This window comes from Mesorhizobium sp. CNPSo 4688, from assembly GCF_057784295.1.
Genome location: NZ_JBWLUY010000003.1, coordinates 169,081 through 224,190, shown reverse-complemented (window position 1 = coordinate 224,190; position 55,110 = coordinate 169,081). Strand labels below are relative to the sequence as shown.

Sequence of the window (55,110 nt, the reverse complement as noted above, 5' to 3'; positions counted from 1 at the left end):
CTCGGCGTCGATCGAGCGCGAACTCACCGCCGAGGCCTTTCCGGTCCGCAACGGCGTCTTTGTCGCCGTCGTCGGCCCGAGCGGCGCCGGCAAGGATACGGTGATCGGCTATGCCAAGTCGTTGTTTGCCGATGAGACAAGGCTGGAGTTCGTCCGTCGGGTCATCACCAGGCCGAGCGATGCGGCAAGCGAGGATCACGACACGCTGGCCGACGCCGCCTTTGTCGAGGCCGAGGCCGACGGCGCTTTCGCCATTTCCTGGGAGGCGCACGGCCTGCGCTACGGCATCCCGGCCGATGTCGACTGGTCGATAGCCAATGGCCATGTCGCGGTCGCCAACGTGTCGCGCGCGGTCATTCCGGTGCTGCGTGAGCGCTACGCCAATCTGGCCGTGGTCGAGATCACCGCTGCGCCGGAAATCCTCGCCGAACGGCTCGCTCAGCGCGGCCGTGAGTCGCGCGGCGAAGTGCTGGCACGCCTCGCCCGCAGTGCCAATGTCGCTTTGTCCGGACCCGGCGTCACCTCGATCGACAATGGCGGTCCACGCGAAGCCGCCGGCGAGCGTTTCGCCGAAGTGCTGCGCAAGGCGATGGCGTTCTCCGACATGTCGGGGGTAATTTAACGCTACTCCGCCGCCACGGCGCCCTTGCGGCTGGCGTCGAGCATCAGCCGTCTTGCCCGGAACACGCCCCATTGCTGGTCGACCAGCACGCCGATGAGGATCACGCCGCCCATCACCGCGAAGTTGAGCGAAGACGGGATGCCGAGCAGGTTGACCAGGTTCTGCAACTCCTGCAGCAGCACGGTGCCGAGGATGACGCCGACCAGCGAGCCTTCGCCGCCGCGCAGCGAGAAGCCGCCGAGCACTGCCGCGGCGATGGCGTAGAGTTCATAGAACTGGCCATGGCTGGCCGGCGAGATAGAGCGCGTGTACATGGCGAAATAGATCGCCGACAGCGCCGTCAACACGCCGCAGATGACATAGGCGGCCATGACGACACGGCCGGTGCGGATGCCCGAATATTTGGCCGCTTCCTCGTTCTTGCCGATGGCATAGAGATAGCGGCCGAACACCGAGCGGTGCAGCACCACCCACATCACGATGGCAATGACGATGAGCGCAATGAAGCTGTTCGGTACGCCCCAGGATCGGCCCGCCGTCAGGAATTCGAGCTCCGGAAAATTCTGCCCGAAGCCGAAGCCCGCGGTGCCATCGGCGGTGTAGAAGCGCGCCACGCCGCGATAGATCAGCAGGCCGCAGAGCGTCACCACGAAGGGCTGCAGTTTGAGCCGGGTGATCAGCCAGCCATGCACCAGCCCGATGATGGCGCCGAGCACCAGGATCAACGGCAGCGCTATCGGCCATCCCAGACCACGTACGGCGATGAAGTCGATGAACAGCGTACCGAGCAGCGCAACCACCGAGCCGACCGACAATTCGATGCCGCCGGTGATGATGACGAAGGCCTGGCCGATCGACAGGATGCCGAACAGGCCGATCAGGTTCGAGGTATTGGCAAGGTTGATCGGCAGCAGGAAGCGAGGGTTGATGATCGCCACCACCGCTCCGACCACCAGGATCAGGATCAGCAGGCCGAGATCTTTCTTGCTCATCGTTTTTCTCCCCCAAAACAGGTTCCGCAAAAGTGTTCCGCGGTTTTGCGACCAGAACCTGCGACAAAGCAAAATGCTATTTTGGCTTCTTGCCGACAGCCAGCAGAAGCACGTTCTCCTGGCTGAAGTGTTCCTTGTCGAGAATGCCCGAGATCTGGCCCTCATGCATGACGGCGATGCGGTCAGACACGCCGATCACCTCTTCCATGTCGCTGGAAATCATCAGCACGGCGACGCCGGCATCGGCCAGCGCCCGCATCAGCCCGTAAATCTCGGCCTTGGCGCCAATGTCGATGCCGCGCGTCGGCTCGTCGAGGATCATCACCTTCGGGTTCATCGCCAGCCATTTGCCCAGCACCACCTTCTGCTGGTTGCCGCCCGACAGCGTGCCGGTGCGCGTCTGCACCGAGGGCGCCTTGATGTCGAGATCCTTCTTCTGCTTCTCGGCGGTGACGGTCTCCGCACTTGCCGACACCAGCTGGCGCTTCGCATGGGCCGGCAGATTGGGCAGCGAAATGTTTTGCGCGATCGACAAATCGAGCAGTATCCCGGTCAGCTTGCGGTCTTCCGGGACGAGAAAAATGCCGTGCGCGACGGCATCGGCCGCCGAGCCCAGCACAAGCGGCTTGCCGTCGAGTTCGAGCGCGCCGCCAAGCGTGCTGTCGATGCCGAAGAACACCCGCGCCAGTTCGGTCCGGCCGGAGCCGACAAGGCCGGCAAGGCCGAGGATTTCGCCACGCCTGACATCGAGATCGACCGACCGGGCAGGGTAGGCGGGGGTGCGTACAGCTTTGGCCGACAGCGCCGTTGCGCCCGGTGCCCGCGCCGCTTCGGAGGCTTTCTCGCGCTCCTTCAGCATGCGGCCGATCATCAGCTTGACCATCTGGTCGTGGTTGATGGCGCTCTTCGGCAAGGTGCCGGCCAGCATGCCGTCGCGCAACACCACGACGCGGTCGGCGACACGCTCGATCTCATGCAGGCGGTGCGAAATGAAGATGACGCTGATACCATCGGCCTTCAGTGCCTTGATGACGTCCAGCAGCTTGTCGGTTTCGGCGATCGGCAGGCTCGATGTCGGCTCGTCGAGGATGACCAGCCGCGCCTTGATCGAAAGCGCCTTGGCTATCTCGACCATCTGCTGCTGCGCCAGCGACAGGTCGGCAACCGGCGTATCGGCGGAGAAATTGGCGCCGACGCGCTTCAACAGCGGCGCCACCATTTCGCGCAACTTCGCCCGGTCGACCAGTCTCAGCGGCCCGCCGCGTAGCGGCTCGCGGCCAAAGAAGATGTTGGCGGCGACGTCGAGGTTTTCGAACAGGTTGAGTTCCTGGTGGACGAAGGCGATGCCCGACCCCAGGCTGGCTTCGACGCTAAGCCCGTCATGCGCGACGCCGTCGACGGTGATGGTGCCGCTGTCCGGCCTGGTGACGCCGCCGAGGATCTTCATCAAGGTCGATTTGCCGGCGCCGTTTTCGCCGACAAGGCCGATCACCTCGCCCGGCCGGACCTCCATGGAAAAGCCATCCAGCGCGACAACGCCTGGATAGGTCTTGCGCACGTTCTCGAGGCCGAGGAACGGAGTAGTCGCTGCAATGGATGTGTCGGAATAGTTCATCAAGCCTGACAGCAGCCGCTGGGCCAAAATAGCCCCTTCAGCAGACTGACGGGCCTTCGCCCGCCCGTCAACACGATCGCCGGCCCAAGGCAAGCCTTGAGCCGGCGTAACTGCTCGTGGCCTCAGTTTCCGGACATCGCCTTCAGATTGGCCGCATAGGCGTCGACATCGTCTTTGCCGATGATCTTGGTCGGGATGATGATCAGGCCGCCCTCCGGAATGCCGGATTTGTCGCCCTTGAGATAGGCGGCCATCAGCTTCATGCCCTGATAGGCCCATTCGAAGGGCTGCTGCACGACGGTCGCCGCCACCGTGCCTTCCTTGACGCCGCCCAGCGTGATCGGATCGTCATCGAAACCGACGACGGTGATCGAGCCGAGCTTGCCGGCATCGCGCAGCGCTTCATAGATGCGCGGCGTGTTGTAGGAGTAGAAGCCGACCATGCAGGTGATGTCGGGGCTGGCGACCAGCGCGTCCTCGACATTCTTCTTGGCGCGCGCCTGGTCGATATCGTCGCCGCGCACGTCGACGAGTTCGATCTTAGTGCCGGCCAAGCCGTCCTTCATGCCCTGGATGCGTTCCTTGGCATTGTCGGCGCCGAGCAGGCCGACGAAGCCTAGGCACTTGCCGCCGTCCGGCATCGCCTTCTTGGCGATCTCGGCGGCCTGCTTGCCGGCATCGACATTGGACGAGCCGATATAGGCGACGCGCTTGGTCTGCGGGGCGTCAGAGTCTGTGGTGAAAAGCGCCGTTTGAGAGGCGATCTTGTTCAGCCCGTCGGTCGAGGTCTTGGGGTCGACGGCCGAGACCATGATGGCCTTGACGCCGGCGGTCACCAGATCGTCCATCAGCCGTTGCTGGATGGCGACCGACGACTGCTCGGGATATTTGAGTTCGAGATTGTAGTCGGGCAGCTCGCCCTGCGCCTTCTTGACGCCGGCTTCTGCCGCCTTCCAGAAGTCGGACGCGCCGTTGACGACGAAGGCCAGCGTCGGCTTGTCGTCGGCGCGCGCAATGGCTGTCGCCGTCAGGCCAAGCAGCAGGGCCGCCGTGGCTACGGATGCATGTCGTATCAAGGATTTCATGTTCAACCTCCCGTTTTGGCTCAGTCGTCGGACTGAACCGATCTTGCATTCACTGAATTGCCGCTTGCGATTTGGACGCCCTCCTCCTCAGGGTTCCCGGCACTGAAAGAATGGCGTCGTTCCAGTCGCGATCACGGACTTTAGAGACTCATCCCATGCTCGTAAATAGTCTGATTTGTCGGACATATCACATGTCCGAGACAGAGCTTGCCGAGGCAATCTCCGCTCACCATCAGGTTGTTCACTGCACTTTCTGCCACGCTAGCCATAAACGAGCTGGGCGCGACCGATTGACGTTACAGCGCATTTTTGTATTAGTAAACAGTATTAGTTGAGGGTCTCGTGCCAAGGCTTGGCGGTGGCCCTGGGGCTAGTTTGCCGAGCGCGTGTCGCATCAGCTGCACCCAAGTGGATGCCTTGCAACCCATGAGTTTCACGAGTACGGAGCGGCATGGCGGAGGAACTTCAAAGCTGCTAATAATCATAAACGCCTTCGACCATTTCCATTAGTTGACGGCGCCGCACCATCTTGTCGGCCCGACAGGCCGCCGCTAGACAGGCTGGGGATTGGGGACACGAATGCCATGAGCGAGACGAGGGATCCGGCCAGCGACACGGCGAAGCGGCGCAAGGCGCCGGCGAGAGCCACCAAAGGCGGTCGTGTCACCATGACGGATATTGCAAGGGCTGCCGGCTGCTCGCAGGCGACCGTCTCCTTCGTGCTCAACAATTCGCCCGGCATCAGGCTGTCGCAGCAGACGCGCGAGCGGGTAATCGATGCCGCGCGCGCGCTCGGCTACACCGCACCCGCCTTCTCGGCGCTGCGCAAACCGGTTCCCGCTTTCGAGGGGCTTGATGGCGTCATCGGTTTCGCCGTCGACCAGCTGGCGACCAGTCCGGAAGCCGTCGTCGCCATCGAGGGCGCGCGCCAGGCGTCGTGGAATGCCGGCAATGTCTTGCTTGTGGCGCAGACCATGGGCGACGCTGTCATGGAGCCGCGCGCCATTGCGGCCCTCACCAAGCGCGGCATCTCGGCGCTGATCTACATGACCATCTTCACCCGCGAGATCACGGCGCCCGACTTCCTTTACGGCCTCGATATCCCGGTCATCCTGCTCAACTGCTACACGTCCGACTATGCCTTCCCGGCCGTGGTGCCTTCCGAGATCGCCGGCGGCCAGAGCTCGACCCGGCATCTGATCGGCCACGGCCACCGCCGCATCGCCACCATCACCGGCGAGCCGTGGATGCAGGCTGCGCAGGACCGGCTGAAGGGCTATAGAAGGGCGCTCGCCACCGCCGATATCCCGTTCGATCCGGAGCTGGTGGTCGAAGGCGACTGGTCGGCAAGTGCGGGCTATGCCGCGACCGTCAAGCTCTTGGCGCTCAAAGACCGCCCGACCGCCATCTTCTGCCAGAACGACCGCACGGCCATCGGCTGTTACGAAGCGCTGAAGGAGGCGGGCCTGCACATTCCGCAGGACATTTCGGTGGTCGGCTATGACGACGAGGAAATCGCCCGCCATCTGTTCCCGCCGCTGACGACGTCGATCCTGCCGCACATGGCGATGGGCCAGTGGGCGATCGAGCAACTCGAAGTGCCGCCGCCTCCCGGCCGCGGCCGCTATCCCATCACCAAGCTCGAATGCCCGCTGGTCGAGCGAGACTCCGTGGCGGCGGTGGCTGGTCAAGCCTGACGTGCTCATCCCGATGCAAATCGGGATGGGCACGTGCCGTATCTGTGCCCCAGAGAAGGATTATCCAAACCCCGGGATCAAACTGCGGCTAGAACCGCAAGATGACATAGGAGCGCCTGCGATAGCAGCGCCTGTGCCACCGGCCATAGCGCCAGAACCTGCGGCAATGCCGTCTCCAGACGCGCCGCCTGTGGTGGCGACGGTGCCATCGCCGATGGTAGATCTGCTCGACATCGCCCGGGCCGTCGTCGTCATCGAAAGCACTGGCATCCTGCTTGTCGAGCTCATCGAGAATGCCGTTACCGACATTGGGAACCCCGGCCATAGCCTCGAGCGGCCGAACCGTAGTAGCAAGCGCCGCGGCCCCCGCAACGCCGAACAATGCTGTCAAGAATGATCGCCGATCCATCAAAACCTCCATCAGAGGATAAGGCTAACATCAGCCAGATAGAGCGGCTGATACAAAAGGCCATAGGGGCAATTTGGCCGACACAAAGGGTGGTTAACGCCTCGCCCCGTGGCCTGCTGGCTGTCTTAGTCTGTTCATCCGGCTGACCTAGAAATGGAAGGCCTGAACAGGGAGTGTGCCATGCCAGCCGAAGATCTCGATCAGCTCCAGAACGCCTACAAGGCCGCGGTGGAAGAATGGATAGAAGCGATCAGGCAGGAAGCGGAGCTGGCCTCCGTCAACCATTCGGTCGCCGAGGTCGACACATGGGAAGCAGCGCATTTCAAGGAAGACGAGGTGCGCGACAAGGTCCTCGACCTGAAGGCGAAATACGAAGACGCCCTGCGCAAGGAGCTGTTCGGGTTTTAATTCCGGGTGACTGCGCAACCGTCAGCGCACGGCCGCAACCGGGCGCCGCGCTTCCTTCGGCCGGACGATAGAGCCGTGCAGAATGCAACCGATGTTTGCCACCAGAAACTCGGCCAGCTCGCGTGCCGGCGCCTCCAGGCGATGTGATAGCGCGATCAGCGCAAGCTCGGATGGCGGCTGTTCCGCAAAACCGTCGTCGGCGCTCAGCAGGCGGTGCTCGGGAAGCACCGCATCCACCGGCAGCAGGCTGATGCCCAGCCCTGATGCCACCGCCGCCTGCACGCCGATCAGCCCCTGGCTTGTATAGGCGATGCGCCACATCCGCCCCGTCGCCTCGATCGCGCGCGTCGCCCTTTGCCGGTAGATGCAGCCTTGCGGAAACATGGCGAGCGGCACGGGGTCGGCGTCGAGCGCACCGGACGGGCCGGCTACCCAGGCGAGCTTCTCCTCCCAGCGCCCCAGGCAAGGCGCGTCGCCAGGTTCGCGCTTGATCAGCGCCAGATCGATCTCGCCATTGTCGAGCAGGCGCCGCAGCTCGAAACTCCAGCCGCTGACGGTGTCGAGCCGCAGGTGCGGCGACGCCCTGGAAAATCCCGACAGCAGGTCGATCAGCCGCCGGCCGGCAAAATCTTCCGGCACGCCGAGCCGCACCGTCTTCGGCGCCGCGGGCTGCCGCAAGGCCGCTTCCGCCTCGGCCGAGATCGACAGCAGCCGGCGCGCGTAGCCGAGCAGCACTTCGCCCTCTTCGGTAACCTGCACGCCGCCCGGCGCGCGCTCGCGCACCAGCAGGCTGTGGCCGACGCTGTCCTCCAGTCGCTTGATCTGCTGGCTGATGGTCGATTGCGTCAGGTGAACGCGCTCCGCCGCACGCGTAAAACCGCCGGTTTCGACCACGGCGACGAAGCTGCGCAACAGATCGAGATCCAGCTCCATTCGAATTCCCACTTGATCCTATCGCAACATTTAATTTTCAAATGACTGAAATCGCTGCCAGTGTCCAGCCAACTTTCCCCGAGGTTTCTCCAAATGGCATTGACCGGGCCGCGCCCGACCTGGCTGACATTCGATTGCTACGGAACGCTGATCCAGTGGGACGAAGGCCTGATGGCGGCGATGGAAACGATCCTCGCACGCAAGGGCCGCAAGATCGAAGCGGAAAGCTTCATCCCCGTCTATGACCGGCACGAGCACGAGCTCGAGCAAGCCAGACCGCATCTCTCCTTCGCCGACGTCACCGCAAAGGCCTTGCGGCTGGCGCTGCACGATTTCTCGCTGGAAGCCGCGGCCGATGACGCGGAACTGCTGACCTCCTCGATCGGCAAGATGCCGCCTTTTCTTGAAGTGGTCGCAACGCTGCGCCGGCTAAAGGATGCCGGCTTCAGGTTGGCGATCATTTCCAACACCGATGACGCCATCATCGCCGGCAACGTCGCGCAGCTCGGCGGCTCGATCGACCGGGTCATCACCGCCGAGCAGGCGCAGGCCTACAAGCCGTCGCGGCAGATTTTCGAACATGCCTGGCGAACCCTTGGCGTGACCAGGGACGAGCTGGTGCACATCTGCGCCAGCCCGCATCTCGACCTGGCCGCCGCGCGCGATCTCAAATTCCGCGCCGTATGGGTCGACCGCGGCACCGGCCGCCGCCCGCCGCCCGACTACCAGCCGGACGCGATCGCCCACGGGCTGGATGAGGTATCAGGCTTTTTCGAAGCGGCAGGCTGGCTTTAGTCCCGGTAGGCTCGCGCACGAGGCGCGTCACCTGCGAGGTGGAGGGTTGGCGCACCCGACAGGATTCGAACCTGTGACCTCTGCCTTCGGAGGGCAGCGCTCTATCCAGCTGAGCTACGGGTGCCTTCAGGGAACCTGAAAACGAACCAGCCGATAGGCCGGCCAGCCACGGCTTCTTAGCGGAAGCCGCGCCGGGCTTCAACGGGCAATTGGACTGCCTCTTCAGCCAAAGGTCACAGGTTCCAGTCCTCTCAGGATCCAACCGATGGTTTCGAGAGGCCGGAAGGTCCGCAAGCCGGAAAACGAAAAACCCGCCTCGGCGGCGGGTCCTGGGCGCAAATCAGCACTATCTCCGAAACAATAGCACAATTGCCCTCACCGGGCAATCGACCGCGAGCGCCCATCGCAAGTTCCCAGCCCTTCCGGCGCCCTTCAAAAGGTCCGCGAGACCTCCGCCCGAAGGCGGCGCTTTCACCGCTCGTCATTCGAAAACCCAGGCAATTGGCTTTTCGTTCGCTGCGCGGACCTCACCCCGCCGCCTCCACCTTCGCCACCCGCCTGCGCACCCTGCCTGGCGTCCGCTTCGCCTTCTTCGCCCCCGTCAGCTCGTGCATGGCATCCAGCTGCATCTGCTGCATTTCGGCCAGCCGCGTCCATTGGCGCGAGATCAGGTAGTCGAGCTTTTCGTGCAGGTGGCGCACTTCCAGCTCGGCTTTCAGGTTCACCCGGTAGTCGTTGAAGGAGCGCAGGCGGTCCTTGGCCTCCGTCCGTCTCTGGCTCATCATGATGATCGGCGCCTGGATGGCGGCGATGCAGGAGAGCAGCAGGTTGAGCAGGATGAACGGGTAGGGGTCGAAGGCGCTCTGCAAGCCCTCGAGCAGGTTGATGCCGATCCAGACCAGCAGCACGCTGGCGAACGAGATCAGGAACCACCAGCTGCCGCCGAAGGCCGCCATATTGTCGGAGACGCGGTCGGCGAACGACCTGTGCTCCTCGAACTCCTCTTCCGAGTTTTCCGAAATCGTGTCCTGCCTGGCGATCGATTCGACCACCTGGCGGTCGAGCTCAGAGAATTCGCCATGCTCCTGCTGCAGCAACTCCTCCATGTAGCGCATGCGGTAGCGGCCGAGCTCCTCGCGGCTGATGCGGGCGCCGCGCGGCAGGTCGGGATGGTCGGAGCGGATGCGGTCGGCAAGGCTCGGCCTGAGATCGTCGATGCGCACCAGGTCGCGCTTGCGGAACTTTTTACCTGATATCGCCGACGGTTTTCGCTTCGGCTTCAGGCGGCCATGACCGGTGGGTTCGGAGTCCGGCACCTCGGGCGCTTCGAGCGCCTCGTCGGCAACCAGCTCGGCTTCGTGGGCGGGCGGCGCCTCGAAATACTCGCCGCCGCTGTCGTTTTCGCTGTCGGCCTGCTCGGATGGTTTTGGGACGGTGCTCATGATGCCGGCTCCTGCTGTCGCGCTGTCGGTCACGTTACGTCAAGCCGGCGCGGCATAGCCACTGTTGCGGTGAAGATTGGCGGTCTGTGCAAGCGCTTGTGATGACTGGGTCGCCAGCGCGCGCGCCGGCTGGCGCCATGGTCATCGCCGGCTGGCCTCATCATGGCCCTGTGGTGCGCCGGGCCGGGCGCTTATATCCAGATCAGTCCTGACGATGTCGCATGGAGCGCCGGGGTCGGGCTGCTGCCATCAGGGGCATTGGATCGCCCCGCAACAGGGGTTGTCGTCATGTACAAACATGTCCTGATCGCCACCGACGGTTCGGAACTCGCTGCCAAGGGCGTCGCCCACGGCCTCGAACTGGCCAAGGGCCTCGGCGCCGCTGTCACCTTCGTCAACGTCTCCGAGCCGTTCCCGGCGCTGGCATGGGGCGGCGCCATGGCTGGCTATGTCGCCGGCGAAGAGCTGGTCAATTACGAGGAAAACGCCCGCAAATTCGGCCGTGAGGTGCTGGACAAGTGCAAGGCCCGGGCCGACGCGCTCGGCGTGCCTGCAAAGACCCTGCACATCGAGAACAGGACGCCGGCAGAGGCCATCCTCGACGTCTCCCGCTCCGAGGCCTGCGACCTCATCGTCATGGCCTCGCATGGCCGCCGCGGACTGGGCAGGCTGGTGCTGGGCAGCCAGACCGCGGAAGTCGTGTCGCTGACGGAGATCCCGGTTCTGGTGGTGCGGTAGGGGCGAGCAGAGACAGGCAGCGATCCTTCACGACCCCCCTCTGTCCTGCCGGACATCTCCCCCTCAAGGGGGGAGATCAGATGTCACAATGGCTTTCGCCAACCACGAAAAGAAGGCGAGACGCCGAAGCTGCTAATCTCCCCACTTGAGGGGGAGATGGCCGGCAGGCCAGAGGGGGGTGCTGTCCCGCCGGCGTCTCAGGGTTTCTCCACCGCGACGACACGCTACTGCGGCTGCAAACCAGGCAGACCAGGAAGCGACGAGCCAGGTGGCGGCAGGCCGGGAAGCGGCGACGCGGCCGGCTGGCCTCCTGCAAACATCAGCCGCGTCTTGGTATCGGCCATCGCTGGCGACAGGCTGCGCTGGATCAGCGCTTCGACATGGTCGTTGCGCTGCCTGGCGCTGTCGGCGCCCATCACCACCACGACCAGCTTGCGGCCGTCGGCATTGTAAGAGGTAACGATATTGTAGCCGGAGGCCCTGATATAGCCGGTCTTGATGCCGTCGACGCCGCGCACCCGTCCCAGCATGTCGTTATGGCCGCGCACAAGCCGCCCACGGAACATGAAATCGCTTTCGGAGAAATAGTGGAACTGTTGCGGGAAGCGGGCGCGCAGCGCCATGCCGAGCGTCGCCATGTCGCGCGCCGTCGTGTGCTGGCCGGCGTCGGGCAGGCCGGATGCGTTGCGGAAGACGGTGCTGCTCATGCCGATCTGGCGCGCCTTCGATGTCATCATGGCGGCGAACTGGTCTTCCGAGCCGCCAAGATATTCGCCCACCGCCACCGCCACGTCATTGGCCGATTTGACCACGATCGCCCGGATCGCCGAATCGACATCGATGCTCTCGCCGCGCCTGAAGCGCAGCTTGGTCGGCGGCTGCCGGGCCGCATTGTCGGAAACCGGGATCTGCGTTTCCTTGCTGATGCGGCCGGACTCCAACGCCTCGAACAGCAGATAGAGCGTCATCATCTTGGTCAGCGATGCTGGATAGCGCTGCGCCGTCGAACTGACCTCGAACAGGGTCTTGCCTGTGCCGGCATCGACGACGATGGCCGCATATTTCTCCTGCGGCGCTGGTACCGCCAGCACGCTGTCGGGCGGTGCTGTGGTGCTGCAGCCGGCAACGAAGACGAGCAGCAGGATGGCTGCGACAAATCTTTGGGCGAGGGAGGGGAAGTGGAAATCGGGCAAGGCAAGTCCGGCGTTGCTGAGAGGGCCGGAACCTAGCCTAACCCGAATGCCGCGTCCATTTGGTTAACGGCGAAGCCTGGTTTTCCTCGCGTTCATCCCGCCCCGAAATCGCCTGTTTCCTGTCCTGTTTTGCCGGCGGGGTTGCGCTGCTACACTGCGCGCGGCAATTGCTTTGGGGGTTTGACATGACGACCGGTGACATCGGCGCGGCTGCGCCATCTCTTATCAGGGCTTCGCTCAGCCGCACCGGCAAATGGGCCGGCAGCGTCGCCTTCATCGGCGGAGCGGCCTCCGACATTCTCAATCCGCTGGCGCCGTTCGCTGCCTATATCGCGCTGGTCGCCTCGGTCGCCGCCGCCATCATCGCCATCGCCATCGTGCTCAGGCTGGTGCTGGCCGCCAAGGCGCTGCCGGCGCTGATCTTCGCCACCAGCGCTGCCGCCGTCGCCGGCGGCGTCTATGGCCTGCAGCAGCAGACCAATTCGCAGAACGGGATCATCGCCGGCCTGGTGCCGGCCATAGCCCAGCTGCAGCAGCAGATGGGCATCGTCTCGGCCCGGGTGGCCAGGATCGAGCAGACGGTCACGCAGACGAAGCAGACGGTCGACCAGGTCAAGCAGTCGACCGACGCGGTGGCGAAAAAGACCGAAGAGATCGCCTCCAATCAGCAGCAGCAGACCGAGCAGGGCGCGCAGACGCAAAAGACCGTCGATCAGGTCAAGCAGACCACCGAAACGCTCGCCGCCGGCCAGCAGAAGCAGGCCGAGCAGGCCGACAAGCTGCAGGCGACCACCGAACAGATCGCTGCCTCCATCGACACCATCGCCAAGGGCTTTGCCGCACTCGCGGCGCAAGGCGGAGCGATTGCCGAACCGAAGCGGCCGGACGAATTCTACCACAATGCCCGCGTCTACGAGCTGTCCGGCGATATGCTCAATGCGCGCCGCTCCTATCTCGCCTTCGCCGGCTTCGACGTCGACGCCGTCGATCCCTACACCCGCTTTGCCACGCTGCTGCGCGTGCAGGACGGCAAGGCGGGCGCCCGCGAAGTGTTCGGCCAGCTAGCCGACAAGGCCAAGGCGCTGTCGATAAAGCTGGTCCACATCTTGCAGTTCGACGATGCCCAGCGTCTCGACAAGCTCAACGCCTTCATCGCGGCCAATCCGGATTTCGCACCGGCCTACTACCTCTTGGCGCAGGAGTTTTCCGAGGATCGTCTCGGCGTCCAGTCACTGTCCGACAAGCGCAGCGAGGCCGAGGCGCTGACCAAGTTCGTCTCCTACGAAAAGGATGGCGGGTTGCTCAAATATTTCGTCGACCAGAGGGAGCTCGCCGATTGGCTCGACCACAGCCGCAGCCGGCTGACGGCCCTTGGCGACGTGCTCGACCCCGCCCGTTTTGCCCCGTCGCTGACGCCGATGCGCTCCAATGCCGGCTGGACAATTTCCATCTCGCTGCCCGAGGCGGCGACCGGCATTTCCTGGCGCCTGGGTGAAACAGGTCCGTTCACCGACACCGGGCTGATGGCGATGAACGACCAGCGCACCGGCAAGCCGATGCCCAATCCGAGCTTCGAATTGCCCGACAGCACCGCGGCCACCATCATCGGGGTAAAATATCTCGATCTCAGGGGCCGCGAGACCGGGCCGTTCAACATAAGTTTCGATCCGGAAGCCGCACTCCAGCAGGGCAACAAGCAGATCCTCGACCAGTTCTGGACCTCGTGGATCGCCTTCGACGCCAGCGGCAATCACGGCCTGGTCTATTTCTCGCAGATGCTGTCATACCGTTGCGGCATCAAGGAGGTGCGCTACAGCCTGAACGGCACCGCGCTCGACAAGGAGATCAAGCTGCCGCCTTGCGACAAGAAGGACCCCTACGCCATCCCTTATGACTATCAGCCCTACTTCAAGGTCGCCGACAGCGTGACGTCGATGGCGGTGCAGGTCACCTACACCGACGGCACCAAGTCGCCGGTCAGGGAATACAAGCGGCAATAGGGGCAGGGCAGGTCTTGGTCCAGTATGTCTTGCCGTTCCGACCGTTTGCGCCGCCCCTCATTGCCCTGCCGGGCATTTCTCCCCGTATAGTGACGGGGAGAAAGGGGCTGGCCGCAACGCCGGCGCCCTTCTTGCAGCGCTGGTGATTGGCGAAAGTCGCGACGAAAGCGCCCCTCTCCCCGTCACTATACGGGGAGAGGATGCCGGTAGGCAGGTGAGGGGCGGCGCTGACCTTCGATAAGTTGGCCACCTTCGATGATGGCAGCGAACTGGTCTGATGCAAAATGCCGGAAGCTGCGCTTGCGCAAGCCGCGCGGAGCGGGTTTGTTCGCTGCCATCAGAATCAGCGGGTGCATGGATGGATACGGTCACGATCAAGGCAAAAGGCATCTCGGTCACGCTCGACCTCAGCGTCGGCCATATCGCCGACATGACGGTCGACGGCGATGGCCGCCAGCTGAAACCGCTGCACCGCGCGCCCTGGGTCGATGCCGGCGAGGCGCTGCCGCCGGACCTGCCCGAGGGCACCGTGCGGCTGTCGGGCGATTTCCTCTGCGCGCCTTTTTCGGTCAGCGACATCGAGGCCGCACCCTTGCATGGCTGGCCGGCCAACAGCGGCTGGGATGTCGTCTCCAGTCAGGCGACATCCGATGGCTGGCGCGCCGCCTTCCGGCTGCGCCGCACGGTCATGGGCGCCACGATCGACAAGATCTTCACGCTCCGCGACGGCCATCCCTTCCTCTACCAGGAACATATCTTTTCCGGCGGCTCGGGTGCGGTTTCCGCCGCCCATCATCCGATGACGGCGATGCGCGACGGCGGCCGGCTGGCCTTTTCGCCGAAACGCTTCGCCGCAACGCTGGACTCACCGCTGGAACCCGATCCGGCCCGCGGCCGCTTCAAGCTTGCCTATCCCGCGCGCTCGACCGATCTGACGCACTTTCCGGCCACCGGCGGCGGCACGCTCGATCTCACCGACTACCGCATGGCAGATCAGCGCGAGGATTTCATCACCATGCTCGAGGCCGACCACGGCGGTCCGGGCTGGACGGCGCTGGCGCGCCGGGCCGAACAGGATCTGGTGCTGGTGCTGAAGAACCCGGCCGAATTGCCGGTCACCATGCTGTGGTTCAGCAATGGCGGCCGCGACTACGCGCCGTGGAGCGGCCGCCATCGCGGCGTGCTCGGCATCGAGGACGGTCGTGCCGCCGTCGGCCATGCCGCCTCGATCGGCGACAACTGGCTGAAGCGCGAAGGCGTGGTGACCGCCTTTGCGCTCGGCGGCGAAGTCTCCTTTCGCCATGTCATCGGCGCGCTGCCGCAGGCTAGCGGCGAGCCGCCGCGCGATATCGCGACAACATCAGGTCACATGCGTCTCACCGGAGCCGATGGTTCGCCCCGCGACGTCGCCTTCGACAGCGATTTCCTGCGCATCGGCAAGCACGGCTGATTTTCGAACGCTAGCGCTGCCCCTCACCCGCCTGCCGGCATCCTCTCCCCGTATAGTGACGGGGAGAGGGGTGATGTCGCCGACGGTTTCGCTAATCTTCGACATTGCAAGAAATGCGCGAGGTCGCGGCCAGCCCCTTCTCCCCGTCACTATACGGGGAGTCGAGGAGTGGTCCGCGAAGCGGACGAAAAGCCAATTACTTGGCTTTTCGAATGACGAACTCCCGGCAGGGGGATGAGGGGCGGCGCTGACCTGGACCGTTGGCTGTTGGCCAGACGACCCAAATCCCGGTTTGAAATTTCCACCAACAGCCGCCAAGATGCGGCTGAAACCATCTGGCTGCAAAAGAGGCTCTCATGTCCGAAATCGCCCACCTCGCCGCCACCATCTTCAAGCGTGCCGGCAAGGCGAAGCGCTTCATCGTCGCCATTGCCGGCCCGCCCGGCGCCGGCAAGTCGATGCTGTCGGCCGGCCTGCATGATTTGTTGCCGGAAGGCGCCTCGGAAGTCGTGCCGATGGACGGGTTTCACTATGACGACATCGTGCTCAACCAGCGCGGCCTGCGGCCAAGAAAAGGCGCTCCCGAAACCTTCGATTTCGCCGGTTTTGAGGCGCTGTTGAAGCGCATCCGTTCGGGCGAGCCCGACATCGCCATTCCGGTGTTCGACCGCAGCATGGAATTGTCGCGCGCCGCAGCCTCTATCGTCGCCGCCGAGGCCAAGTTCATCCTGGTCGAGGGCAATTACCTGCTGCTCGACGAGGAGCCGTGGTCGCGGCTGGCGCCTTTGTTCGACTTCACCATCTTTGTCGATGTGCCGCGCGCCGAACTCGAGCGTCGCCTGCTGGAGCGCTGGCACGAACATGGCCGTTCGGACGAAGACGCACGCGCCTGGATCGCCTCCAACGACATGCCCAACATCGACCGCGTGCTTGGCCGGCGAAGGTCCGCCGACCTTGTTGTGGGCGATCCCGTTTAATTCTCAGGATTTCCGAACGGGAACCTTAAGACTTTCAGGTCGTTATCGCTGACGAGGCAACTTAGCCACAGAGGGATTTCGTCCGATGGCAACCAAAGCTAGAAAACCCGCAGCCGCCAAATCCAGGGCAACGCCAGCCAAGGCCACCCAGGCAAAAGCAGGCGCCGGCCCGGCAATTGCCGAGCGCTCCAAGGATGCAAAGCCGGCTTTCGGCAAGGCTGCGCCGAAGAAGGTAGTGCCAGGCGTAGCGGCCAAGGTGGCGGCAAAGCCTGCCAAGGCCAAGAAGCCGGCAGCCAGCGGCAGCTCGGTGGGCACCATGCGCAATGTAGCCAACGTTGCCGCCGGCGCCGTTGTCGCCACGGCCAGAGGCGCTGCATCGCTCGCCTCGTCTGTCATGGGCAGAGGCGGCTCCAAGGCCAAAGCCAAGGCAAAGTAGCTCGGCTCGTCAGCCTTTAGCTGGAATGGTGAGGCCTCGTTGCACCGCAGGCCGCGCCAGGCCGCGCTCCAGCCATGCCGCAACGGTGGGGAAATCGTCGAAGCCGACGAGTTCCCGCGCCTCGTAGAAGCCGATCAGATTGCGTACCCAGCCCAGCATCGAAATGTCGGCGATGGTAAAATCGTCATCCATGATCCAGCTGCGGCCTTTCAGCCTTGTCTCTAGCACGCCGATCAGCCGCCGCGACTCGTTACGGTAGCGATCCAGCGGCCGCTTGTCGGCGATCTCGCGTCCGGCGAATTTGTTGAAAAAGCCGACCTGTCCGAAGATCGGCCCGATCGCCGCCATCTGGAAGAACACCCACTGGATGGTTTCGTAGCGCCGCACCGGATCGGCCGGGATCAGCTTGCCGGTCTTGTCGGTGAGGTAGAGTAGGATGGCGCCGGATTCGAACAGGCCAAACGGCTTGCCGCCCGGGCCATTGGGATCGATGATGGCCGGAATCTTGCCGTTCGGGTTCAGCGACAGGAATTCCGGCGTCCAGCTCTGGTCCTTGCCGATGTCCACCAGATGCGCCTCGTAGGGCAGGCCGAGTTCTTCCAGCGCAATGGATATTTTCACGCCGTTCGGCGTCGTCGCTGAATAGAGCTGCAAGCGGTCGGGGTGCTTGGCCGGCCAGCGATTGGTGATCGGAAAGGCGGACAGGTCGGTCATCGAAAGCTCCGGTCGGGAATTTGGCGCTGGCGTCGCGCCGTTTGGCGGGTTGCGAAGGATTATCCGCCACGTGTTTGCCGATCAACCGGCCGGCGGTGCACACACCGTGTTTACCAACGGTTCACGGCCAGCCGCCCGCCGTCAGACCGACTTGAACGCCACCACGGCATTGGTGCCGCCAAAGGCAAAACCATTGCTGATCGCCGCCCGCACCTTGCGCTCGCGCGCCACATTGGGCGTGACGTCGAGATCGCAATCGGGGTCGGCCTGCCGGAAATTGGCCGTCGGCGGCACGATGCCTTCGCGGATCGCCATCACGCAGGCGATCATCTCCAGGCCGCCCGAGGCGCCGAGGCAATGCGCATGCATCGACTTGGTCGACGACACCGAGAGCTTGTAGGCGTGGTCGCCAAACACGCGCTTGATCGCCGCCGTCTCGATCTGGTCGTTGGCCTTGGTGCCGGTGCCGTGGGCGTTGAGATAGTCGACGTCCTCGGGGTTGAGCCCGGCGTCGGCCAGGCAGGCACGCATCGCCGCCGTAGGTCCTTCGACAGTCGGCGCGACGATGTCGGATGCGTCGGCGGAAAGCCCGGCGCCGGCAATTTCGGCGAGAATGTCGGCACCGCGCGCCATGGCGTGTTCGTAGGTTTCTAGCACCGCCATGCCGGCGCCTTCGCCCAGCGACAGGCCCTGGCGGTCGGCCGAGAACGGCCGGCAGGTGTCGGGCGCCAGCACTCTAAGTGCCTCCCAGCCCTTCAGGATGCCCCAGACCAGCGGCGCATCGGTGCCGCCGGCGACCATGACGTCGGCGCGGCCAAGCCGGATCTGATCGACCGCCGAGGCGAAGGCGTGATTCGACGACGAACAGGCCGAGGTGACGCCGAACACCGGCCCGCGCAGGCCAAGCACCATGCTGACCTGGCCGGCCGCAGCGCTTGGCATCACTTTCGGTACGGTGAAGATGCCGGCACGGTTCTTGCCGTCGATCAGGATGGCGCGATAGTTCTCCTCGATCGCTTCCCATCCGCAAACGCCGACGCCGACGACGGTGCCCATGCGATACGTGGTGGCTTCATCCGACGTCAGTCCGGCCTGCTGCATGGCTTCGCGCGCGGCAATCGCCGCCAGCAGGCTGAAGCGGTCCATCGACACGGTCTGCTTGTGGCCGATGCCATGGTCCGGCATCGCCTTGATCTCGCAGCCGACCTTGACCTTCAAATCATGCAGCAGCGGGTTGTCGATCTGGCCGATCGCCGATCGTCCCGCGCGCATTTCGTTCCAGATCGCAGGCGCATTGGTGCCAAGCCCGCATATGCCGCCTATGCCGGTAATGACGACTCGCTTGTGCATTCAGGCTTTCTTCGCGATCAGCGCGCGAACAGCCTCGACCATGTCGCCGACATTCTTCAGATTGCTCCAGGCATCGACCGTGTTCATCTCGATCTCGATGCCGTACTGCTCCTCAAGATCGAAGATGATCTCGGTCAGTTCCAGGGAATGGATGCCAAGCGCGGTCAATTCCGTATTGGTGGTGATCTCTTCGCCGCCGGGCTCCGCATGTGCCCTGATCTTGGCGATGATTTCCGTTGCCAGCTCGTCAGCCATTCGATTCCTTCCCCAATTTTATCATTTCGGGTGCCGATTGGTTGGCGCCCGTGTTGCCTGGACTGAAAATCGCCGTCGCCTTCAAAACCCCGCCAGGCGCGGCATGACCGTTCCAAAGAGGCTCCCTCTATAGAAACGGAAACGCTGTCAAGCAACAAGCTATATCGACAAGCTACATATCGACAAAGCAGCCGGAGTGCTTAACGTTGGAGCGATGGATACGTTGCAACATGGCTTGACCGCGGTGCTGCCGGCCCAGCGCGTCGCTGGTGCGGCTCGGCTTGCATGCGGCGTCAGTGCCGGCCGCACCAGGCTTTCGCGCCTCTATCAGGACGGATCGGCCAAGATCCGCATGCCCGCCGTCGCTGCCGATCCGCTTGAAGCCGTGCTCATCAACACCGCGGGCGGGCTGACTGGCGGCGATCGGCTTGGCTGGGAGATCGATGTCGGGCCAGCTGCCTCCGCTTCGATCACCACCCAGGCCTGCGAAAAGATCTATCGCGCCGAAAGCGACCGTGCTGAAGTGCGGGTAAAACTTGAAGTCGGCGCGGGTGGCCGTATTGCCTGGCTGCCGCAGGAAACCATCGTCTTCGACCGCTCGGCCTTTGCCCGTACGCTCGACGTCGATCTTGCCGCAGGCGCCGAGGCATTGCTGCTCGAGGCCACTGTCTTTGGCCGCCTGGCCATGGGGGAACAGGCCGCGCACGGCCATTTCCACGACCGCTGGCGGGTCCGCCGGGACGGCGCGCTCGTTCATGCCGAGGATTTCCGCATCGGGCCGGCCATTGCCGCAGCGCTTGGTCGCCCGGCGGTTGCCGGCGGCGCCATTGCCGTGGCGACGCTGCTGATGGTTTCGCCGCAAGCCGAAGCCTTGCTCGAGCCGGCCCGCGACATCATCGGCGCCGAGGGCGACGCCAGCGCCTGGAGCGTGAAACAATCTGGCAAGCTTCTTGCGAGGCTGTTTGCCGAGGACGGTTACCAGCTGCGCAAGCGGCTGATTCCGCTTGTCGAACTGCTCAACGGGCGGGCCGGTCTGCCCAAATTATGGTCACTCTGAACCAAATCCAGGCCAAATCCAGGAAAGCGCATGAACCTTACGCCGCGTGAAAAAGACAAGCTGCTCATCGCCATGGCGGCGATCGTGGCGCGCAAGCGGCTGGAGCGCGGCGTCAAGCTCAATCACCCCGAAGCGATCGCGCTGATCACCGATTTCGTCGTCGAGGGCGCCCGCGACGGCCGCCCGGTCGCCGAACTGATGGAGGCCGGCGCCCATGTCGTCACTCGCGCGCAGGTGATGGAAGGCATCGCCGAGATGATCCACGACGTCCAGGTCGAAGCGACCTTTCCCGACGGCACCAAGCTGGTCACCGTGCACGAACCGATCAGGTGAGGAGGAAACGATGCTCGAACTCAGGCCCAACTGCGAATGCTGCGACAAGGACCTGCCACCGGAAGCGACGGATGCGCTAATCTGCACCTTCGAATGCACTTTTTGCGCCGACTGCGCTGAAAATGTGCTGGGCGGCGTCTGCCCGAACTGCGGCGGCAATTTTTCCGCGCGTCCTATCCGGCCTGCAGAGAAGCTGAAGAAATATCCGGCCTCGACCAAACGTGTGCTCAAGGCCGAGGGCTGCGGCCCGCGCAAGGCCGCGTGATTGTTACCGTGACTTGGAAGGTAGGAACGATGATCTCTGCTTCAACCAAACGCACCGCGCTCGCCGCGATCCTGCTGCTGGCGGCGGCCATGCCCGCCTATGCCCATGTCGGCATCGGCACCACGTCGTCCTTCACGGCCGGCTTCACGCATCCGCTGTCCGGCCTCGACCATATGACCGTCATGGTCGCCGTCGGCCTGTGGGCCGCGCTCAAGGGTGGCAAGGCGATCTGGACCTGGCCGCTGGTCTTTGTCGGCGTCATGCTGGCCGGCGGCGCGCTCGGCATGCTGCACATGCCGTTGCCTTTCGTCGAACCGGGCATTTTGGCCTCCGTCGTCGCGCTTGGCCTGTTGGTCGCGCTGGCAGTTGAATTGCCGGTCTCCACCGGCGTCGTCATCATCGGCCTGTTCGCGCTGTTCCACGGCCATGCCCATGGCACCGAAGTGCCGGAAAATGCCGGCGGGCTTGACTATATGGCAGGCTTTGCCGCTGCCACCGTGCTTCTCCATGCCATAGGCATCGCCGCCGGCCTCGGTCTCGGCATGCGCTTTCGCGGCCTTGCCCGTGCCGCCGGCGCGGCGTGTGCTGCGGTCGGCGTTGGCCTGGTCTTCGGCGTTCTGTGAGGCCTGAGATGATCCCCGGCGAAATCATCACCGCAAGCGGCGACGTCGAGCTCAACAAGGGCCTGCCGACGGTGACGCTCAAAGTCGCCAACAGCGGCGACCGGCCGATCCAGGTCGGCAGCCACTACCATTTCTTCGAAACCAATGAGGGGTTGAAATTCGACCGCGACAAAGCCCGCGGCATGCGTCTCGATATCGCCGCCGGCACGGCGATGCGCTTCGAGCCGGGCCAGCAGCGCGACGTCACGCTGGTGCCGCTCGGCGGAAAACGCGAGGTCTACGGTTTCCAGCAGAAAATCATGGGCAAGCTGTGAGATCGACAGGGTCGAACGCCCTGAGATCAGTTCGATGGCCTGGCCGCTGCATAGATGACGATTCCTGCGGGGCCGTCGAATTCGACGGCGAGGACGTCCTCGGCAAGCACGCGCCTGGAATCGATAGCATTGAACAGCAGCGCGTTGGCGTCGATCTCCTTGCGCAATTCCGCAATATCGTCCTGATGCTGCCTGACCTTGCTCTCGACGGCCGGCGGCGGACCCCCTTCGCTGCGCGCCGCGTCGGTGAGGAAGACGATATCCACCGTGTCGAGCTTGGATGTCTTGCGTACCGTGCCGATGTTTTCACGCGTCCGCTCGATCGCGGCGATGAGCTTTCCGGTCTCCGTCGTCGTCCGCGCCTCTTCCTGGCGGACATCGGAGCCGACGATCCGGTTGACGGTGTCCGCGCTTTCAACGGCCTGCGCGGCGGGCGGTCCGTAGGCCGCGAGGAACACGCAAGTGGCTATGGTCTGGAGCCATCTGGCGTCGGCAAAGGGAATGGTCGGCATAGATCGCTCCTGGCGAACTTTTCTGCGCAACGCCGTTCGGCGCCAAAGAAGCCAAACGACTCCCGTCCGGCGAAGGTTCCCTCCGCGATAGGGCCGGCGGGCCGGATATCGGCCCGCCGGGCGCTGTCGTCAGCTCGCCTTCTTGGTGACCAGGGTCAGCGCGCCATTGGTGGTCATGCTGGCGGCGACCACCTGTGCCGAGGTGAGCCCCTTGGCTTCGAGCGCCGACTTGAGCTGCGGTGTCGCATCGATCGAGCTGCGCAGTTTTTGCAGCCCGGCGTCGCCGCGCTTGGCGATCACCTGGTTGACCTGCGTCTGGGTGGCCTCAGGCAGCTCGGTGATATCGACGATGTTGACGCTCTGGATCGCCGGCGCCGCCGGCTGAGCGCTAGGTGCGGTTGGTTTCGGTTGCGGCGTCGGTTGCTGCTGGGCGCCGGCAATGGTCGCGGAGGCGAGCGTGGCGGCGGCTGCAAGAACGATGATTTTGCGCATGGATTTTCCTTCCATCGAATGGGCCAGGGATTTGGCAAACGGTTGGTTTGGGGTGGCACGCCCACCTCAACGGCCAAATGGGATCAGAAGGTGTCGCCGAGCGGGTCATTGCATGACCATTGGATGGCGACGATGTGGAATTCGGCTGAAGCCAGACCGTTTTGAGGAGCATTGACTGATGGCTAGAATCACCCGGGCCGCCTATGCGCAGATGTACGGTCCCACCGTCGGCGACAAGGTCAGGCTTGCCGACACCGAATTGTTCATCGAGGTCGAAAAGGACCTCACCATCCATGGCGAAGAGGTGAAATTCGGCGGCGGCAAGGTCATCCGCGACGGCATGGGCCAGAGCCAGGTGTCGCGCGCCGGCGGCGCGGTCGACACCGTCATCACCAACGCGCTGGTGATCGATGCCACAGCCGGCATCTTCAAGGCCGACATAGGCCTTCGCGACGGGCGCATCGCGGCCATCGGCAAGGCCGGCAATCCGGACACGCAGGACGGCGTCACCATCATCATCGGCCCCGGCACCGAGATCATCGCCGGCGAGGGCAAGATCCTCACCGCCGGCGGATTCGACGCGCATATCCACTTCATCTGCCCGCAGCAGATCGACGAGGCGCTGATGTCGGGCATCACCACCATGCTTGGCGGCGGCACCGGCCCGGCGCATGGTACGCTGGCCACGACCTGCACGCCCGGGCCGTGGCACATGGCGCGTATGATCCAGTCCTTCGATGCTTTTCCGATGAACATCGGCCTGTCGGGCAAGGGCAATGCCTCGTTGCCGGCGGCGCTTGAGGAAATGGTGCTGGGCGGCGCCTGTTCGCTGAAGCTGCATGAGGACTGGGGCACGACGCCGGCGGCCATCGATTGCTGCCTGTCGGTCGCCGACGACTACGACGTGCAGGTGATGATCCACACCGACACGCTGAACGAATCCGGCTTTGTCGAAAACACCGTCGCGGCGATCAAGGGTCGCACCATCCACGCCTTCCACACCGAAGGCGCCGGCGGCGGCCATGCGCCTGATATCATCAAGGTCTGCGGCCTGCCCAACGTCATCCCGTCCTCGACCAACCCGACCCGGCCCTACACCGTCAATACGCTGGCCGAGCATCTCGACATGCTGATGGTCTGCCACCATCTGTCGCCATCGATCCCCGAGGACATCGCCTTCGCCGAAAGCCGCATCCGCAAGGAAACCATCGCCGCCGAAGACATCCTGCACGACATCGGCGCTTTCTCGATCATCTCGTCCGACAGCCAGGCCATGGGCCGTGTCGGCGAAGTGGCGATCCGCACCTGGCAGACCGCCGACAAGATGAAGCGCCAGCGCGGTTCGCTGCCGCAGGAGACCGGCAACAACGACAATTTCCGCGTCCGCCGCTACATCGCCAAATACACCATCAACCCGGCCATCGCGCATGGCTTGTCCAAGGACATCGGCTCGATCGCGGTCGGTAAACGCGCCGATCTGGTGCTGTGGAACCCGGCCTTCTTCGGTGTGAAGCCTGACATGGTGTTGATCGGCGGCATGATCGCCGCAGCCCCGATGGGCGATCCCAACGCCTCGATCCCGACCCCGCAGCCCATGCACTATCGCCCGATGTTCGGCGCCTATGGCAAGGCCAGGACCAATTCGTCGGTGACTTTCGTCTCCAAGGCAGCACTGGAGTCGGGCCTGCATGGCCGCCTCGGCGTCGACAAGCAGTTCGTTGCGGTGGAAAACACCCGCGGCGGTATAGGCAAGCACTCGATGGTGCTCAACGACGCTACGCCGCATGTCGAGGTCGACCCCGAGACTTACGAAGTGCGCGCCGATGGCGAACTGTTGACCTGCGAGCCGGCAACCGTGCTGCCGATGGCGCAGCGGTATTTTCTGTTTTGATGCGAGGGGCGATTTGATCGACCCGGCAAAATCCGTTGCGACCCGGTCGGTGCCGCCGCAATATGCGGCTCAAAGAAACCACGTAACAGGTCATGGCCGCCGAAATCGTCTCTGCCCACGACATCTTCCCGCATATCCGCATCGTCATGGGCATGGTGATCGGGCTTGGAGTCACTCGCCTTTTGTCGGGGCTCGCGCGCATCGTCCAGCATCCCGGCCAATACAGGCTCTATCCCGTGCACCTCGCCTGGGTCGCCTCCATGCTGTTGCTGCTGGTGCATTTCTGGTGGTGGGAGTTCGGCCTTTACACCATAGAGGTCTGGACCTTCGGCAAGTACCTGTTCCTGATCTTCTACGCCATCACGCTGTTCCTGCTGTGCGCGCTGCTGTTTCCGGATTCGATGCTCGACTACACCAGCTACGAAGATTTCTTCTATTCACGCCGCGGCTGGTTTTTCGGCCTGCTGGCGACGACCTACCTGCTCGATGTCGTCGACACGCTGCTGAAAGGACCCGAGCATTTCGCCCGCTACGGCAATGAATATCTGTTCCGAACGCCGGTTTTCGTCCTGCTGTGCATTGCCGCCATCCTGGTGCGCGACCGCCGTTTCCACATCGCCTTCGTCGTTGGTACGCTGATCTACCAGGTCTCGTTCATCCTGCGGCTCTTCGACACCATCGTCTGAGCGAGCGCGATGGTCTACGGTCCAGGAGAAAGAGGGTTCAACCATGTACAAGGCCATCGGATCGCGTGGATCCCGGGTCAGCCGCGTTCTCTGGATGCTCGAGGAACTCGGTCAGCCCTATGAATTCGTCGAGGTCAAATTGCGCTCGCCGGAAGCCTATGCGCTCAATCCGTCGGGCAAGGTGCCGATCCTCATCGACGGCGAGTTGACGGTGACGGATTCGGCGGCGATCTGCGTCTATCTCGCCGACAAACATGCCGACAAGGGGTTGGGCGCCAATCCCGGCCTCGCCGGACGCGCCGAGATGGATTCCTGGATGCATTTTGCCCAGTCGGAGTTCGAGGCGCCGCTGTGGAACAAGGTGCGCCACCGCTTCCTGCTGCCGAAAGAGGTGCGGGTCGATGTCGGCCCTGCTGCCGTCTACGATTTCGCCTCCGAGACCAAGGCGTTGGATCGCCGGCTGGGCGACCGGCCGTTTGCGCTCGGCGACCGGTTCTCCGCCGTCGACGTGTTGTTGGGCGACATGGGCAACTGGGCCCGTGCAGGAAAATTCCCGATCGAGTCCGAGCGCGTCAACGCCTATTTCGACCGCCTGCTGTCGCGGCCGGCCCGGGCGCGGGCGCAGGCTAATGGTGGAGCTATACGATGAAACTCAACTTCAACGCCGACTTCACCAAATTCCCGCGTGCCGTATCGGTGCTGCCTGCCGGCAAAGCCGGTGCCGCGGCGCCATCCGGCCGCGCCGTTCTGCCCCATGACGAGCGCCATCTGCGCCGCCGCGCCATCGAGCTTGCCGACGGCAGCAAGGTGCTGGTCGACCTGCCCGAGCCTGTCACCCTGAACGATGGCGATCGGCTGGTGCTGGAGGACGGCCGCCATGTCGAAATCACAGCAGCACCCGAAGAGGTCTACGATATCCGCGCCCGCGATGGGCTGCACCTGACCGAGCTTGCCTGGCATATCGGCAACCGGCATCTGGCGGCGGCGATCGAGCCCGGCCGTATCCTGATCCTGCGCGACCATGTCATCAAGGCGATGCTGGAAGGGCTCGGCGCGACCGTGCGCGACGTCACCGAGCCGTTCAAGCCGGTGCGCGGCGCCTATTCCGGTGGCCATGATCACGGCCATGCGCATGCCGAAGCGCATGCACACGGCCACGCCGAGGCGCATTCTCACGCACACAGCGAGTCGCATTCCCATTCCCACAGCCATTCCCATGACGGGCATCATCACGACCATGACTGACCAGCCGTCCGGCATCGCTCTGCTACGACTCATGGCGTGGCTCTCGCCGGCCTTTCCCGTCGGCGGCTTCTCCTACAGCCATGGTCTCGAGCGCGCCGTGCATGACAGGCTGGTGGCCGACGGCGAAAGCCTCGCCGCCTGGCTCGAAACGCTGGTCGAGATGGGCTCGGGCTGGAACGACGCCGTGCTGTTCACAGAGGCCTGGCGGCGCGCCCGCGACGGTGGCGACCTCCATGAAATTGCCGATCTCGCCGAAGCGCTGGCCGGCTCGCAGGAGCGCCACACCGAAACCATGCTGCAAGGCGCCGCCTTCCTGAAAGCGACGTCGGCCTGGCCCAATCCCGTGCTGGGCCGCTTGCCGGCCGAATGCGCCTACTGTGTCGCCGTCGGCGCAATTGCCGGCGGCAACGGCATCGCGCTTCAGGACGCGATGTCCGCCTTCCTGCAGGCCTTCTTCTCGAACCTCGTCCAGGCAGCGATCCGGCTTGGCGTCGTTGGTCAGAGTGGAGCGACGGTGCTACTCGCCGGCTTCGAACTGCTGGCACTGGCGACCGCGGCGCGTGCCGCCGGCTCGACATTGGACGATCTCGGCGGCTGCGCCTTCGTCTCCGATGTCATGGCGATGAAGCACGAGACCCAATACTCCAGGCTGTTCCGCTCATGACCGTCCTCGCCTTCGCCCTCTCGGCCGTCCTGCTGCTGATCACGGCGCTGCATGCCTATTGGGGCCTTGGCGGCATCTGGCCGGGCAGGGACGGCGCCTCTTGCGCCCACGCCGTTGTCGGCTTTCGCGGCGTCGACGAGATGCCGACGCCGTTTGCCTGTTTTGCCGTTGCCGCGTGCCTGTGCCTGGCGACGCTGTGGCCACTGGCGCTCGCCGGTGTCTTTGCTTCGCCTTTTCCAAGGGAAGGCCTCGCCGCCACAGCGCTGCTCATCGGGCTGGTCTTCCTCGGTCGTGGCATCGCCGGCTTCACCCCTTGGTGGCGCCGGCTGGCGCCGGAGCAACCTTTTGCGCGGCTCGATACCAGTTTCTATTCGCCGCTGTGCCTTTTGATCGGGCTCAGCTTTGCAATTCTCGCCATAACGGAGTTTTCGGCATGACCCAGGCCAACGGTCCCCTTCGCATCGGCATCGGCGGCCCCGTCGGCTCCGGCAAGACGACGCTGACGGAAAAGCTCTGCAAGGCGCTGCGCGACGACTTTTCCATCGCCGTGGTAACCAACGACATCTACACCAAGGAAGACGCCATGATGCTGGCCCGCCTGCAGGCGCTGCCGGAAGATCGCATCGTCGGCGTCGAGACCGGCGGCTGCCCGCACACCGCCATCCGCGAGGACGCCTCGATCAATCTGCAGGCGATCGCCGGGTTGAACAAGAAATTTCCGGATCTCGACATCGTCTTCATCGAATCCGGCGGCGACAATCTTGCCGCCACCTTCTCGCCCGACCTTGCCGACCTGACCCTCTATGTCATCTCGGTCTGCCAGGGCGAGGAAATCCCGCGCAAGGGCGGGCCGGCGATCACCCGTTCCGATTTCCTCATCATCAACAAGAGCGATCTGGCGCCCTATGTGAACGTCAACCTTGATGTCATGGAGAGCGACGCCGCCCGCATGCGCGGCAAGCGCCCGTTCGGCTTCACCGACCTGTCGCGCGGCAAGGGCCTGCAGGAGGTCATCAACTTCATCGTCGAGCATGGCGGGCTGCAGTCGGCTCGCACGGCGGCTTGACGCAAGACAGCCTGACCCAGCAGTTTGCCGTTGCTGGCCGGGGTCGGGCGCGGCATTCTCTCGAAAACGGAGGTTTCAGATGAGCATCGCCCGCCTGCAGAAGGAAACGCTGACCAACCTGCCTTACTACGAAGAGCGCGTCGATCTCGCCGCTGCCTTCCGTTGGACCGCGCGGCTCAACATGCATGAGGCGGTGGCCAATCATTTTTCGCTGTCGGTCAACGAGGACGGCACGAAATTCCTCATGAACCCCAACCAGGTGCATTTCTCGCGCATCAAGGCGAGCGACCTTCTGCTGATCGACGCCAACGATCCCGAGACACTGTCCGGCCCGAATGCGCCCGACCCTACCGCCTGGGGCCTGCACGGCGCCATCCACCGCAACGTCCCGCATGCGCGCTGCGCCATGCATGTGCATTCGATCCACGCCACCGTGCTGGCGTCGCTGGCCGACTCGACCCTGCCGCCGATCGACCAGAACTCGGCGATGTTCTTCAACCGCCACGTCGTCGACGCCCATTATGGCGGGCTGGCCTTTGAGGAAGAGGGCGAGCGCTGCTCACAGCTGCTCACCGACCCCAAGGTCAAGGTGATGGTGATGGGCAATCACGGCGTGATGGTCATCGGCGATACCGTCGCCGATGCCTTCAACCGCATGTTCTATTTCGAGCGCGCCGCCGAAACCTACATCAAGGCGCTGTGGACCGGCCGTCCGCTCCGCACGCTGTCCGACGCGATTGCCGAGAAGGCCGCCAGCGAGATGGACGACTATCCTGGCCAGGCCGAGCGCCACCTTGCCGAGCTCAAGGCGATCCTCGACGAGGAGGAGCCGGTTTACCGGAGCTGAGCGATCATTTCGCAACGCCGGTAGTTGGCGAAACCATCAACACAGCCACTTTCTCCCCGTATAGTGACGGGGAGAAGGGGGCCGCTCAGAGTCCCAACTGAGCCCGCAACTCTGCCGCGCTGTTGATCACAACAGCGCCCGGCGGTCCCTCCATCGGCGCTTCCGGCCAGAAGATCGTCCGCATCCCCGCCGCCAGGCCGGATGTGGCGCCGGTCACGCTGTCGTCGATCGCCACCGAATCCGCAGGATCGACCCCGGCCAGCCACGCGGCGCGCAGGAAGGGCTCGGGATGCGGCTTGCCTTCGCGCACATCGTTGCGGCTGATCGTGCGCATGCCCGGATAGATCAGGCCGACCGCGCTCAGATTGGCGTCGACGATCACCCGGTCCGAATTGGACACCACCGCCTGCTGCACGCCAAGGGCGCGCAGTGCGTTGAACACTTCGATCGCGCCGGGGCGCGGCTTCAGCGTCTCGGCCATCGGCAGATAGTGGTCATACTTGCGCACGATCCAGTCGTCGAAGGGCAGGTCGAGGCCGAACTCGCTGCGCAGCATCTCGTAGACCGGTCCGGCGGCGATGCCCAGCACCCGCTCATGCAGGTTGATCGGCGGCGCGATGCCGACGCTGCGCAGCGCCGCCACCAGGGCGGCTTCATGCAGCGGCTCACTGTCGACCAGCGTGCCGTCCATATCCCAGAAAACCGCTTTCGGCGTCATGCGCGAGGCTCCTTTTGCCGATCCCCTTAAAGCGTTTGTACCGGGAGATAAACCGCCGAAGCCCTTTGCCTGCGATTTTTGGCTGGGGCGATTGCCTCGTCGCAATCGGGTCAACGCGGCAAGCAATTGCCCTCTCGATAGACAATTGCGCGCCGGACCATTCCCTGCAAGACTATGACGCTTCGCCCAAGAGGGCGGGGTCTCGGGAGGCAGACTTTGAATTCGCGGCAGGACGGCGGCAGCAACAGGTTGGACGACGCGGCGCGCGCCGGCTGGCTTTACTATGTCGCCGGCAACACGCAGGACCAGATCGCCACCACGCTCGGCATTTCCCGGCAGACTGCGCAGCGGCTGGTATCGCTCGCAGTATCGGAGGGGCTGATCAAGGTGCGTGTCGACCACCCGATCGCCAATTGCCTCGACCTCGCCGCGCGGTTGAGGTCGCGCTTCGCGCTTGACCTGGTCGAAGTGGTGCCGAGCGATCCGACCTCGTCCTCGACCACGATCGGCATTGCCGAGGCGGCGGCCGCCGAGATCGAGCGGCGGCTCAGGTCGCCGACGCCGATTGTCATGGCCATCGGCACAGGCCGCACGCTGAAGGCGGCGATCGAGCAATTGCCGCCGATGGAATGCTCGCAGCACAAGGTGGTGTCGTTGACCGGCAACATCTCGCCCGACGGTTCTGCCGCCTTCTACAACGTCATCTTCACCATGGCCGACAGGGTCAAGGCGCGCTCGTTCCCGATGCCGCTGCCGGTCATCGCCTCGTCGCCGGAAGAGCGTGAGATGCTGCTCGCCCAGCCGATGATCCAGCCGACGCTGGCGCTCGCAGCGGAAGCCGACGTCACCTTTGTCGGCATTGGCGATCTCGGCCCGAAGGCGCCGCTCTACGAGGACGGCTTCATCTCGGAAAGTGAATTGAAGGCGCTGCAAAAGGCCGGCGGCGTCGCCGAGATCGTCGGCTGGGTGTTCGACCGGGAAGGCCGCATGATCGAGGGCATCACCAACGACCGGGTATCGTCGGCCGCTTTGCCGTCACGCGAAAAATCGCTCGTCATTGCGCTCGCCATGGGCGAGCGCAAGCTGCCGGGCATTCTGGCGGCGGTGAACCGGCGGCTGGTCAACGGCCTCATCACCGACGAGCGGACCGCCACGGCCCTGCTCGACGGCGCCTGAGCTGGCGATAAAAATCGGCACGGCTATTTATGCCGCCCGCCAACGTCGTTGCCATCGAGGAAACCCATGTCGCGCTGCAGATGCGGCGACAGGTCCCTGACGTCGACATAGCCGCGCTTGCGGTTCACAAGCTGGGAAAATTCGTGCGCCAGCACGGAAAACCAGCTCTGTGCCGGGGTAGAATGCAGTCTTTCCTGTACCGTGGTCATGATCTTCAGTCTCCGCTATGCTTGAGCTGGATTGATCGTCCACACCAGATATCGGTCTGATCGGCTCCTGCTTCCAATCAAACGTCGATCATGACCCATAAGGAGGGCTTATGCCCGAACTCAAGGCACCACAGCTTGCCCAACTGCCGCCGCTGCAGGCCATCAGGGTGTTCGAAGCCGTCGCGCGGCATCTCTCCTTCACCAAGGCCGCCGAGGAACTGGGCATGACCCAGGCCGCCGCCAGCTATCAGATCAAGCTGCTGGAAGAGCGCATCGGCTCGCCGCTGTTCCTGCGCCAGCCGCGCCAGATCGTGCTGACCGAACCCGGCCAGCGCCTGGCGCCCGCCGTCAGCGAGGCGTTCAGTCTGATCAGCAGCGCCTATTCGGCCGCGCGCGGCGGCGCCGATGGCGTGCTTTGCGTGTCGACGCTGCTGACCTTCGCCTCGAACTGGCTGGCGCAGCACCTCGGCTCCTTCCAGCTGTCGCACCCGTCGCTGGCGGTGCGCGTCGACACGTCTAACAGGGTCATCGATTTCACCCGCGAGGACGTGGACATCGCCATCCGCTCCGGCAGCGGCAAATGGCCGGGGGTGGAAACGCACCTTCTGTTCAAGGCCGATTTCACCCCGGTGCTGAGCCCGGCGCTCGCCGCCAGCATTGGTGGCGTTCACGAACCGGCCGACCTGTTCAAACTGCCCATTCTCGATCCCGGCGACATATGGTGGCGGGAATGGTTCGCCCTTGCCGGCGTGCCGGCGGACGAACTTGCCAATCGCACCGGAACCAGCATGGGCGCGCAGGCTTATGAGGCGAATGCGGCGATCGCCGGCCATGGCGTGGCGATCCTGACCACGGCACTGTTCAAGACCGAGCTCGCCGCCGGCCGCCTGATCCAGCCCTTCGACCTGGTTGGCGACGACGGTCACGCCTATTGGCTGGTCTACCCGACAGCCCGCCGCAACGTGCCGAAGATAAAGACCTTCCGTGACTGGATCCTGGCCGAGATCGCCTGCGCATAAGGCCCGAGCGATTCGCGGAATGATTCCGGGAGCGAACTCTGCAAGGTCGAGTCGCAGATCCACGAAAGCTTCGCTTTTTGGGGACAAGCAGGCTATCGGGCAGCCCGGTTAACCAAGCCTGAGAAAAACACTGTCGATATCGCCTGTCCGGCTTGGGCTCGTGCTTGTGGCGGCCCAATTGAACGGGATCAATCCTGTGCAAGTTGAAAACAGGATCGATCAGCGGGCTGATGAAAGTCTATCGCGTCGAAGAAGTCGAAAACAACACCGTGCGCGTGACGCACGTCATCGAAGCATTCGCGCCGTTTCAAGCTGCCGCAAAGGCAATCGGCCGGGAAGTCAGGCTGCGCAAGGACGAACCCAACTGGATCCGGGTGACGGAAACGCTGACCAGAGCCAAGCAAACCCGCGATGGCGGAGTTTTCGAATATTCCGTCGGAAGCTATCCGGCCCACGGCTGAGGGTTTGCCCTAGCTCCATGATTGATGGGGTTGCGATGGCTGGCATCAAGCCGGTCTGGTAATCGCGCCCGACAGCTACCCTCGCAATCCATTCAATATTCTCTCCCTACCCGACGCCGCGCGGCGCCCTCGCGTGCTGCGCTGCAGCATCGAATCCGGCTTGACATAATTAAAGCCAAGTGAGTAATTGCTCAGCACCAAGGCAAATGCTCATCTTGGTTCATGGGAGGAATTTGATGAAACTTCGCACGCTCACTCTGGGCCTGTTGTCGGCCAGCGCTTTCGCTTTCGCCGCGCATGCCGAATCCATCACCATCGCCACCGTCAACAATGGCGATATGGTCCGCATGCAGAAGCTGACGGACGACTTCACCAAGGCTAACCCCGACATCACGCTCAACTGGGTCACGCTCGAAGAGAATGTGCTGCGCGAGCGCGTCACCACCGACATCGCCACGAAGGGTGGCCAGTATGACGTGATGACCATCGGCACCTACGAGGTTCCGATCTGGGCCAAGCAGAGCTGGCTGCTGCCGCTCGACAAGCTCGGCGACGACTATGACGTCAAGGACATCATCCCGGCCATCGCCGGCGGCCTGTCGGTCGACGGCAAGCTCTATGCCGCGCCCTTCTATGGCGAAAGCTCCTTCGTCATGTACCGCAAGGACCTGATGGAGAAGGCAGGGCTGACCATGCCCGATGCCCCGACCTGGGACTTCATCAAGCAGGCCGCCGACAAGATGACTGACCGCGCCAATGGCGTGAACGGCGTCTGCCTGCGCGGCAAGGCCGGCTGGGGCGAGAACATGGCCTTCCTGACCGCCATGTCGAACTCCTTCGGCGCACGCTGGTTCGACGAAAACTGGAAGCCGCAGTTCGATCAGCCGGAATGGAAGAACACGCTGCAGTTCTATGTCGACCTGATGAAGGCCGACGGGCCTGAGGGCGCCTCGTCCAACGGCTTCAACGAAAACCTGGCGCTGTTCCAGCAGGGCAAGTGCGGCATGTGGATCGACGCCACCGTCGCTGCCTCATTCGTCTCTGACCCGAAAGCTTCCACTGTCGCCGACAAGGTCGGTTATGCTCTTGCTCCCGACAACGGTCTGGGCAAACGCGGCAACTGGCTGTGGGCATGGTCTCTGGCCATTCCCGCCGGTACGCAGAAGGCTGATGCGGCTCAGAAGTTCGTCTCCTGGGCGACCTCGAAGCACTATGCCGAGCTCGTCGCGGCGAAGGAAGGCTGGGCCAACGTTCCTCCGGGCACGCGCTCCTCGCTCTACGCCAATGCCGAATACCAGAAGGCGGCTCCGTTCGCCAAGATGACGCTGGACTCCATCAACGCCGCCGACCCGACGCATCCGACCGTCAAGCCGGTGCCCTATGTCGGCGTCCAGTTCGTCGCCATCCCAGAGTTCCAGGGTCTCGGCACCACCGTCGGTCAGCTGTTCTCGGCGGCGCTTGCCGGCCAGTCGAGCGTCGACGATGCGCTCAAGCAGGCCCAGGACGCCGCCACGGCAACGATGACCGAAGGCGGTTATATCAAGTAAGGCTCCTCCCGGCGCCGACTGCCGGCCGCCTTCCCGGCCGGCAACGGCCGCCCGAATCCCAGTTCGGGCGGCCTCTTTCACACACTTGAAAATTTGGCTGACCTTGAAGGGTGACCGTCATGGCTACTCAGCAGACCCGTTCGCTTGCCCGTTTCATGATGGCGCCATCCGTGGTGCTGCTGTTCGTCTGGATGATCGTGCCGCTGGTCATCACCCTGTGGTTCTCCTTCCAGCAGTACAATCCGCTCAATCCGATCCGCGACGGCTTCGTCGGCTTCTCCAACTACGCGCTGTTCTATTCCAACCCGGCCTTCCTGCAGTCGATCCTCAACACGCTTGTTCTGGTGGGCAGCGTGCTGCTGATCACCGTCATCGGCGGCATCCTGCTGGCGCTTTTGATCGATCAGCCGATGTGGGGACAGGGGATCGTGCGCATCCTCGTCATCTCACCGTTCTTCGTCATGCCGCCGGTCGCGGCGCTTGTCTGGAAGAACATGATCATGCACCCGCAATACGGCGTCTTTGCCGACATTGCGCGCTTCTTCGGGGCTCAACCGATCGACTGGTTCGGGCAGCATCCGATGATGGCGATCATCATCATCGTCGCCTGGCAATGGCTACCCTTCGCCACGCTGATCCTGCTGACTGCCCTGCAGTCGCTTGACGGTGAGCAGAAGGAAGCCGCCGAGATGGACGGCGCCGGCTTCGTCAGCCGCTTCATCTATCTGACGCTGCCGCACATGTCGCGCGCCATCACCGTCGTCATCCTGATCCAGACCATCTTCCTGCTGTCGGTCTATGCCGAGATCCTGGTCACCACCAATGGCGGCCCCGGCTACGCCTCCACCAACCTGCCCTTCCTCGTCTACCAGAAGGCATTGCTGGAGTTCAAAATCGGCCAGGCATCCGCCGGCGGTGTCATCGCCGTCATTCTCGCCAACATCGTCGCCTTCTTCGCCATGCGCGCGGTCGGCAAGAACCTGGACAAGTAAGGGAGGATACGATGGCACGTGCAGTCACCACCCAACACAAGGTCATTGCGACCGGCGCCGCCTGGATCGTCGCGCTGCTGATCTTCTTCCCGATCCTCTATACGATCATCACCTCGTTCAAGTCGGAGCAGGAGGCCATCCAGGGCTTCGCCCTGATCCCGTCGGGGACGTTCGAGAGCTATACCGAGGTCCAGGCGCAGAGCGGCTACTTCAAGTTCTTCTTCAACTCGGTGCTGCTCTCGGTGGGCTCGACCATCCTGGCCCTGATCGTCGCGGTTCCGGCCGCGTGGTCGATGGCCTTCTCGCCGGGCAAACGGACCAAGGACATCCTGATGTGGATGCTCTCGACCAAGATGATGCCGGCGGTCGCGGTGCTGTTCCCGATCTACCTGATCTTCCGCGACACCGGCCTGCTCGACAGCCGCATCGGCTTGATGGTCATGCTGATGCTGATCAACCTGCCGATCGTGATCTGGATGCTCTACACCTACTTCCGTGAAATCCCTGGCGAAATCCTCGAAGCGGCGCGCATGGACGGCGCTACCCTGTGGGGCGAGATCGCCTATGTGCTGACCCCTATGGCGGTGCCGGGCATAGCGTCGACCATGCTCCTCAACATCATCCTGGCATGGAACGAAGCGTTCTGGACCATCCGTTTGACCACCACCGAGGCCGCGCCGCTGACGGCCTTCATCAGTTCGTTCTCAAGCCCGCAAGGCCTGTTCTGGGCCAAGCTTTCGGCGGCCTCGACGCTGGCGATCGCCCCGATCCTGATCATGGGCTGGTTCAGCCAGAAGCAGCTGGTGCGCGGCCTGACGTTCGGAGCCGTGAAGTAAACCGAAACTGCCTGAAGCAACCGGCTAAAAATAACCCCTCGGGGAGGAAACCATGGGAAACATCACGCTCAAGAACGTCTCCAAGCATTTCGGATCGACGGTCATCATTCCGGGTCTCGACCTGGTCATCGAGAATGGCGAGTTCGTCGTCTTCGTCGGTCCGTCGGGTTGCGGCAAGTCCACGCTGCTGCGCCTCATCGCCGGCCTTGAGGACACCAGCGGCGGCAGCATCAACATCGATGGCCGTGACGTCACCGGCGAGGCGCCGGCCAAGCGCAAGCTGGCCATGGTGTTCCAGTCCTATGCGCTCTACCCGCATATGACGGTGGCCAAGAACATCGGCTTCCCGCTGAAGATGGCCGGCGAGGATGTGGCGACCATCGACAAGAAGGTGAAGGACGCCGCCCGCGTGCTCAACCTCACCAACTACCTCGAGCGCCGGCCCGGCCAGCTCTCCGGCGGCCAGCGCCAGCGCGTCGCCATCGGCCGCGCCATCGTGCGCCAGCCCTCGGCCTTCCTGTTCGACGAGCCGCTGTCCAACCTTGACGCAGCACTGCGCGGTACCATGCGTCTCGAGATCAGCGAACTGCACCATCAGCTCAAGACGACGATGATCTACGTCACCCACGACCAGATCGAGGCCATGACCATGGCCGACAAGATCGTCGTGCTCAACGCCGGTAACATTGAGCAGGTCGGCTCGCCGATGGAACTCTACAAGTCGCCGAAGAACCTGTTCGTCGCCGGCTTCATCGGTTCGCCGAAGATGAACCTGATCGAAGGCGCGCCGGCCGCCAAATACAACGCCAAGACCATAGGCATCCGTCCCGAGCACATGAACATCTCGACCACGGCGGGCGACTGGAAAGCCACTGTTGGCGTTGCCGAACATCTGGGATCCGACACCTTCCTGCACGTCCAGGCCGATGGCGTCGGCACGCTGACCGTGCGCGCCGACGGCGAAATGCCTGTCCGTCACGGCGACACCATTTACCTCACGCCCGACAAGGTTCGGATGCATCGCTTCGGCCCCGACGGAAAGGCGCTGACGCAGTGAGGCTGAAAGGCAAATCGGCGCTGATCACCGGATCCGCGCGCGGCATTGGCAGGGCCTTCGCCGAAGCCTATGTGCGCGAGGGCGCGACCGTCGCCATTGCCGATATCAATCTGGCGGCTGCCGAAAAGACAACCTCCGAGATTGGCGCCAAGGCCTATGCGGTCAGGCTCGACGTCTCCGACCTCGCTTCGATCGAGGCGGCGGTCAAGGCGGTCGAGACAAGAACCGGCGGCCTCGACATACTGATCAACAACGCCGCTTTGTTCGACCTGGCGCCGATCATCGAGATCACCAAGGCGAGCTACGACAAATTGTTTTCGGTCAACGTCGCCGGTACGCTGTTCATGCTGCAGGCCGCAGCCCGCTCAATGATCGCACGCGGCAAGGGCGGCAAGATCATAAACATCGCCAGCCAGGCCGGACGGCGCGGCGAGCCGCTGGTCGCCGTCTACTGCGCCACCAAGGCTGCGGTCATTTCGCTCACCCAGTCGGCGGGGCTCGACCTGATCAAGCACCGCATCAACGTCAATGGCATCGCGCCGGGCGTCGTCGACAGCGATATGTGGGATGAGGTCGACGCGCTGTTCGCCAAGTATGAGAACCGGCCGAAGGGCGAGAAGAAGCGGCTGGTCGGCGAGGGCGTGCCTTACGGCCGCATGGGCAAGCCGGAGGACCTGACCGGCATGGCCGTGTTCCTGGCCAGCGATGACGCCGAATACATCGTCGCCCAGACCTACAACGTCGATGGTGGCCAGTGGATGAGTTGAGGGGCGAAGGCACTCTTCTCCCCGTCCCTCCGCGGGGAGAAGAGGCCGAGATTACGCAGGCCGCAGCCCGGCCAAAGGGTAAAAGCAGATGACCATGAAACTCTCGTCTTCCGTCCTCGCCAAGCTCCCCGCCAAGGTCGCCGGTCCGAAATACGACCGCGCCGGGCTCAAACCCGGTATCGTCCATTTCGGCGTCGGCAATTTCCATCGCTCGCACCAGGCCGTCTATCTCGACGACCTCTTCAATGCGGGCATTGGCCATGAATGGGCGCTGATCGGCGCCGGTGTCTTCGAGGGCGAGAAAATCGGCCGTTCCAAGCTGCAGGAGCAGGACTGGCTGACCACCGTGGTCGAGCAGGATTCCGACCATATGAGCGCCCGCGTCACTGGCGTCATGATCGACTTCCTGACGCCCGGCGATGCCGATGCCATCATCGACCAGCTTGCCGATCCGGCAATCAAGATCGTTTCGCTGACCATCACCGAGGGCGGCTACTTCATCGATCCGGCCTCCGGCAAGTTCAACCCGACCCATCCCGACATCGTCGCCGACGCGCAGGCCGGCACGACGCCGAAGACGGTGTTCGGCCTCATCCTTGCCGGCCTGATGCGCCGCCGCGCCGACGGCATCGTGCCGTTCACGGTCATGTCCTGTGACAACATCCCCCACAACGGCCATGTCACCTCGGACGGCGTCATTGGGCTGGCCCGGCTGATCGACGAAGATCTGGCGAATTGGGTCAGCGACAACGTCGCCTTCCCGAATGGCATGGTCGACCGCATCACGCCGGCCACCTCCGATCGCGAGCGCGGCATCCTGGCCACGGAGTTCGGCCTCGAGGACAACTGGCCGGTGTTCTGCGAGCCGTTCAAGCAATGGGTGCTGGAGGATCATTTCACCGACGGCCGCCCGCCGCTGGAAAAGGTCGGCGTCCAGTTCGTCAAGGACGTTGCGCCCTATGAGCTGATGAAGATACGCATCCTCAATGGCGGCCATGCCACCATCGCCTATCCAGCGGGACTGATGGACATCCATTTCGTCCACGAGGCGATGCAGGAGCCGCTGGTGCGCGGCTTCCTCGCCAAGCTCGAACATGACGAGATCATCCCGACCGTGCCGCCGGTGCCTAACACCGTGCTGGAGGATTATTACCAGCTCATCGAGCACCGCTTCTCGAACCCCAAGATCGGCGACACCATCCGCCGGCTTTGCCTCGACGGTTCCAACCGGCAGCCGAAATTCATCATCCCGACCATCGCCGACCGGCTGAAGGCCGGAAAGGGCGTCGCGGGTCTGGCGCTGGAATCGGCGTTGTGGTGCCGCTACTGTTTCGGCACCACCGACAGCGGCGGCGTCATCGAGGCCAACGATCCGAGCTGGGACCGGCTGCAGGCAACCGCCAGGGCGGCGAAGGACAAGCCCGGCGCCTGGCTTGCGATGGAGGACATCTATGGCGATGTCGGCCGCGCAGCCCCCTTCGCCGAAGCCTTTGCCCATGCGCTCAACGTTCTGTGGGCGAATGGAGCGCGCGCGACGCTGACGCGCTACATCGCCGGCAAGCTCTGACGCGAGCCGCAATGACGCCCGAACTGGTCATCTTCGACTGTGACGGCGTGCTGGTCGACAGCGAGGCGCTGTCGGTCTCGGCTTTGCTCGGCATGATCGCGGCTGCCGGCGGCTCGGTCAGCGAGGATGCCGCCTACGAGCATTTCCTCGGCAAGAGCATGAAAAGCGTGCGCGAAATTCTCGGCCGCGAATTCGCGATAGACATCACCGACCGCCATCTGACCGACATGCGCGTCGAACTGATGCGCAAATTCCGCGAGGAATTGAAGCCGATACCGGGCGTCAGCGACATCCTGCCGAGGCTCGGCGTACCTTGCTGCGTCGCCTCTTCCGGCACGCTCGACCGCATCCGCTATGCGCTCGACGTCACCGGTCTGCTCGGCCTGCTCGAGCCGCATCTGTTCAGCGCCGCCATGGTCGCGCGCGGCAAGCCGGCGCCGGACCTTTTTCTCCACGCCGCCGCCTCGATGCGGGCCCATCCGAGCAATTGCCTCGTCGTCGAGGACAGCCCGGCCGGCATATCAGCGGCTCGGGCAGCCGGCATGCGCGTCTTTGCCTTCACCGGCGGTTCGCACGCCGGCAACCCCGCCTTGAAAGCGCTGCTTGCGTCGAGTGAACCGGACTTTATATTCGCGGACATGCTGCAATTGCCCGATCTGATTGCAGGCCTGGGAGCGAGAGTAAAAGCATCTTGACGAAAAGCTTCGTTTGCGCGGTCGATGTCGGCACCGGGAGCGCCCGCGCGGGTATTCTCGACACGTCAGGCACATTGCTCGGCCGCGCCGAGCATCCGATCGTCATGAACCAGCCGAAGGCCGATCACGCCGAGCACAATTCGCAGGATATCTGGTCGGCCGTGTGCATCGCGGTCCGCGCCGCGCGCGAAAAGGCAGGCGTGGCGGCACAAGACATTGTCGGCATCTCGTTCGACGCCACCTGCTCGCTGGTGGTGCTGAACAGGGATGGCGGCCAGCTCAGTGTCTCGGTAACGGGCGAGCGGCGCTGGGACACCATCGTCTGGCTCGACCATCGCGCCATCGCCGAAGCCGATGAATGCACGGCAAGCGGCCATGCTGTGCTCGACTATATCGGCGGCGTCATGTCACCGGAGATGGCGACGCCGAAGCTGATGTGGCTGAAGCGCAATCTGCCCGGCACATGGCATGAAGCCGGCTATCTATTCGACCTCACCGATTTCCTGACCTGGAAGGCGACCGGTTCGCTGGCGCGTTCACAATGCACGCTGACCGCCAAATGGACCTATCTCGCGCACGAAGAAACCGGCTGGCGGCGCGACTTCTTCGAGACCGTCGGGCTCGGCGATCTGTTCGAACACGGCAACCTGCCGGAGAAGGCGAGTGCGGTCGGCGCCGATATCGGCACGCTCTCGGCGGAAGCAGCCGCTGAGCTTGGTCTGACCGAAAACTGCCGGGTCGGCGCCGGTGTCATCGACGCCTATGCCGGCGCGCTCGGCGTGCTTGGCGGCTTCGCCGGCGATCAACAGAATATCGGCCGGCATCTGGCGCTGATCGCCGGCACCTCAAGCTGCGTCATGGCGATGTCGCCCGACCCGCAGCCCTTTGCCGGCGTCTGGGGCCCGTACTATGGCGCAGCACTTCCAAAACTCTGGCTGTCGGAAGGTGGCCAGTCGGCCACCGGGGCGCTGCTCGATCACATCATCCGCTGGCACGGCGCCGGCGGCGAGCCGGACGCCGCCATGCATGCCAAGATCGCCAGGCGTGTCGCCGAATTGCGCGCCACCGAGGGTGACAAGCTCGCCGCCAGGCTGCATGTGCTGCCGGATTTCCATGGCAACCGCTCGCCGCTTGCCGATCCGCACGCCGTCGGCGTGGTCAGCGGGCTGACGTTGGATTCCTCCTTCGATAGCCTGTGCAAGCTTTATTGGCGCACCGCCGTCGGCATCGCGCTCGGCGTGCGCCATGTGCTGGAGGCGCTGAACGAGAACGGCTACCTCATCGACACGCTGCATGTCACCGGCGGCCACACCAAGAACCCGCTGTTGATGGAGCTCTATGCCGACGCCACCGGCTGCGCTGTCATCGAGCCGCTGGCCGATGAAGCGGTGCTGCTCGGTACCGGCATGGTCGCCGCGACCGCGGCCGGACTGTTTCCGGATCTGAACGCCGCCTGTGTCGCCATGCAGCAAGGCGGCAGGACGCGGGCCTCGAATCCGGCTGCATCCGACCGCTTCGACCGCGACTACAGGATCTTTCTCGAAATGCACCGCCAGCGGCAGGCGCTCGACGCGATCAGCTAGGCTTCTGCGCTCTGCGCAAGGATACACCGGACGTCGCGTCGAACAGGTGGACGCTCTCCTCCTCGAATGTATAACGCACAGGCGCGCGCAACACCGGGCATTCGCGGGCCGGCACCAGCGCGCTGACCTCCTTGCCGCCGCAGGCGAACGTCACCAGCGCGTCATTGCCATGGAACTCGATGAGATCGGCAGTGCCTTGCAGGAGGTTGGTGCTGTCCCCGGCGTCGGCGGTCTTCAGGTCCGGAGGCCGGACCCCAAGCACCGCGCGATGGACGCCTTGCAGGTCGAAGCCGGAGCCTTCGATGGAAAAGGTCGTGCCGGCGCCGGTCAGCGCCCAGCGGTCGTCCTTCCGACCGACCGCCACGTCGATGAAATTCATGTTCGGCGTGCCGATGAAGCCGGCGACGAACAGATTGCCCGGCTGCCTGTAAATCTCCGCCGGCGAGCCGATCTGCGCGATGACGCCGTCCTTGAGCAACACGATGCGGTCTGCCAGCGTCATCGCTTCGAGCTGGTCGTGGGTGACGTAGACGGTGGTGGTCTTCAGCGACTGATGCAGCCGGGCGATCTCGACCCGCATATGGTTGCGCAGCTTGGCGTCGAGATTTGACAGCGGCTCGTCGAACAGGAACACCTTCGGCGTCTTGATCATGGCGCGCGCAATCGCCACGCGCTGCTGCTGGCCGCCGGAAAGCTCTGTCGGCTTGCGGGCGAGGTAAGGTTCGAGGCCCAGCGTCCTTGCCACAGCCTCGACCCGCTTTTGGATCTCGGCCGCGGGCACCTTCTGCCGCTTGAGGCCGAAGGCGATGTTGTCGAAGATCGTCATATGCGGGTAGAGCGCATAGTTCTGGAACACCATGGCGATGCCGCGATCGCCGGGTTCGAGATCGTTGACCACTCTGCCGCCGATCGACACCTCGCCGCCGCTGATATCCTCCAGCCCGGCCAGCATCCTCAGCAAGGTCGACTTGCCGCAGCCGGAAGGCCCGAGGAAGACGACGAACTCATGTTCCTCGATGCTGAGGTTCAGATCGCGGATGACGGTGGTGGCGCCGTACGCCTTGTCGACATGGGAGCAAACGATTGCGGACATGATCAGCCCTTCTCGCCGGTAAGCAGGATTTGCAGCTTGACGTCTTGCGGGTTGCCTTGCGCCGCTCGCTCGAAGGCCTCGATGCTGTCGGCAAAGGCATAGGTGCCGGTGATCAGCGGCTTGAGGTCGACCTTGCCCGAAGCGATCAGCTGCAGCGCGCGGTCGAAGATGTTGGCGTAGCGGAACACCGTCTCGATGCGCACTTCCTTGGAGATCGCCGCCGGAACGTTCAGGCTGACCGGCTCGACCGGCAACCCGACCAGCACCACCGCGCCGCCAGGCCGCACGACATCGAACAGGTTGGCAAAGGCCTTCGGGCTGCCGCTCGCCTCGAAGACGATGTCCGCGCCCCAATTGTCGGTAGCGGCGGCGACCGTATCGGCCAGCGATTGCTCGCCGATATTGACCGGCACGATGCCGGCGTATTGGGCGGCAATCTCAAGCTTGGGCGCGGAGAAATCGGAGATCAGCACCTTCGAGCAGCCGCCGGCAAGGGCGGCAAGCGCGATCATGATGCCGATCGGCCCGCAGCCGACGACAACGGCGACATCGCCCGGAACAATGCGGGCGCGGGTGGCCGCCTGCATGCCGATGGCAAAGGGTTCGACCATCGCGCCTTCGGCGAAAGAGACATTGTCGGGCAGTCTGTAGGTGAAGGCGGCCGGGTGCACCGCTTGAGGAGCAAGCACGCCATGCACCGGCGGTGTCGCCCAGAAGCTGACGTCGGGATCGACATTGTAGATGCCGAGCCTTGTCGCGCGCGACGACAGGTTCGGCACGCCGGGCTCCATGCAGACGCGGTCGCCGACCTTGAACGTCTCCACATTGGCACCCACCTCGACGATCGTTCCGGAGGCTTCATGGCCGAGCACCATAGGTGCCCGCACGACATAGCTGCCAATGGCGCCATGCGTATAATAGTGCACGTCGCTGCCGCAGACGCCGACCGTGTGGATGGCGATTTTGACATCGTCCGGTCCGACATCGAGCGGCAGCGCGATTTCGCGCAGCGACAGTTCGCCTTTTTTCTCAAGCACCAGTGCCCGCATCGGTCAGTCCTCGCATCAAGTCTTTTTTTGCCGGAAAACAGAATTCAGGAAGCCGCTGAGCACGCCGAGAAAAAGCAGCGGCGGCAGCGACAACAGCACGACCGAAGCGTTGAGGATGCCCCACGGCACGTTCATGCCTTGCTGGGACAGTTCGGAAGCGACGATCGGCAAGGTCTTGGCGTTGGAACTGGACAGCATCAGCGCGATCAAGAACTCGTTCCACACCAGAACGAAGCTGAAGGCGACGGCCCCGATCAGCGAGCGCGCCGCAACCGGCAGCGCGATCCGCCAGAACACTGAATAGGCGCCGTAGCCATCGACAAAGGCCGCTTCCTCGATTTCCTTCGGCACTGCCTGGAAGGCAGGGATGGCGAGCCACATGATTACCGAGATGGTGAGCAGCGAGTAGGTGACGATCAGCGCCGGCAAAGTGTCGTAGAGCCCGATCTGCAGCCAGATCACCATCAATGGAATGGCGACCGCGACTGGCGGCAGGAAGCGCAGCGACAGCACGAAGAACTGGATGTCGCCGGCGAAGCGATTGGGATAGCGCGCCACCGCATAGGCCGCCGGCAGGCCAAGCACGACACCGATCAGCACCGCGCAACCGCAGGCGATGACCGAATTGTAGAGCCCGGTCATGACGCTGTCGCGGCCGATGATGTAGCGGATGTTGTCGAATGTCGGCGAAAACACCAGGCGCGGCACGCGAGTGATGATGTCGACATTGTTCTTCAGCGAATTGAGTGCGGTCCAGGCGAGCGGAAACACCGCCATGAAGCCGGCAAACGCCAGGATGGTCTTGCCGATGATCAGGCCTAATCTTGTGCGATGTGGCCTCATGCCTGCACCCGCTTCCACAGCATGGTGAAGGTGATGACGGTTGCGATCATCATCAGCACCGCCATGGCCGAGGCGTAGGACACCTTGCCGGATTCGATGAAGCCCTGCGAGAAGGCGTACATGTCGAGCGTCTCGGTCGCCACGCCCGGCCCGCCGCGCGTCATCACATAGATCAGGTCGAAGGAACGCAACGACTCGATCATCTTGACGAACATCAGGCTGATCAGCGGCGCCTTCAGCATCGGCAAGGTCACATAGGCATGGATCTGCCAGCGTTTGGCATGGTCGAGCCGCGCCGCCTCGATCGGCTGCGGCGGCAAGGTCTCCAAAAGCTTCAGCACGATGACGGCGAAGAACAGTCCCCACTGCCAGACATCGACCGAGGCGACGGCAAACAAAGCCGTCGATGGCTTGGACAGCGGATCGAAGATCAGCCCGCCGGTGATCAGCCGGTAGGGGTAGGTGGCGATGCCGTAGAGCGGATGATAGGCGAACTTCCACACGAAGGCCGCCGAGACGCGCGGCAACAGCACCGGGATGATGAACAGCAGGCAGTAGAAATTGCGCAGCCGTGGCGACGCCGCTTCGAACATCAGCACGCCGAGCCCGATCGCCACCACCATCGTCGCCACGACGGTGACGATTTCCCATTTCACCGACACCCAGACGGCGTTGAGGAAACGCCGGTCGAGGAACAGATCGATGAAGTTCGACAGCCAGACCCAGGAATAGTCCGACGAGCTCAGTTCGCGGTTCTGCAAGGCGATGACGATGGCGTAGAGCGTCGGCACCATCGACAGCACCAGCAGAATGGCGAGCGTCGGAACCAGAAACGTCACGGGCAGGGAAGAACGTCGGCGCATTGCCTATCCTCGGGATGTGCCTTTCGGGGGAGACCCGCGGCGCACAGGTCCCGGCATCCTACCGAATGCCGTGGATCGCGCGCCGCGGGCGGGAGGATTACTTCTTTTTCACCAGCTCGTTGGCGTAGGCTTCGAGCTCGTCGAGGCCGCCCTTGACGTCGGTGCGCGTGCCGGTGACCAGCTCCTCCAGGATGATGCCCCAGCGGTCGCCGAGATCCGGCCAGCGCGGATCCTGCCAGAAGTTGACCGCCGTCACCTTGCCGGTCTCGGCGAGCGCCTGGCCGAGATCGGCGCCATAGATGTCGGCGAATTCCTTGCTGGAAAGCACGCTGGTGCGGTTGAGCTCGCCGAACTGATGCGCGTCGAGCCGGCGCTTCTCGTTCTCCTTCGACGTCGCCCAGGCGATGAACAGGCCGGCGCATTTCTTCGAGGTGTCATCGGCATTGGCCTTGGCAGCAATGGCAAGACCATGGCCATAACCGCCGCCGGTGAGCGGCGAAGGCGGCGGCAGGAAGCCGATCTTGCCAACCACTTGCGACGTCTTCGGGTCGACCGCCATGCCCGACAGCGGTGTGGATTCGACGAGGATGGCAACCTGGCCCGCCAGGAAGGCGCCCGTCGATTCATCCCAGCTGCCGGTCTGCGTGCCGGGCGCCGAATCCTTGAACAGCTTCAGGTATGTCTCGGTCGCCTTGACGGCAGCCTCGGAATTGAAAGCCGGCTTGTCGCCATCGAACCACTTGCCGCCATAGGCCTTGAAGAACGGCATCCAGCGCCAGACATTGGCGCCCGAGCCACGCGCGCCGCGCAACGCAATGCCGTACATGCCCTTGTCCGGGTCGGTCAGCTTCGGCACGTCGGCGATCAATTCGTCCAGCGTCTTCGGCGGCTGGATGCCGGCGGCCTCCAGAATGTCCTTGCGGTAGACCATCAGGTCGCCGCCGCCGGTCAGCGGCGCGAACCAGACCTTGCCGTCATAGGTGGCGACCTTCTGCCGGCCCGGATCGAAATCGGCATAGTCGTAATCAGCCGGATAATAGTCGGCCAGCGGCACGATCCATTTCGACGAGGCGAACAAAGCGACATTGGCCTCGTCAACATAGTAGACGTTGTAGTTGCCGACGGTGGACGCATCCGCGCGCGACTTTGCCCGGCGGTCGTTCTCGTTGAGATAATCGATCTGGAAGCTGGCGCCGGCGAGTTTCTGGAACTCGTCCTTGGACTCTTCCAGCAGCGTCAGGCCGTCGCGCGGCTGCGCCAGCACCTTGACCGGCGCCGAGCAGACCGGCGCCGCCAGCGCCATGGTCGAGAGGGTCGTGGTAAGCATGAAAGCTGCGCTTATGCTCGCAGCGAGCCGAATTGGTTTCATTGATTTTCTCCTCCAGGAACAGTCGCAGGAAGCGGAAGTCCTCGGATTGCGCGATCCTCGCCATCGCCCGAGCGACAAGCCACCCATCGCCAAAATGAGGAGTTGCTAAAGGCCGCGCTAGAAGCCCCGTTGCAGCAGACCTGTACTTTTATGCATTGTGCGCTGCAAAACCGGCTCCATGGAGACGGTGTCCGTCAGGTGAGTACCGATGGGCCGGGAAAGGCGGTTTTCAGGCACGCATCGTCAGCCGCTGCCGCGACAGCTTGCGATAGGATGACGGCGTCATCTTGTGCTTGCGCAGGAAGGCGCGGTTGAAGTTGGAGATGTTCATATAGCCGACCTGGAAGCAGATGTCGGTGATCGGAATATCGGTGTCGGCCAGCAGCTTGCAGGCCTGCCAGAGCCGGAGCTTGGCGATGTGGTCGCTGAAGGAGTTGCCGGTGTTCTTCTGGAAGAAGCGCGAAAACGTGCTTTCGCTCATGCCGGCCAGTTCCGCCACCTCCGGCAGCTTCAGGTCCTCGGCGAAATGCTGGAACAGATAGGTCAGCGTGCGCTGGATGATGTCCAGCGAGGTTGCATCGAGGGCGGGTGAGAAATCCGGCGACGACAGAAGTTCGTATTCGTCGGTCCTGGCCAGCAGATCCACCAGTTCGAGGAACAGGCAGAGCCGGGCGAGCCCGTGCACCGTGCCCATCCGCTCCATCAGCGCGGCGCCTTCAAGCGCGGTTTGGCCGTGGAAGACGATGCCGCGCAGCGACCGCTCCAGGAACGGCTCCAGCTCGCGCAGCTCCGGCAACAACCCGGCCGATCCGCGCAGCCGCTGCGGGTCGAATTGCAGCACAATGTCCCGGCCTTCGATCAGCTCGCCGGGCTGCACCGCCGTTACCCAGTCATGCGGCAGCCCGCCGCCGACGATGGTCAGGTAGCCCGGTCCGAATTCGCCTATGTGGTCGCCGACCAGCACGACGCCAGAGGATTTCCGCAAAAGATGGATTTCGTATTCCGGATGGAAATTCCAGACATTGCGCTCCCAGGGATAGTCGTCCACGCGCCACAGAAAACTGTCGCTCGCCTCGGTGACGATGTGCTCGAAGGCAGGCACCGTGCGCGGGATCGCGGCCGTGTTCTTTCTGCGCCTGAATGCCATCCTCTGCTCTCCGGGCGAAATCCGGATGCGGTCCGGTCTCAAGCCGTTCCTAGCAGTCTGTGGCCGGCAAGTGAACGATGTCTAGCTTCGCGATTTCAGCGCCGGTTTTCGATGATCTCGATGAAACGGGCGAACAGCCCGGCCTGGGATTTGATACCGAGTTTGCGGTGGATGTTGCGGCGATGAACCTTCACGGTTCCCGGCACGATGCGCATCGCTCTCGCGATCGACTCGGTGGAATGCCCCTGCAGCACCAGGTCGACGACGTGCTTTTCGCGCGAGGTCAGCGACAGGCTCTCCCAGATGTGCGCACGGTCGAACTCGTTGGTCGCGGCGATCGTCTCGTCCTGCTCCGCTTCGTCCGGCTCGTCGGCCGCAAGAGCCGGCCAGCGCAACCGGGCGAAACCGATCACCGCCGGCGCCATGTCGCGCAGCAGCCTGGCATCGGCGGTGCCGAAGGGCCCCGAGGCCTGCAATCGCATCAGCGACAGCACCAGCGCATCCTTGCCGGGCAATGGGACGAAGAAGCCGACCTCCTCGGCGAGCCTTGTCTGACTGTAGTAGGTGCGAAAATACTCGCTGGCATAGAAGCGGTCCGGCGCCAGTTCGCGCATGCGCCAGAACCCCTCCTTGCGTTCGATGGCGGCGTGATGGAACGGGTCGAGCAAATAGGGGCCTTCCTGATAGAGCGTGACGAAGACATGGCTTTCGGCAGGCGAGAAGGTTTCGAACAGCAGCGGCGGCCGCGAGGCACCGCGATAACCGAAGATCACGCAGTGGTCGAAGCTGACATGCTGCCTCAGCCAGCCGACCATTGCCTGGCCGAACAGGTCGCCGCTGGTCTCTCGCGTTGCCGCGACAAGCGCAGCGAGCTGGGCGTATTCGTCGCCGCGGGACGCACTCAACCTATACCCCCTTAAACGAGAAAATAGATCAGATATACCACCTGCGAGGTATATACTAGCCGCCATTGGCTCTGGTAGCGTCCTGAAATAGCCCTGTTGCTGGAGCCAGCACTTTGACCGCAGTGCCCGACATCGAGTTTCGCGGCGTCACCAAGCGCTATGGCGCGGTGACCGCTGTCAGCGGCATCGATCTCGCCATTCCGCCCTCCGCCTTTGTCGCCCTGCTCGGCCCGTCCGGCTGCGGCAAGACCACATGCCTGCGCATGATCGGCGGCTTCGAGCAGCCGAGCGAAGGCCAGGTGCTCATCCGCGGCCAGGACATGGCCGGTACGCCGCCCTATCGCCGGCCGGTCAACATGGTGTTCCAGCAATACGCGCTGTTTCCGCATCTCGATGTGGAAGCCAATGTATCCTACGGGCTGCGCCAGGCACGGCCGCGCCTGTCGTCACAGGAGATCGGCCGGCGCGCCGGCGAGGCCCTCGAAATGGTGCGGCTCGCCGGCTATGGCGGCCGCAAGATCCACGAACTCTCCGGCGGCCAGCAGCAGCGCGTCGCACTGGCGCGCGCGCTGGTCAACAAGCCGGCGGTGCTGCTGCTCGACGAACCGCTGGCGGCCCTCGACAAGAAGCTGCGCACCGACATGCAGATCGAGCTGCAAAACCTGCAGCGCGAGATCGGCATCACCTTCGTGCTGGTCACCCACGACCAGGAGGAAGCGCTGTCGATGAGCGATTTCGTCTGCGTCATGAATGGCGGCCGTATCGTCCAACTGGGGCAACCGAGCGAAATCTATGATGAGCCGGCCGACCTGTTCGTTGCCGATTTCGTCGGCAAGACCAACCTGCTGAGTGGCAAGGTCGCCGGGCATACAGGCGACCTGGTCAACGTGGCGCTCGCCGACGGCACCGTCATTGCCGCGCGCAAGCGGACCGCCTTGCAGAAGGGCGAGACCGTCTCGGTCAGCCTGCGCCCTGAATCGCTAAGCCTCGGCGCTACGGAAGGCAGCCCGTTCAAGGGCATCGTGCGCAACCGGATTTTTTTGGGCTCGACGGCGGAATACGCCATCGAGGTCCAGGGCATCGGAACGCTGCTGGCCAAGGCCGACCATCTGATCGGCCATGGCAATCTCTTCAAGCCGGGTGAACCCGTCGCCATCGGCTTTGCCTCCGGGACGCCGCTGGCGTTTCCGGAGATCAAGAACAACGGGACCAACCAGAGGGTAGCAAAAAATGTCGAAATCATATCGTGACGGACTGCCGATAAGCCCTGAGAAATTCGTCGACCAACTGATGCGTTTGAAGCGCGGCTCAATCGGCCGCCGCGATTTCCTCGGCCTCACCGGCCTTGGCATCGCAACCGCGGTGATGGCGCGCGAGATCGGCATCATACCGGCGCCGGCCTTCGCCGCCGAAAACCTTGGTGACCGCATGTCGATCGCCACCTGGCCGAACTATCACGACCCGCAGACCTTCGAAAACTTCAAGAAGGACACCGGCGTTGCCGTCGAGGTCAACGTCTTCGGCTCCAATGAGGAGATGCTTGCCAAGCTGCAGGCCGGCGCTTCGGGCTGGAGCCTGTTCGTGCCGACCAATTACACCATCTCGACCTACAAGAAACTCGGCATCATCGATCCGCTCGATATGGCGAAGCTGCCGAATTTCGACGGCTCCCAGGAAGACTCGCGCTTCACCTCGGAAGGCACGATCGACGGCACGACCTATGCGGTGCCGAAGAACTGGGGCACGACCGGCTTTGCCGTCAACACTAAGAAGCTGGCCAAGCCGATGACCAGTTGGAAGGAGTTCTGGGACACCGCCATGGCTGAGGGCGATGGCCGCACCATGGTGCACGACTACCAGCTGACCACCATCGGCAACGCGCTGAAATATTACGGCTATTCCTTCAACTCGCTGAAGCAGGACGAACTTGCCAAGGCCGAGGAACTGCTGCTCAAGGTCAAGCCGCATCTGTTCGCGGTTTCGTCCGACTATCAGCCCGGAATGCGGGCGGGCGACGCCTGGATGACCATGTGCTGGACGAATGACGGCGCGCAGCTGCATCGCGATATCCCAGAGATCGCCTATGTGCTGGGCAAGGAGGGTGGCGAGATCTGGACCGACTTCTATGCCATCCCGAAGGACGCGCCGAACAAGCCGGCCGGCTATGCCTTGCTCAACTATCTGATGAATCCTGAGGTCGCGGTGAAGGAGCACCTCGCCAATGGCGCGCCGTCGACCGATGCACGCGTCAACAAGCTGCTGCCCAAGGAAGTGCTGGACAATCCGATCCTCTATCCGGCGGCCGACCTTTTGACGCCGCTGGAATTCGGCGCGGCGGCAACGCTGACCGATCCCGGCCGCGCCGAACTGATGGCCCGATTCAAGTCGGCCTGAGGCTGGCCTGAAGCAAACGGAAAACCGGCGGGCCTATGCCCGCCGGCCTCGGGGCGGTTTTCATGCACGGCAACAGATTTAGGCACAATCTTCTGACAGCGCTGCTGCTCGCTCCGGCCACAGTGTGGCTGGTGGTGTTTCTGGTGCTGCCGTTCATCGCCATTGCCGTGTTCAGCGTCGGCGAGCGGGCGCCGGAAGGCGGCTATCAGACCGCCTTCACGCTGGCGCAATACGCCAACCTCCCGGCGCGGGCGACCGCCTTCTGGAACACGATGATGCTGGCGCCGGTGGGCGCGCTTGCCTGTCTGTTCGTCGCCTACCCGGTCGCTTACTACCTTGCCCTCAAGGCGCCGCAACGCTGGCGGCTGATCCTGCTGGCGCTAGTCGTCATTCCGTTCTGGACCAGCCTTCTGATGCGCACCTATGCCTGGATGTACATTCTGGGCGGACGCGGCATCCCGGCGCTGCTGGCGTTCGTCGGCATCGAGGATGTCAGGCTGATCAACACGCTGGGCGCCGTGCTGCTCGGCATCGTCTACGGCTATTTGCCGCTGATGATCCTGCCGATCTATGTCAGCCTCGAACGGCTCGACCGGCGGCTGCTGGAAGCCTCCGCCGATCTCGGCGCGACGCCGCTCTCGACCTTTCTGGGCGTGACCCTGAAGCTTTCGCTGCCCGGCGTGATGACCGGCTTCTCGCTGGTCATGATCCTGCTGCTCGGCGAATACCTCATCCCGACGCTGCTTGGCGGCGGCAAGGTGTTCTTCATCGGCAATGCGCTGGTCGACCTGTTCCTGCAGTCGCGCAACTGGCCGTTCGGCTCGGCCATCGCGATCACGTTGGTGGCGGTTTCGGTGGTGGTGCTGATAGCGGCAAACCGCATCTCTACACGGGTGTCGGGCGCCCGACGGGTGGACCTGATCTGATGCGCGCCTTCATCACCGCTGTCTTTGCCTTCCTCTATCTGCCGATCGCGCTGGTCGTGCTGTTCTCCTTCAACGCCGGCCGTCACGCCAGCGAGTTCACCGGCTTTTCGGTGCAATGGTACGGCACGGCGTTGTCGAACCCGTTCCTGGTCGAGGCGCTGAAGAACAGCCTGTTCATCGCCACCACCAGCGCGCTGCTGGCGGCCGTGTGCGGCACGGCTGCGGCGCTCGGCCTGGCGCGTGTTGGTGTCAGAACCCGCGCCGTCTTCGACGCGCTGATGGGTGCGGCGATCGTCGTTCCCGGCGTCGTCATCGGCATCTCCACACTGGTCGCGCTCGTCCAGCTGTTTGGCGTGCTCAACCCGTTCCTCGCCTCGATCTGGCCTGACGACCAGCCGCCACGGCTGTCGCTGGGCTATGGGTCGATCATCGCCGCGCATGGCCTGTTTTCCATGGCGCTGGTGACGATGATCGTCGGCACGCGTCTCGCCAGCCTCGACCGCAATCTGGTCGAGGCCTCGAGCGATCTCTACGCGACGCCGCTGACCACCTTCCGCTCGATTGTCCTGCCGCAGATCATGCCGGCGGTGGTCGCCGGCTTCCTGCTCGCCTTCACCTTCTCCTTCGACGATTTCATCGTCGCCTTCTTCGTCGCTGGTGCGCAGACGACACTGCCGATCTATGTCTTCGCCTCGATCCGGCGCGGCGTCACGCCGGAAATCAACGCCATCGCGACGATCGTGCTCGTCGCCTCGGTCCTGCTCGTGGTGCTTGCCCAATGGCAGCTGCGCCAGCGCAAGCCGTCAAACTGAAAGCCGCACCATGATCCTCAAAGACCGCATCGCCGTGGTAACGGGCGCCGGCTCCGGCATCGGCCGTGCCGGCGCCATGATCATGGCCAGGGAAGGCGCGCTGGTGGTCATCGCCGACCGGGATCAGGCCAGCGGCGAGGCGACGGCGGCGGACATCCGGGCAGTGGGCGGGCAGGCAGAAGCGATCGCGACCGATGTCGCTGATGACACGGCTGTCGAGCAACTCATTGGCGGCACGCTCGACAAGCACAGGCGGATCGACATTCTGCACAACCATGCCGGCATCCAGGTCGGCGGGGCGCTGACCGAGGTCGAAGTCGATGGCATGGATGCGTCCTGGCGCATCAATGTACGGGCGCAGTTTCTGGCCGCCCGTCTGATCATGCCGGCGATGGTCGCGCAAGGCGGCGGCGTCATCCTCAACACGGCCTCGAATTCGGGTGTGTTCTACGACCGCGAGATGATCGCCTATGCCACCTCCAAACATGCGGTGGTGGCGATGACCAGGCAGATGTCGCTCGACTATGCCCGGCACAATGTGCGCGTCAACGCGCTCTGCCCGGGCTGGGTCGACACGCCCTTCAACGAGCCGTTCATCGCCCAGATGGGTGGGCGCGAAGCGATCGAGACCTATGTCCGCACCAAGATCCCGATGGGGCGCTGGGCCAGCGCCGAAGAGATCGCCGAAGCGATCCTGTTCCTCGTCTCCGACCGCTCATCCTTCATGACCGGCCAGGCACTGGTCATCGACGGCGGCGAGAGCATCGGCTGATCCAAGGACAGCCGGGTGGGAGGGTCTCTGGCTCAATCGCTGCCAGCCCGTCCTCCCTTGCCTTCATGTCGCGTTTCGTTCATTAGACGACGCAAACGCCGCGAAACCGAAGGTTTTGCCGTTTGGAAGTGCGGCTTCCGGCCTATTGCCGACGCGCCGCAATCGGAAAGAGCAGGACAATGTCTGCGATCGAAGCCGGCGCTCGTGCGCCGGAAAATCTTTGGCGTCAGGAAATCAGGGCGACATTGGCGCTGGCCTGGCCGATGGTGCTGACCAATCTCGGCCAGACCGCGATGACCGCCACCGACGTCATGATGATGGGGCGTCTGGGAGCGGACACGCTGGCCAGCGGCGCGCTCGGTGCCAACCTCTATTTCATGCCGCTGATCTTCGGCCTCGGCCTGATGCTGGCGACCTCGCCGATGATGGCGACCGAGCTTGGCCGCCGCCGCTATTCGGTGCGCGACCTGCGCCGCACCGTGCGCCAGGGCCTGTGGCTGGCAATCCTGATCGCGATCCCGATCTGGATCGTGCTTTGGCATGGTGAAGCCATTCTGCTGGCCATGGGACAGGAGCCCCGTCTAGCCCATCAAGCCGGCATCTATCTGCGCTGGCTCGAATGGGCCGTTCTGCCCTTCTACGGCTACATCGTGCTGCGCTCCTTCATCTCGGCGCTGGAGCGGCCGGGCTGGGCGCTGGTCATCGTCTTTGTCGCCGTTGCCTGCAACGCCCTCTTCAACTGGGTGTTCATGTACGGCAATCTCGGCGTCCCCGCGATGGGCATTGCCGGTTCGGGGCTCGCCACGACGCTGTCGAGCACGCTGATGTTCTGCGGCCTGGCGGCGGTGGTGATGCTGGAGAAGAAGTTCCGCCGCTATCGCCTGTTCGGGCGCTTCTGGCGCGCCGACTGGCCACGCTTCAAGGGCCTGCTGCGGCTTGGCCTGCCGATCGCCGGCATCCTCGCCTTCGAGGTGACGATCTTCAACGCGGCAGCTCTGCTGATGGGCCTGATCGATGCGGATTCGCTGGCCGCGCACGCCATCGCCATCCAGATTGCCTCGATCTCCTTCATGGTGCCGCTCGGCCTCAACCAGGCGGTGACGGTGCGCGTCGGCCTCGCCCACGGCGCCGGCAATCCGGCAGGCGTTTCGCGCGCCGGCTGGACCGCCTTTGTCATCGGCGTCTCATTCATGGCGCTGATGGG

General features: G+C 63.8%; 60 protein-coding genes and 1 tRNA gene (2 of these 61 cut by a window edge). 39 read left to right on the top strand and 22 right to left on the bottom strand.

The genetic code is table 11. The features are described 5' to 3' along the window. Nucleotides 1-622, top strand: partial view of a phosphonate metabolism protein/1,5-bisphosphokinase (PRPP-forming) PhnN gene (gene phnN / locus AC04SH_RS06680; RefSeq protein WP_192255467.1) — the 3' portion only. 8 nt of this gene lie to the left of the window's left edge; the window shows 622 of its 630 coding nt (coding positions 9-630); the start codon falls outside the window, past its left edge; it ends in the stop codon at nt 620-622. A 2-nt stretch (nt 623-624) separates the two neighbouring features. On the opposite strand, the gene AC04SH_RS06675 is transcribed toward phnN, so the two are convergent. The 3 genes from AC04SH_RS06675 to AC04SH_RS06665 form a co-directional block, all read right to left on the bottom strand. Further along, the gene (locus AC04SH_RS06675; RefSeq protein ID WP_477232126.1) at nt 625-1,614 is read right to left on the bottom strand and encodes an ABC transporter permease; all 990 of its coding nucleotides are present in this window, start codon (nt 1,612-1,614) and stop codon (nt 625-627) included. Between the two features lie 76 nt (nt 1,615-1,690). Beyond that, nucleotides 1,691-3,229: a sugar ABC transporter ATP-binding protein gene (locus AC04SH_RS06670; protein ID WP_488574627.1), complete on the bottom strand. Its 1,539-nt coding sequence runs from the start codon at nt 3,227-3,229 to the stop codon at nt 1,691-1,693. 122 nt (nt 3,230-3,351) lie between these two features. Further along, the gene (locus tag AC04SH_RS06665; protein WP_477232125.1) at nt 3,352-4,314 is read right to left on the bottom strand and encodes a sugar-binding protein; all 963 of its coding nucleotides are present in this window, start codon (nt 4,312-4,314) and stop codon (nt 3,352-3,354) included. A gap of 584 nt (nt 4,315-4,898) precedes the next feature. Between AC04SH_RS06665 and AC04SH_RS06660 the strand changes: the two genes are divergently transcribed. After that, a complete protein-coding gene (locus AC04SH_RS06660; protein WP_488574425.1) occupies nt 4,899-6,011 on the top strand; it encodes a LacI family DNA-binding transcriptional regulator in 1,113 nt (370 codons plus the stop codon). An 88-nt stretch (nt 6,012-6,099) separates the two neighbouring features. Here AC04SH_RS06660 and AC04SH_RS06655 read toward each other — a convergent pair whose 3' ends face one another. Further along, a complete protein-coding gene (locus AC04SH_RS06655; RefSeq protein WP_488574424.1) occupies nt 6,100-6,420 on the bottom strand; it encodes a twin-arginine translocation signal domain-containing protein in 321 nt (106 codons plus the stop codon). 180 nt (nt 6,421-6,600) lie between these two features. Here AC04SH_RS06655 and AC04SH_RS06650 point away from each other — a divergent pair, with 180 nt between their 5' ends. Next, nucleotides 6,601-6,828, top strand: a complete 228-nt coding sequence (locus AC04SH_RS06650) for a hypothetical protein (protein ID WP_488574423.1) — start codon at nt 6,601-6,603, stop codon at nt 6,826-6,828. Between the two features lie 21 nt (nt 6,829-6,849). Here the strand turns inward: AC04SH_RS06650 and AC04SH_RS06645 are convergent, their stop codons facing one another. After that, entirely contained in the window at nt 6,850-7,767 is a 918-nt protein-coding gene (locus AC04SH_RS06645; protein WP_488574626.1) for a LysR substrate-binding domain-containing protein, read from the bottom strand. Nucleotides 7,768-7,854: 87 nt separating this feature from the next. On the opposite strand from AC04SH_RS06645, the gene AC04SH_RS06640 reads away from it, so the two are divergent. Continuing rightward, a complete protein-coding gene (locus AC04SH_RS06640) occupies nt 7,855-8,556 on the top strand; it encodes a haloacid dehalogenase type II (protein WP_488574422.1) in 702 nt (233 codons plus the stop codon). 47 nt (nt 8,557-8,603) lie between these two features. Here AC04SH_RS06640 and AC04SH_RS06635 read toward each other — a convergent pair. Together AC04SH_RS06635 and AC04SH_RS06630 are read right to left on the bottom strand one after the other, a co-directional pair. Then, nucleotides 8,604-8,680 (bottom strand) — tRNA-Arg (locus AC04SH_RS06635). Nucleotides 8,681-9,083: 403 nt separating this feature from the next. After that, nucleotides 9,084-9,998, bottom strand: a complete 915-nt coding sequence (locus tag AC04SH_RS06630; RefSeq protein ID WP_488574421.1) for a DUF1003 domain-containing protein — start codon at nt 9,996-9,998, stop codon at nt 9,084-9,086. A 288-nt stretch (nt 9,999-10,286) separates the two neighbouring features. Here AC04SH_RS06630 and AC04SH_RS06625 point away from each other — a divergent pair, with 288 nt between their 5' ends. After that, the gene (locus AC04SH_RS06625; RefSeq protein ID WP_488574420.1) at nt 10,287-10,736 is read left to right on the top strand and encodes a universal stress protein; all 450 of its coding nucleotides are present in this window, start codon (nt 10,287-10,289) and stop codon (nt 10,734-10,736) included. Nucleotides 10,737-10,960: 224 nt separating this feature from the next. Here AC04SH_RS06625 and AC04SH_RS06620 read toward each other — a convergent pair whose 3' ends face one another. Continuing rightward, entirely contained in the window at nt 10,961-11,929 is a 969-nt protein-coding gene (locus tag AC04SH_RS06620) for a D-alanyl-D-alanine carboxypeptidase family protein (RefSeq protein ID WP_488574419.1), read from the bottom strand. Nucleotides 11,930-12,114: 185 nt separating this feature from the next. Between AC04SH_RS06620 and AC04SH_RS06615 the strand changes: the two genes are divergently transcribed. The 4 genes from AC04SH_RS06615 to AC04SH_RS06600 all read left to right on the top strand — a co-directional run bounded on the left by AC04SH_RS06615 (nt 12,115) and on the right by AC04SH_RS06600 (nt 16,792). Then, complete coding sequence (locus AC04SH_RS06615; protein WP_488574418.1) at nt 12,115-13,929, top strand: methyl-accepting chemotaxis protein; 1,815 nt, start codon at nt 12,115-12,117, stop codon at nt 13,927-13,929. A 358-nt stretch (nt 13,930-14,287) separates the two neighbouring features. Continuing rightward, nucleotides 14,288-15,379, top strand: a complete 1,092-nt coding sequence (locus tag AC04SH_RS06610) for a hypothetical protein (protein WP_488574417.1) — start codon at nt 14,288-14,290, stop codon at nt 15,377-15,379. Nucleotides 15,380-15,735: 356 nt separating this feature from the next. Further along, the gene (locus AC04SH_RS06605; RefSeq protein ID WP_488574416.1) at nt 15,736-16,356 is read left to right on the top strand and encodes a nucleoside triphosphate hydrolase; all 621 of its coding nucleotides are present in this window, start codon (nt 15,736-15,738) and stop codon (nt 16,354-16,356) included. Between the two features lie 85 nt (nt 16,357-16,441). Continuing rightward, a complete protein-coding gene (locus AC04SH_RS06600) occupies nt 16,442-16,792 on the top strand; it encodes a hypothetical protein (RefSeq protein ID WP_112559977.1) in 351 nt (116 codons plus the stop codon). Between the two features lie 9 nt (nt 16,793-16,801). Here AC04SH_RS06600 and AC04SH_RS06595 read toward each other — a convergent pair whose 3' ends face one another. The 3 genes from AC04SH_RS06595 to AC04SH_RS06585 form a co-directional block, all read right to left on the bottom strand. Next, entirely contained in the window at nt 16,802-17,506 is a 705-nt protein-coding gene (locus tag AC04SH_RS06595) for a glutathione S-transferase family protein (RefSeq protein WP_488574415.1), read from the bottom strand. A 141-nt stretch (nt 17,507-17,647) separates the two neighbouring features. Continuing rightward, nucleotides 17,648-18,856: a beta-ketoacyl-[acyl-carrier-protein] synthase family protein gene (locus AC04SH_RS06590; protein WP_352561964.1), complete on the bottom strand. Its 1,209-nt coding sequence runs from the start codon at nt 18,854-18,856 to the stop codon at nt 17,648-17,650. Beyond that, complete coding sequence (locus AC04SH_RS06585; RefSeq protein ID WP_023671226.1) at nt 18,857-19,111, bottom strand: acyl carrier protein; 255 nt, start codon at nt 19,109-19,111, stop codon at nt 18,857-18,859. A 214-nt stretch (nt 19,112-19,325) separates the two neighbouring features. Here AC04SH_RS06585 and AC04SH_RS06580 point away from each other — a divergent pair, with 214 nt between their 5' ends. From AC04SH_RS06580 to AC04SH_RS06560, 5 genes are read left to right on the top strand one after another with little or no spacing between them, the layout of a single operon-like run. Beyond that, nucleotides 19,326-20,168 carry an urease accessory protein UreD gene (locus AC04SH_RS06580; protein WP_488574414.1) on the top strand — a complete coding sequence of 281 codons (843 nt, stop codon included), beginning with the start codon at nt 19,326-19,328 and terminating at the stop codon, nt 20,166-20,168. A 30-nt stretch (nt 20,169-20,198) separates the two neighbouring features. Then, nucleotides 20,199-20,501: an urease subunit gamma gene (locus AC04SH_RS06575; RefSeq protein WP_023693076.1), complete on the top strand. Its 303-nt coding sequence runs from the start codon at nt 20,199-20,201 to the stop codon at nt 20,499-20,501. A 10-nt stretch (nt 20,502-20,511) separates the two neighbouring features. Continuing rightward, nucleotides 20,512-20,766, top strand: coding sequence for a DUF1272 domain-containing protein (locus tag AC04SH_RS06570; RefSeq protein ID WP_477232102.1), 255 nt, complete (start codon nt 20,512-20,514; stop codon nt 20,764-20,766). Nucleotides 20,767-20,795: 29 nt separating this feature from the next. Further along, a complete protein-coding gene (locus AC04SH_RS06565; protein WP_488574413.1) occupies nt 20,796-21,389 on the top strand; it encodes a HupE/UreJ family protein in 594 nt (197 codons plus the stop codon). A gap of 8 nt (nt 21,390-21,397) precedes the next feature. After that, a complete protein-coding gene (locus tag AC04SH_RS06560; RefSeq protein ID WP_488574412.1) occupies nt 21,398-21,703 on the top strand; it encodes an urease subunit beta in 306 nt (101 codons plus the stop codon). A 26-nt stretch (nt 21,704-21,729) separates the two neighbouring features. Here AC04SH_RS06560 and AC04SH_RS06555 read toward each other — a convergent pair whose 3' ends face one another. Continuing rightward, nucleotides 21,730-22,215, bottom strand: a complete 486-nt coding sequence (locus AC04SH_RS06555) for a hypothetical protein (protein WP_488574411.1) — start codon at nt 22,213-22,215, stop codon at nt 21,730-21,732. Nucleotides 22,216-22,344: 129 nt separating this feature from the next. Further along, nucleotides 22,345-22,707: a hypothetical protein gene (locus tag AC04SH_RS06550; protein WP_477232098.1), complete on the bottom strand. Its 363-nt coding sequence runs from the start codon at nt 22,705-22,707 to the stop codon at nt 22,345-22,347. Between the two features lie 178 nt (nt 22,708-22,885). Here AC04SH_RS06550 and ureC point away from each other — a divergent pair, with 178 nt between their 5' ends. The 8 genes from ureC (at nt 22,886) to AC04SH_RS06510 (ending at nt 29,106) form a co-directional block, all read left to right on the top strand. Then, on the top strand, nt 22,886-24,598 hold the full coding sequence (gene ureC / locus AC04SH_RS06545; RefSeq protein WP_434221269.1) for an urease subunit alpha: 1,713 nt from the start codon (nt 22,886-22,888) through the stop codon (nt 24,596-24,598). A 92-nt stretch (nt 24,599-24,690) separates the two neighbouring features. Continuing rightward, nucleotides 24,691-25,284 (top strand): hypothetical protein, encoded by a 594-nt coding sequence (locus AC04SH_RS06540; RefSeq protein WP_488574410.1) that lies wholly within the window; start codon nt 24,691-24,693, stop codon nt 25,282-25,284. Between the two features lie 43 nt (nt 25,285-25,327). Further along, complete coding sequence (locus AC04SH_RS06535) at nt 25,328-25,933, top strand: glutathione S-transferase family protein (protein WP_488574409.1); 606 nt, start codon at nt 25,328-25,330, stop codon at nt 25,931-25,933. Further along, nucleotides 25,930-26,529: an urease accessory protein UreE gene (ureE, locus tag AC04SH_RS06530; RefSeq protein WP_488574408.1), complete on the top strand. Its 600-nt coding sequence runs from the start codon at nt 25,930-25,932 to the stop codon at nt 26,527-26,529. Before AC04SH_RS06535 ends, ureE begins: the two co-directional genes overlap by 4 nt. Then, entirely contained in the window at nt 26,522-27,193 is a 672-nt protein-coding gene (locus AC04SH_RS06525) for an urease accessory protein UreF (RefSeq protein ID WP_488574625.1), read from the top strand. The genes ureE and AC04SH_RS06525 overlap by 8 nt, the downstream gene beginning before the upstream one ends. Continuing rightward, entirely contained in the window at nt 27,190-27,630 is a 441-nt protein-coding gene (locus AC04SH_RS06520) for a DUF3995 domain-containing protein (RefSeq protein ID WP_488574407.1), read from the top strand. The genes AC04SH_RS06525 and AC04SH_RS06520 overlap by 4 nt, the downstream gene beginning before the upstream one ends. Then, a complete protein-coding gene (ureG, locus tag AC04SH_RS06515) occupies nt 27,627-28,259 on the top strand; it encodes an urease accessory protein UreG (protein WP_488574406.1) in 633 nt (210 codons plus the stop codon). The genes AC04SH_RS06520 and ureG overlap by 4 nt, the downstream gene beginning before the upstream one ends. Before the next feature lie 79 nt (nt 28,260-28,338). Next, nucleotides 28,339-29,106, top strand: coding sequence for a class II aldolase and adducin N-terminal domain-containing protein (locus AC04SH_RS06510; protein WP_436257618.1), 768 nt, complete (start codon nt 28,339-28,341; stop codon nt 29,104-29,106). Between the two features lie 85 nt (nt 29,107-29,191). Here the strand turns inward: AC04SH_RS06510 and AC04SH_RS06505 are convergent, their stop codons facing one another. Next, nucleotides 29,192-29,824, bottom strand: coding sequence for an HAD family hydrolase (locus AC04SH_RS06505; protein WP_488574405.1), 633 nt, complete (start codon nt 29,822-29,824; stop codon nt 29,192-29,194). Nucleotides 29,825-30,040: 216 nt separating this feature from the next. Between AC04SH_RS06505 and AC04SH_RS06500 the strand changes: the two genes are divergently transcribed. Further along, the gene (locus AC04SH_RS06500) at nt 30,041-31,000 is read left to right on the top strand and encodes a sugar-binding transcriptional regulator (RefSeq protein ID WP_477232088.1); all 960 of its coding nucleotides are present in this window, start codon (nt 30,041-30,043) and stop codon (nt 30,998-31,000) included. Nucleotides 31,001-31,023: 23 nt separating this feature from the next. Here the strand turns inward: AC04SH_RS06500 and AC04SH_RS06495 are convergent, their stop codons facing one another. Next, nucleotides 31,024-31,209 (bottom strand): hypothetical protein, encoded by a 186-nt coding sequence (locus AC04SH_RS06495; RefSeq protein ID WP_112559997.1) that lies wholly within the window; start codon nt 31,207-31,209, stop codon nt 31,024-31,026. A gap of 110 nt (nt 31,210-31,319) precedes the next feature. Between AC04SH_RS06495 and AC04SH_RS06490 the strand changes: the two genes are divergently transcribed. The 10 genes from AC04SH_RS06490 to AC04SH_RS06445 all read left to right on the top strand — a co-directional run bounded on the left by AC04SH_RS06490 (nt 31,320) and on the right by AC04SH_RS06445 (nt 41,733). Then, nucleotides 31,320-32,228 carry a LysR substrate-binding domain-containing protein gene (locus AC04SH_RS06490; protein WP_477232087.1) on the top strand — a complete coding sequence of 303 codons (909 nt, stop codon included), beginning with the start codon at nt 31,320-31,322 and terminating at the stop codon, nt 32,226-32,228. 230 nt (nt 32,229-32,458) lie between these two features. Further along, nucleotides 32,459-32,689 carry a hypothetical protein gene (locus AC04SH_RS06485; RefSeq protein ID WP_477232086.1) on the top strand — a complete coding sequence of 77 codons (231 nt, stop codon included), beginning with the start codon at nt 32,459-32,461 and terminating at the stop codon, nt 32,687-32,689. 236 nt (nt 32,690-32,925) lie between these two features. Further along, nucleotides 32,926-34,236, top strand: a complete 1,311-nt coding sequence (locus AC04SH_RS06480) for an ABC transporter substrate-binding protein (protein ID WP_488574404.1) — start codon at nt 32,926-32,928, stop codon at nt 34,234-34,236. Nucleotides 34,237-34,355: 119 nt separating this feature from the next. Further along, nucleotides 34,356-35,228 (top strand): carbohydrate ABC transporter permease, encoded by an 873-nt coding sequence (locus AC04SH_RS06475; protein ID WP_112560001.1) that lies wholly within the window; start codon nt 34,356-34,358, stop codon nt 35,226-35,228. Nucleotides 35,229-35,239: 11 nt separating this feature from the next. Then, nucleotides 35,240-36,064: a carbohydrate ABC transporter permease gene (locus tag AC04SH_RS06470; RefSeq protein ID WP_112560002.1), complete on the top strand. Its 825-nt coding sequence runs from the start codon at nt 35,240-35,242 to the stop codon at nt 36,062-36,064. A 52-nt stretch (nt 36,065-36,116) separates the two neighbouring features. Next, nucleotides 36,117-37,121: an ABC transporter ATP-binding protein gene (locus tag AC04SH_RS06465; protein ID WP_488574403.1), complete on the top strand. Its 1,005-nt coding sequence runs from the start codon at nt 36,117-36,119 to the stop codon at nt 37,119-37,121. After that, nucleotides 37,118-37,888, top strand: a complete 771-nt coding sequence (locus AC04SH_RS06460) for an L-iditol 2-dehydrogenase (RefSeq protein WP_488574402.1) — start codon at nt 37,118-37,120, stop codon at nt 37,886-37,888. The genes AC04SH_RS06465 and AC04SH_RS06460 overlap by 4 nt, the downstream gene beginning before the upstream one ends. 88 nt (nt 37,889-37,976) lie before the next feature. After that, entirely contained in the window at nt 37,977-39,455 is a 1,479-nt protein-coding gene (locus tag AC04SH_RS06455; protein WP_488574401.1) for a mannitol dehydrogenase family protein, read from the top strand. 11 nt (nt 39,456-39,466) lie between these two features. After that, nucleotides 39,467-40,150 carry an HAD family hydrolase gene (locus tag AC04SH_RS06450; RefSeq protein ID WP_488574400.1) on the top strand — a complete coding sequence of 228 codons (684 nt, stop codon included), beginning with the start codon at nt 39,467-39,469 and terminating at the stop codon, nt 40,148-40,150. Continuing rightward, a complete protein-coding gene (locus AC04SH_RS06445) occupies nt 40,147-41,733 on the top strand; it encodes an FGGY-family carbohydrate kinase (protein WP_488574399.1) in 1,587 nt (528 codons plus the stop codon). The genes AC04SH_RS06450 and AC04SH_RS06445 overlap by 4 nt, the downstream gene beginning before the upstream one ends. Here the strand turns inward: AC04SH_RS06445 and AC04SH_RS06440 are convergent. From AC04SH_RS06440 to AC04SH_RS06410, 7 genes are all read right to left on the bottom strand, one after another. After that, nucleotides 41,726-42,826: an ABC transporter ATP-binding protein gene (locus tag AC04SH_RS06440; protein ID WP_488574398.1), complete on the bottom strand. Its 1,101-nt coding sequence runs from the start codon at nt 42,824-42,826 to the stop codon at nt 41,726-41,728. The two genes, AC04SH_RS06445 and AC04SH_RS06440, sit on opposite strands and share 8 nt — an antisense overlap. A gap of 2 nt (nt 42,827-42,828) precedes the next feature. Beyond that, nucleotides 42,829-43,875 (bottom strand): NAD(P)-dependent alcohol dehydrogenase, encoded by a 1,047-nt coding sequence (locus tag AC04SH_RS06435; RefSeq protein WP_488574397.1) that lies wholly within the window; start codon nt 43,873-43,875, stop codon nt 42,829-42,831. 15 nt (nt 43,876-43,890) lie between these two features. Next, nucleotides 43,891-44,718 (bottom strand): carbohydrate ABC transporter permease, encoded by an 828-nt coding sequence (locus AC04SH_RS06430; protein WP_488574396.1) that lies wholly within the window; start codon nt 44,716-44,718, stop codon nt 43,891-43,893. After that, complete coding sequence (locus AC04SH_RS06425; protein ID WP_477232074.1) at nt 44,715-45,581, bottom strand: carbohydrate ABC transporter permease; 867 nt, start codon at nt 45,579-45,581, stop codon at nt 44,715-44,717. The genes AC04SH_RS06430 and AC04SH_RS06425 overlap by 4 nt, the downstream gene beginning before the upstream one ends. Before the next feature lie 97 nt (nt 45,582-45,678). Continuing rightward, nucleotides 45,679-46,950, bottom strand: a complete 1,272-nt coding sequence (locus AC04SH_RS06420) for an ABC transporter substrate-binding protein (protein WP_488574395.1) — start codon at nt 46,948-46,950, stop codon at nt 45,679-45,681. A 229-nt stretch (nt 46,951-47,179) separates the two neighbouring features. Then, nucleotides 47,180-48,097, bottom strand: a complete 918-nt coding sequence (locus tag AC04SH_RS06415; protein WP_477232072.1) for an AraC family transcriptional regulator — start codon at nt 48,095-48,097, stop codon at nt 47,180-47,182. Between the two features lie 95 nt (nt 48,098-48,192). Continuing rightward, nucleotides 48,193-49,002 carry a response regulator transcription factor gene (locus AC04SH_RS06410; protein ID WP_488574394.1) on the bottom strand — a complete coding sequence of 270 codons (810 nt, stop codon included), beginning with the start codon at nt 49,000-49,002 and terminating at the stop codon, nt 48,193-48,195. 113 nt (nt 49,003-49,115) lie between these two features. Here AC04SH_RS06410 and AC04SH_RS06405 point away from each other — a divergent pair, with 113 nt between their 5' ends. The 6 genes from AC04SH_RS06405 to AC04SH_RS06380 form a co-directional block, all read left to right on the top strand. After that, the gene (locus tag AC04SH_RS06405) at nt 49,116-50,252 is read left to right on the top strand and encodes an ABC transporter ATP-binding protein (RefSeq protein WP_488574393.1); all 1,137 of its coding nucleotides are present in this window, start codon (nt 49,116-49,118) and stop codon (nt 50,250-50,252) included. Beyond that, nucleotides 50,233-51,396, top strand: a complete 1,164-nt coding sequence (locus AC04SH_RS06400; protein WP_488574392.1) for an ABC transporter substrate-binding protein — start codon at nt 50,233-50,235, stop codon at nt 51,394-51,396. Before AC04SH_RS06405 ends, AC04SH_RS06400 begins: the two co-directional genes overlap by 20 nt. A gap of 62 nt (nt 51,397-51,458) precedes the next feature. Further along, on the top strand, nt 51,459-52,322 hold the full coding sequence (locus AC04SH_RS06395; protein WP_488574391.1) for an ABC transporter permease: 864 nt from the start codon (nt 51,459-51,461) through the stop codon (nt 52,320-52,322). Then, entirely contained in the window at nt 52,322-53,134 is an 813-nt protein-coding gene (locus AC04SH_RS06390) for an ABC transporter permease (protein ID WP_488574390.1), read from the top strand. The genes AC04SH_RS06395 and AC04SH_RS06390 overlap by 1 nt, the downstream gene beginning before the upstream one ends. Nucleotides 53,135-53,144: 10 nt before the next feature. Further along, nucleotides 53,145-53,906 (top strand): SDR family NAD(P)-dependent oxidoreductase, encoded by a 762-nt coding sequence (locus AC04SH_RS06385; protein WP_488574389.1) that lies wholly within the window; start codon nt 53,145-53,147, stop codon nt 53,904-53,906. Between the two features lie 179 nt (nt 53,907-54,085). After that, nucleotides 54,086-55,110: the 5' portion of an MATE family efflux transporter gene (locus AC04SH_RS06380; protein ID WP_488574388.1), read on the top strand. The gene runs 379 nt beyond the window's last position; the window shows 1,025 of its 1,404 coding nt (coding positions 1-1,025); the start codon lies at nt 54,086-54,088; its stop codon lies off the right edge, out of view.

Coding starts and splice junctions, on each gene's coding strand:
- ureC (WP_434221269.1), top strand. CDS start 22,886: ATGGCTAGAATCACCCGGGCCGCCTATGCGCAGATGTACGGTCCCACC.
- AC04SH_RS06565 (WP_488574413.1), top strand. CDS start 20,796: ATGATCTCTGCTTCAACCAAACGCACCGCGCTCGCCGCGATCCTGCTG.
- AC04SH_RS06650 (WP_488574423.1), top strand. CDS start 6,601: ATGCCAGCCGAAGATCTCGATCAGCTCCAGAACGCCTACAAGGCCGCG.
- AC04SH_RS06555 (WP_488574411.1), bottom strand. CDS start 22,215: ATGCCGACCATTCCCTTTGCCGACGCCAGATGGCTCCAGACCATAGCC.
- AC04SH_RS06675 (WP_477232126.1), bottom strand. CDS start 1,614: ATGAGCAAGAAAGATCTCGGCCTGCTGATCCTGATCCTGGTGGTCGGA.
- AC04SH_RS06490 (WP_477232087.1), top strand. CDS start 31,320: ATGCCCGAACTCAAGGCACCACAGCTTGCCCAACTGCCGCCGCTGCAG.
- AC04SH_RS06450 (WP_488574400.1), top strand. CDS start 39,467: ATGACGCCCGAACTGGTCATCTTCGACTGTGACGGCGTGCTGGTCGAC.
- AC04SH_RS06625 (WP_488574420.1), top strand. CDS start 10,287: ATGTACAAACATGTCCTGATCGCCACCGACGGTTCGGAACTCGCTGCC.
- AC04SH_RS06585 (WP_023671226.1), bottom strand. CDS start 19,111: ATGGCTGACGAGCTGGCAACGGAAATCATCGCCAAGATCAGGGCACAT.
- AC04SH_RS06630 (WP_488574421.1), bottom strand. CDS start 9,998: ATGAGCACCGTCCCAAAACCATCCGAGCAGGCCGACAGCGAAAACGAC.
- AC04SH_RS06575 (WP_023693076.1), top strand. CDS start 20,199: ATGAACCTTACGCCGCGTGAAAAAGACAAGCTGCTCATCGCCATGGCG.
- AC04SH_RS06430 (WP_488574396.1), bottom strand. CDS start 44,718: ATGAGGCCACATCGCACAAGATTAGGCCTGATCATCGGCAAGACCATC.
- AC04SH_RS06440 (WP_488574398.1), bottom strand. CDS start 42,826: ATGTCCGCAATCGTTTGCTCCCATGTCGACAAGGCGTACGGCGCCACC.
- AC04SH_RS06600 (WP_112559977.1), top strand. CDS start 16,442: ATGGCAACCAAAGCTAGAAAACCCGCAGCCGCCAAATCCAGGGCAACG.
- AC04SH_RS06560 (WP_488574412.1), top strand. CDS start 21,398: ATGATCCCCGGCGAAATCATCACCGCAAGCGGCGACGTCGAGCTCAAC.
- AC04SH_RS06570 (WP_477232102.1), top strand. CDS start 20,512: ATGCTCGAACTCAGGCCCAACTGCGAATGCTGCGACAAGGACCTGCCA.
- AC04SH_RS06435 (WP_488574397.1), bottom strand. CDS start 43,875: ATGCGGGCACTGGTGCTTGAGAAAAAAGGCGAACTGTCGCTGCGCGAA.
- AC04SH_RS06425 (WP_477232074.1), bottom strand. CDS start 45,581: ATGCGCCGACGTTCTTCCCTGCCCGTGACGTTTCTGGTTCCGACGCTC.
- AC04SH_RS06595 (WP_488574415.1), bottom strand. CDS start 17,506: ATGACCGACCTGTCCGCCTTTCCGATCACCAATCGCTGGCCGGCCAAG.
- AC04SH_RS06605 (WP_488574416.1), top strand. CDS start 15,736: ATGTCCGAAATCGCCCACCTCGCCGCCACCATCTTCAAGCGTGCCGGC.
- ureE (WP_488574408.1), top strand. CDS start 25,930: ATGAAACTCAACTTCAACGCCGACTTCACCAAATTCCCGCGTGCCGTA.
- AC04SH_RS06390 (WP_488574390.1), top strand. CDS start 52,322: ATGCGCGCCTTCATCACCGCTGTCTTTGCCTTCCTCTATCTGCCGATC.
- AC04SH_RS06550 (WP_477232098.1), bottom strand. CDS start 22,707: ATGCGCAAAATCATCGTTCTTGCAGCCGCCGCCACGCTCGCCTCCGCG.
- AC04SH_RS06580 (WP_488574414.1), top strand. CDS start 19,326: ATGGATACGTTGCAACATGGCTTGACCGCGGTGCTGCCGGCCCAGCGC.
- AC04SH_RS06505 (WP_488574405.1), bottom strand. CDS start 29,824: ATGACGCCGAAAGCGGTTTTCTGGGATATGGACGGCACGCTGGTCGAC.
- AC04SH_RS06510 (WP_436257618.1), top strand. CDS start 28,339: ATGAGCATCGCCCGCCTGCAGAAGGAAACGCTGACCAACCTGCCTTAC.
- AC04SH_RS06615 (WP_488574418.1), top strand. CDS start 12,115: ATGACGACCGGTGACATCGGCGCGGCTGCGCCATCTCTTATCAGGGCT.
- AC04SH_RS06465 (WP_488574403.1), top strand. CDS start 36,117: ATGGGAAACATCACGCTCAAGAACGTCTCCAAGCATTTCGGATCGACG.
- AC04SH_RS06665 (WP_477232125.1), bottom strand. CDS start 4,314: ATGAAATCCTTGATACGACATGCATCCGTAGCCACGGCGGCCCTGCTG.
- AC04SH_RS06610 (WP_488574417.1), top strand. CDS start 14,288: ATGGATACGGTCACGATCAAGGCAAAAGGCATCTCGGTCACGCTCGAC.
- AC04SH_RS06415 (WP_477232072.1), bottom strand. CDS start 48,097: ATGGCATTCAGGCGCAGAAAGAACACGGCCGCGATCCCGCGCACGGTG.
- AC04SH_RS06540 (WP_488574410.1), top strand. CDS start 24,691: ATGGCCGCCGAAATCGTCTCTGCCCACGACATCTTCCCGCATATCCGC.
- AC04SH_RS06395 (WP_488574391.1), top strand. CDS start 51,459: ATGCACGGCAACAGATTTAGGCACAATCTTCTGACAGCGCTGCTGCTC.
- AC04SH_RS06400 (WP_488574392.1), top strand. CDS start 50,233: ATGTCGAAATCATATCGTGACGGACTGCCGATAAGCCCTGAGAAATTC.
- AC04SH_RS06455 (WP_488574401.1), top strand. CDS start 37,977: ATGACCATGAAACTCTCGTCTTCCGTCCTCGCCAAGCTCCCCGCCAAG.
- AC04SH_RS06670 (WP_488574627.1), bottom strand. CDS start 3,229: ATGAACTATTCCGACACATCCATTGCAGCGACTACTCCGTTCCTCGGC.
- AC04SH_RS06660 (WP_488574425.1), top strand. CDS start 4,899: ATGAGCGAGACGAGGGATCCGGCCAGCGACACGGCGAAGCGGCGCAAG.
- AC04SH_RS06470 (WP_112560002.1), top strand. CDS start 35,240: ATGGCACGTGCAGTCACCACCCAACACAAGGTCATTGCGACCGGCGCC.
- AC04SH_RS06495 (WP_112559997.1), bottom strand. CDS start 31,209: ATGACCACGGTACAGGAAAGACTGCATTCTACCCCGGCACAGAGCTGG.
- AC04SH_RS06385 (WP_488574389.1), top strand. CDS start 53,145: ATGATCCTCAAAGACCGCATCGCCGTGGTAACGGGCGCCGGCTCCGGC.
- AC04SH_RS06420 (WP_488574395.1), bottom strand. CDS start 46,950: ATGAAACCAATTCGGCTCGCTGCGAGCATAAGCGCAGCTTTCATGCTT.
- AC04SH_RS06525 (WP_488574625.1), top strand. CDS start 26,522: ATGACTGACCAGCCGTCCGGCATCGCTCTGCTACGACTCATGGCGTGG.
- ureG (WP_488574406.1), top strand. CDS start 27,627: ATGACCCAGGCCAACGGTCCCCTTCGCATCGGCATCGGCGGCCCCGTC.
- AC04SH_RS06640 (WP_488574422.1), top strand. CDS start 7,855: ATGGCATTGACCGGGCCGCGCCCGACCTGGCTGACATTCGATTGCTAC.
- AC04SH_RS06475 (WP_112560001.1), top strand. CDS start 34,356: ATGGCTACTCAGCAGACCCGTTCGCTTGCCCGTTTCATGATGGCGCCA.
- AC04SH_RS06520 (WP_488574407.1), top strand. CDS start 27,190: ATGACCGTCCTCGCCTTCGCCCTCTCGGCCGTCCTGCTGCTGATCACG.
- AC04SH_RS06485 (WP_477232086.1), top strand. CDS start 32,459: ATGAAAGTCTATCGCGTCGAAGAAGTCGAAAACAACACCGTGCGCGTG.
- AC04SH_RS06655 (WP_488574424.1), bottom strand. CDS start 6,420: ATGGATCGGCGATCATTCTTGACAGCATTGTTCGGCGTTGCGGGGGCC.
- AC04SH_RS06590 (WP_352561964.1), bottom strand. CDS start 18,856: ATGCACAAGCGAGTCGTCATTACCGGCATAGGCGGCATATGCGGGCTT.
- AC04SH_RS06535 (WP_488574409.1), top strand. CDS start 25,328: ATGTACAAGGCCATCGGATCGCGTGGATCCCGGGTCAGCCGCGTTCTC.
- AC04SH_RS06480 (WP_488574404.1), top strand. CDS start 32,926: ATGAAACTTCGCACGCTCACTCTGGGCCTGTTGTCGGCCAGCGCTTTC.